Origin of the sequence: Zwartia sp., assembly GCF_049655405.1 — a bacterium.
Taxonomy (GTDB): Bacteria; Pseudomonadota; Gammaproteobacteria; order Burkholderiales; family Burkholderiaceae_B; genus Zwartia.
Map to the genome: position 1 here is coordinate 1 of NZ_JBASJR010000016.1, position 57671 is coordinate 57671.

Consider the following 57671-nt stretch of genomic DNA (forward strand, 5'->3'; position numbering starts at 1 on the left):
TTGGCAAAGGAGGCATCTCGCCTTCTTCGACCCAGACTGTTTGCACAGTCTCGGTGGAGGCAAGCGTCGCGGCCGCGGCAAGGGCTTCGGGTGTTTGATGTTTAAAGACATCTCTGACGCTAAACACCAGGCCTTGCGCACGGGCACGACTGACAAGACGAATGGCCGAGATACTGTCTCCGCCAATACTGAAAAAACCGTCATCCAAGCCTACCTGCTCAAGTCCGGTCACCTCAGAAAATAGGGTGCAAACCAGTGTTTCTTTGGCTGACTGTGGCGCACGGAACTGTTTTGTGGAGGCTTGTGCTTCGGGTAAAGGGAGCGCTTTACGATCCAGTTTGCCGTTTGCATTGATCGGCAATTCTGTCATCGTGACAAAATAGCTCGGTACCATATAGTCAGGCAAGCTAGATGCCAGTGCACCGCGAAGCTCGTTGTCACTCGGTAGTTCTTGCCCTGAGCGCGGGATGAGATAAGCCACCAGTCGCTTGTCGCCATGCATCTCTCGTGCCAAGACAGCCACCTGGGCGAGTGCATGGACATGCGTCAAGAGTGCCGCTTCAATTTCACCAAGCTCGATCCTGAAACCACGGATTTTCACTTGATCGTCAGCACGACCAAAGTATTCAATTGCGCCATCGCAGCGATAACGCGCCAAATCGCCAGTTCGATACATCCGTGCACCAGGCGCTTCCTGAGTTGCAAATGGATTGGCAATAAATCGTTCTGCCGTCAGTCCGGGACGACTGAGATAGCCACGCGCTAAACCTTCACCGGCGATATACAACTCACCAACTGAACCGGGTGCGACGGGTTCCAATCCTGCATCCAGGACATAGAGCTGGATGTTCCAAATAGGTCTGCCGATTGGAGGTGGAAGTGTTGCGCTACTGCGCAAACATTTCCAAAATGATACGTCGATCGCCGCCTCTGTTGGGCCATACAGGTTCCAAAGAAAGGATTGGGGAAAACGTGCAAAATATTGATTTTGTAGTGAGGCACTCAGCGCTTCGCCACTCATCACAACTTGTCTGAGACTGGTGCATGATTGTGGGTCAATGCTTTGTAAAAAGACGGCAAGCATTGAAGGCACAAAGTGCATGACGGACACGTGGTGCGTGTCAATAACTTGCTCAAGATATTCGGGTTCTTTTTGACCGCCGGGTCGTGCGATGACCAGTGACGAACCTGTCAAAAGAGGGAGTAGCCATTCCCACACTGCAACGTCAAAACCAATGCCTGTTTTTTGTAAAACACGGTCTGACGGGTTCAGTTTAAGAACATCCTGCATCCAGTCCAGACGGTTGGTCAGGGCTTGATGTGTATTTCCTGCACCCTTAGGTGTGCCAGTTGAACCTGAGGTGTAAATTAAATAGGCAAGTTGATCGGGGTGGTAGGGTTGAAGTCTTTCTGATCTCAACAGTGTGCCATCAGAATACTGCTCCATCTTTGAATGCCAGGCCGTAGAATCCAGCTCAAGGACTTGCTTGGGTCTCGCAGATTCGCTAATGCTCTCTAAGCCATTTGCGTTCGTGATCAAGACAGCTGACTGACTATCCGTCAGCATGAAATCTAGACGTTGTTGTGGGTATTCGGGATCAAGTGGCAGATAGGCAGCACCCGCTTTAAGGATCGCTAACATTGCCACGATCATTTCGGGGCAGCGATTCAATAAGATCGCTGCAATCTTGTCTGGACCAAGACCTTGCGACATCAAGACGCGTGCAAGTTTGTTGGAGTCGCGATCAAGCACTGCGTAACTGATAGATTTGGACTCTGCGCCCAAACCAGTGATGAGTGCAGGTGCATCAGGCGTCAACATGCATTGCGCAGTAAAGCGTTCCATGAGTGACGTACTTGAGGCGTCAAGCTTCACGCGGGCACCTGCTGATTGTGCCAATACCGTTTCGCGAGTGCTTTGATTGATTGCTGAGAGAGTAATTAAGGCCGCATCTGGATGCTCGACAAAGCCTTGAAGCATTTGTTCAAAAACCTGCGCCCAAATCTTGACGGAGCTTGCCTCAAATAAGTCGGCATCAAACTCAAAGCTTCCTGTGAGCTCGCCATTGAGTTGTTTAGTGAGATAAAGCGTGAGATCAAGTTTGGCCGTTGGCAGACCGACTGACTCAGGTGTGCAACGCAAGCTCCCAAGTTTAAAGTCTGTCTCTCCTTGCGTTTGGAGCGAAAGCATTGCTTGAAAGACGGGTGCGTGCGAAAGTGATCGACTGACACCCAAGTGTTCAACAAGTTGTTCAAAGGGAAGGTCTTGATCCGCCAAACAATCTTGAACAGTCTGATGGGTCTGTGCAATCAGTTCGGATGCAGACTGTGAGTCCTTGACCGTGACAGGCATCACCACTGTATTTAATAAAAATCCGACCATTGCTTCTGTGTCGATATCATCACGTCCAGAAACGGGCGAACCAATCGCCACTGCATGTTGGCGTGAAAGCTTGGCGAGGGTTGCGCCATACACAGACAGCAGCGCGGTATAAAGCGTTGTATTTTGTTTACGGGCGAGTGTTTCGAGTGCCTGAACCGTTGTTGCTGAAATGCTGAGCGTGACTTCCTGGGCATGACGTGCACGATCTGGATCTCGGGTGTGATCAAGTGGCAACGAGAGAAGCTCGGGGATGTCTGTCAGACGTGCTTTGGCACGTTCAACTGCGGGCGCGAGTCCCTCTTGTAAATTATCTTGTTGCCATGCGGCCCAGTCGCTGTAATGAATTTCTAGTTCAGGCCAATCCGGAGTATGACCCTGGGCATATGCGCAATAGGCTTGGTCAAGTTCGCGGGCAATAATGTTGCGAGACACGCCATCAGCGGCTTGATGATGCATCGTGAGCATCAAGACTGATTCAAGTGGACTCAATAAAATCAGGCTAGCACGCAAGGATAGATCATTTTCCAGATCGAAAGGTTTTGCAGCTTCTGCATGAATCAGTTCACTGACGACCTTTTCTATGTGGCCCTGATCTGTTTGTTCGATTTCGCGTAAGTCGATGATGGACAGTATCGAAGCGGCGCTTGGAGGATCAAGCAAATAACCAATTGGTTCACCACTTTCAGAGGCACGCATCACCGTACGAATCGCCTCGTGCCGTGTGCAAAGGGCAACAAAGGCATTTCTTAAGGCATCAACGTCCAATACACCTTTCACACGAATAGCGAGAGGCATGTTGTAGGTGGCAGAGGAACCTTCTAAACGATCGAGTGCCCATAAGCGACGTTGACCATAGGACAATGTGAGCTTAGTTGTCATTGCGAATTCTTCCCATGCCTGACTGAATGCGGCGTCTAGATTGTTTGGTGATGCCATCCAAATAAACCGCTAATTGTTGCGGAGTCGGATGTTCAAATATTGAGCGAAGTGGTAGTGTCTTTTCTGTTTCTTGTCTGACTCGCGCGACAAGCTTCATGGCGAGCAAAGAATGTCCGCCAATTGCAAAAAAACTGTCGTCTGTGCTGACCTCTGCTATTTCAGTGATTTCCTGAAATAAGCGCACCAAAAGTCGTTCATTCTCGTTATTGGGGAGGATGGAGACTTTGTTTGCACCTTCGGCGCCAGCGTGCAAGATCGGGTCAGGGAGTGCGCGTCGATCAAGTTTTCCAGCAGGACTTAAGGGTAATTTTTCCATCACGACAAAATGTGCTGGAACCATGTAGTCTGGGAGTATTTTGAGTAGTGCCAGTCGTAGTTGTGCGGCATCCCGAACGGGTTGGTCTGCGTGACCCACAACGTACGCCACTAAGCGCTTATCTTTGGATGCCTGACCCACTTGACGAGCAATGACAGCGACTTTGCTCAGCTCGGGGCATTCATTTAATAGTGCAGATTCAACTTCGCCTAGTTCTATTCGAAAGCCACGAATTTTGACTTGATCGTCTGCGCGACCTAAGAACTGAATGGCACCATTTGCAAGACGAACGGCTATGTCACCGGTACGGTACATGCGTGTTCCAGGAGCGCCAAAGGGATTGGCAATAAACTTTTCTGCCGTTAAGCCCCCACGGTTGAAATAGCCACGTGCGAGACCAACGCCCGCGAGATAAAGCTCTCCAAGAATGCCGTCCGGCACAGGCTCAAGCGTAGCATCGAGAATATAGAGATCGGTATTCCAGATCGGGTAACCAATTGGAGGGAATTCTTCCCATTTGGACTGATCCTTGTCCATCGAGTAGTAACTGACGACGTGGGCTTCGGTCGGTCCATACAGATTGTGCAGGCGTGAATCGGGATGGGTTTGATATGCGGCACGGATCGCAGGTGTGATCTGTAGTTGTTCACCTGCCGTAAAAACAGCTTCCGGCCATCCCTCAATGTCAAAGCTTTGTTTCGCGTCTGCGAGATTATTGAGCACGACAAATGGTGCATAGAGGTGGTCGAGTTTGTGGTCTTGGATATATTGCGCGAGTGCACGACTATCGCGTCGAGTTTCGTTATCCACCAGTACGAGTGTGGCGCCTTTTGAGTAAGCCCAAGCGATTTCTTGTGCAGAGGCATCAAAGCTGATGGGTGAGTATTGCAGCACCCGTAATGCCTCGCTTGGAATCACAGCATGTTGCCATTGAACGAGATTCATCAATGAGCGATGTAAAAATCCTACGCCTTTAGGATTGCCCGTGCTGCCAGAGGTGTACATCATGTAAACCAGTTGATCTGGCGTGAGAGGTGCGCTTCGTTCGCCATCATGAACATTTCTGGTGGGTTGAGTCGCGATGTCCTCACCTACGTCCTGAAGATCCAAGCATAAGGTGCGCGTCGAGAGTTCACCCAGTTGCAAGATCTCGCTTAACATTGAGAGGTGACTATTCTGTGTCAGCACAATGCTTGCACGGCTGTCGGAGAGCATAAAAGACAGGCGGTTTTTTGGATAATCTACGTCGAGAGGTAAATATCCAGCCCCAGCTTTATTGATGGCGAGTAACGCGATGATGAGATCAGGTGTCCGATCCAGCATCATCGCAACAACATCGTCACAGCGAATGCCAGCATGAATCAGGTAATGGGCCAACTTATTCGCCCGTGTATTGAGTTCCTCATACGTGAGCGACTGATCTTTACATTCCAGCGCAATTTTTTCGGGTGTGAGTAAAACCTGTCTTTCAAAGGCACCTGAAAGTGTGAGTACGTTTTCGTCTAGTTTGACGCTTTCTCCTCGTCCCAAAGAAAGGGTTTCTTCATAGTTAACTGGATCCATCAGGGGGAGTGTTTGCAGCGTCGCTTCGGGTTGGGTCGCGAGTGCGGCAGTGAGTGTTTCAAAGGCACGTGCCCAACGTTCCACCGTTTTGATGTCAAAGAGATCGCAATCGTATTCTAAGGAGCCACTCAAACTTCCATCGACTTCGGGTCGTAAATGTAAGGTCAGATCGTATTTGGCAGCGGCTGAACTCAGAATTTCTTGCTGCGTCTGTAAATCCCCCAACCTGAAAGGTTCAGATGCATCGGCCTGAAAAGCGAACATGGCCTGAAATAGCGGGCTGTGATGCAAGGAACGTGTGACGCCCAAGTCTTCAATCAAGCGCTCGAAAGGTATATCTTGATCAACAAGCGCAGCATTGACACTGACCTTACTCTGTTCGATCAAGTCAACCCCTGTCATCCATCCAGGAGTGTGCAAGGGAATGGCGAGCGTATTAAGCAAAAAGCCAATCAGCCCTTCGGTTTCAAGATGTTGACGCCCAGCGACAGGCGAGCCGATGACAACTGACTGCTGACCCGCCAAGCGACTCAGTGTTGCGCCATATGCGGCTAATAGCGCAGCAAACAACGTAGTATTGTGTTGCGCAGCAATCGCACGTAATTTGTCTGAAACGTGTGTATCGAGTTTGAGCGACACGTGTTTTGCTGGACGTGCACTCGTTGTTTTTCTCGAATGATCCAGGGGTAGGGTCAGCAAATCTGGACATTCAGACAGTCGCTGTTTGATTTTTTCAATGCGTGGTGTTGCATTTTTTTGCAAACTCGCATGCTGCCACGCGGCCCAATCTGCATAGCTCACTGGTAGTGTTGACCAACTAGGTGCACGTTCTTCACAAAACGCTTCATAGGCGGCATTCAGTTCCTGCGCCAAAATGCCCACTGAAATCGCGTCTGCTGCTTGATGATGGACTGTCAGAAGCAAGCTTGCGCGCTGTGAGTCCTGAGTGATTAACAAGGCACGCAAAGAATAGTCTTGCTCAAGCTTAAACGGGCGAGCCGCTTCATTTTCAATCTTTGTGCGAAGCAGATGCGCATGATCATCATGCGGGGTCGAAACGTTCAGGGTTTCAAGCCTTAAAAGTTCAGAAATAGAAGGTATGGGCAAAAGTAAGCCGAACAAGACGCCATGATCGTCTTCTTTCATGACTGTTCGCAAGGTCGAGTGCCTCTCAACAACAGCGACTAATGCCTGACCAAGCGCTTGGATTGAAAGGGTGCCATGCAAGTGGAGAACAGCCGACATGTTGTAAGCAGCTGAAGGTCCATCAATGCGATCCAGTGTGCCCAGACGACGCTGCCCAAAAGAAAGAACAACCTGGTCGTGTGCTTGTTGGCCTGGACCTGCTGTTAATGAGGGGCCGACGTCTTGCGAGAGTGCCTCGAGATGTGGAGCCAGGGCTTGTGGTGTCGTGTACTCAAAGAGTAGGCGCAAGGGGAGTGCGAAGCCCAACTCTTTCCGGATGCGAGCCACTAATCGCATTGCAGAGAGCGATTGACCACCGATCGCGAAAAAGCTCGCGTCGGCGCTGACGGTATTCAGACCTGTGACTTCGCCAAATAACCGGCACAAGAGTATTTCGGTTGGGGTGGATGGTAAGACAAGGTTATCAGTCTGCGCAGTCAATTCCGGAGCAGGAAGAGCGCGTCGATCGAGTTTTCCATTCGCATTGAGTGGAAGTGCTTCCAGCACCATTAGGTGCGCTGGCACCATGTAATCAGGTAGTTTCGTTGCCAGTCTTGTGCGGAGTGTAGAGGTCGCCGGGACTGTTTGATCATGGTGTCCGACCAAATACGCAACCAAACGCGCATCCGTACCACTTGATATGGCAATCACAGCCACTTGGCTGAGCTCAGGCGAGGTCGCCAGCAACGCCGCTTCGATTTCACCGAGCTCAATCCTGAAACCACGAATTTTGACTTGATCGTCTGCTCGTCCAAGATATTCGATAGCACCATCAGCACGTTTGCGAGCGAGGTCACCAGAACGATACATTCTTGCACCAGGCGCGAGCCAAGGGCAGGCGATAAATCGCTCGGCAGTCAGGGCGGCTCGGCCCAGATAGCCACGGGCCAAACCCTCGCCAGCAATATAAAGCTCTCCCACGACACCCTCTGGGATCGGTTCGAGTGCGGGATCAAGAATAAACAAATGCGTATTCCAGACCGGCAGTCCGATCGGTGGCGCTATCAGGCCATCTTCCGGACGGCAGCGCCAGGCAGATACGTGAATAGCAGCTTCGGTTGGACCGTAAAGGTCCCAGAATGCGACGGAAGGAAACGCTCGAAGGGTTTTGTCTTGTAAGGTGCCACTGAGGGCTTCGCCACTCGTGACGATCAAGCGCAGAGTATCGTGCTTGAGTCCTTGTTGTTCTTCGAGGAATAACTCCAGCATTGAAGAAACAAAGTGAATCAAGGTGATGCCATAGGCATCAATCGCTTGATGCAGATAGGCTGCATCTTTCTGACCGCCCGGTCTCGCGATGACCAGTGTGGCGCCTGTCATTAGTGGCGCAAACCATTCCCACACGGCAACGTCAAAGCCAATGGCAGTTTTTTGCAATATGCGATCGCCAGGCTGGAGATGCATTTCTGATTGCACCCAATCCATGTGATTCACAATCGCACGGTGGGTATTGCCAGCGCCTTTTGGCAAACCAGTAGAGCCAGAGGTATAGATCAAATAGGCAAGTTGCTCAGGAAGAATGGGTCCTGATCGCTCCTCATCCAGAAGAGCAGTCGCTGGATGAGCTTCAATCGCAGACTTCACCTCGTGAGTGTCTAGCGCAAGGACTTGAGTCGAGTCAGAGTCAAGACCTAGGCGCTGATGTTGCTCAGAAGTGGTCACTAATAACTTAGAGTGACTGTCGCCCAGCATAAAACGTAAGCGCTCCTGCGGAACTTCAGGATCCAAGGGGAGATAGCCAGCACCTGCTTTGAGAGCGCCTAGCATGGCGACAATCATTGCAGGTCCGCGTCCGAGCAGAATGGCAACGATATCGTCGTGTTGAATGCCGCGTGCGAGCAGGTGGCGCGCCAACTGGTTGGATTGTTGATCCAGTTGGGCATAGGTCAATGTGCTGGTTGAACCCAGTGGACTCATGTCCGAGTCGCCATTCTTTGTCTCAAACAACAGCGCAATACTGTTTGGCGTGCGCTGAGCTTGTGCTGTAAACCGAGAGACTAGCGTCAGTGGTTCAGGCGATAAGGTGATTATTTTTCCCGCACTTGCCTCAACAGTGGCTTGGATTTGATCCTTGTCCAACCAATTCAGTTGTGCAACGGGTTGCTCAGGTGAAAGCTGTAATCCCTTGAGGATTTGTGTGAAAGCTTTAGCCCAACGTTGTACGCTGAGATTTGAAAATAGATCGGCATCGTATTCAAACGCGCATTCCATCTCGCCCGTTTCGAGCGGCGTGAGGTAAAGCGTCAGATCAAATTTTGCATGCGCAAGTGTGACGGGCTGCACTTTGCATTGCATGCCGGGCAGTGAAATCGAGAGAGGCTGATCTGTTTGATATGCCAGCATCGCCTGAAATACGGGTGTTTGACCCAAAGAGCGAGGAATGTCGAGTGCCTCAACCAGTCGCTCAAAAGGCATATCTTGATCACTGAGGGCAGCGGTCAGGTTTAAGCGAGCTTGGCTCAGGAGCGCTAAGCCAGTGTCGCTCGGTGTCACTGAGACAGGTATCGCCATGGTGTTCACAAAATACCCCACGAGGGATTCTGCTTCACGTGTCGTACGACCGCTCACAGGCGAGCCAATTACGACTGATTGTTGACGAGAAAGACGCGATAGCAAAATCGCATAACCTGTCAGGATGGTGGTAAATAGAGTGGTCTGTTCCTTGCGCGCGAGTGTTTCAAGACCGCTGATGAGATGCTGATCGAGTTGATGTCTCACATATCCGGCGCGTTTTTCACGACTGTTGATACGTGGAAAATCGAGAGGTAGACTGAGATGCTCTGGCGCGCCTGCAAGACGCGTTTTGGCACGTTCAATCTTTTTATCTAACCCAATTTCGATCGCGTGATACTGCCACGCTGCCCAGTCGCTGTAATGAATACTGAGCGGCGCCCATTGAGGTGCCTGGCCCAGCGTAAAAGCTTGATAGGCATGCTCTAGCTCACCAAAGAGGCGTACGCTCGAGAGACCGTCGCCAGCCTGATGGTGGACGGTCACCACCAAAATTGCATCGTCTGGCGCAAGCTCTAATAACATTGCGCGCAACGATAAATCGTTTGCAAGGTTAAACGGCAGGTTGTTTGCGTACGAGATGAAAGCGTCAACCAAGGCTGCATCACTGTTTTGACTGTCTTGCAGCGGCTGTTGACTCATAGTCAGAGATAGATATGATTCACGGGAAAATCTTTGCAGCACAGAGGTCGACGGACCGACGGGATGTAGTTTGCCGACTAGCTCGCCATTGGTATTTTCCTGTATGAGCGTACGCAAGCTTTGATGACGCTCAAGCAATGCGTGAAGGGCACTCTTTAGTGCATCAACATTCAGTGCGCCTTGCAGTCGAACTGCAAACGGAAGGTTATATGCTGATTGTGCGTGGTCGAGTTGACCGAGTGTCCAGAAGCGTTTTTGACCGAGCGACAATGTGACGCATCCATTGTCAAGTTGCCCCATGTTCGCTATGACGTTTGGAGTTGCTTGTGATGAACCCTGGGCAGTCAGTTCAGAGATTGGTTCAATTTGTGTGGCAAGTGCTTCAGGTGTCGGATACTCAAAAATCTTGTCCAGCGTAATTTCGCAACCAAGTTGTTCTCTGAGTTGCGTGACGAGACCAATTGCGAGAAGTGAATGCCCGCCGATGGCAAAAAAATCATCATCGATACCGATCGGTGAAGTTTGTGTGAGTGCACCGAACAGCTCGCATATAACTTGTTCGGTATTGTTTCTCGGTGCTCTAAAACTGTTGAGATCAGATTGCGTGCCAGGCTCTGGGAGTGCGCGAACATCGAGCTTGCCATGCGCAGTGAGTGGCAGCGCATCCAGATATTCAAAATACGCCGGGACCATGTACTCAGGCAAGATGGACGCGAGCTCTTGACGGAGCTGGCTTTGCTCTGGTTTTGTTTGATCCGTCCCTGAGACGAGATAAGCAACCAGCCTCAGTTCACCCGAAAAGTCCTTGGCGATCACTGCGGCTTGAGTCAAAACGTCAAACTGCGTGAGTAAGGTTTTTTCTATCTCTCCAAGCTCGATTCTAAAGCCACGAATTTTGACTTGTGTATCGGCACGACCGATATAGACCATCAGGCCATTTTTCTGTCGTAAGACTAAGTCACCTGTGCGATACATGCGTCGTCCGGGTGTGCCGAAGGGGCAGGCAATAAATCTCTCTGCAGTGAGTCCGGGGCGACCGAGATATCCACGCGTGACGCCAACACCTGCGACGTATAGTTCACCAATGGTTTCGTCAGGGACGAGTGCCAGCGTTGCATCTAGGATGTAATCATCAACGTTGTCGATCTGCGCACCGATTGGTACGACTTGCTGAGTCAGCGCTGGATCGAAACGAAGCGGTGGACTCATTGCTGCGCAGACCGTGACTTCGGTCGGTCCGTAAGCATTGACCATCCGCCTGTTGGCGCTAAAGCGTTCTACCAGTTCGGGGGGACATGCTTCGCCTGCTACGCAAAGCGTTCGCAAAGGTGCGATGGACTGCTCGTCTAAAAGTTTGACTAAAGCAGGGGGCAGTGTGGCATGGGTAACAGCAAATTGCGTGAGATGCTCTGCAATATTGGCAGCGGTGTTCATCCGCATAGACGTGGCTGGCAGCACAAGGGTCGCACCTGCCGCGAACGCTGACCAGATTTCCTGAACACTGCCATCAAAGGCGTGAGAGGCAAACTGCAATACGCGATCACCTGCTCCGATGCCCAAATACTGGTCTTTAGCCCGAGCCATATTCAGCACGCCTCGATGGGGCACGCCTACACCTTTTGGATTGCCTGTCGAGCCAGAGGTGTAGATGATATAAGCCAGATTGTCTGACAAGAGTGGTCTGAGTCTTTGGCTGTCTGTGACCATGCCACTATCAAGACTCTGAATGGTCAAACTCACTGCAAAGTCTTCTAGATCAATATGTTTTTGTTGACTCAGCGCCTCTTCAAGTTCTGGAATTTGAAGGTGTTCAGAAATTGATATGACGTGAGCTGAATCGCTATCTTTGATCAGATATTGAAGTCTTGCAGCCGGATAGTCTGGATCAAGCGGCAGATAAGCCGCTCCGGTCTTGAGCACGGCAAGCATGGCAACAATCAGTTCAGGTGATCGTTGCAACAATATGCTGACGGTTTGCTCAGATCCAATACCCTGCCGAATGAGGTAGCGGGCAAGCTGGTTGGCCCGTTCGTCAAGTTCGAGATAGCTGAGTTCAGCAGATCTCCCTTGGTCGTCAAACATCAGCGCTGGCGCGTCGGGATGTTTGCGAACTTGAGACTCAAACAGGTCAGGTAAATGATGAATAGTGGAATCGAGACGATGTGCAGCGCCCTCGGAGCGTCCAAGAATATGCTCTTGTTCATCCTGGTTCAGCACGGAGATCGAAGCGATTGCCGTGTCGGCCATCGCCGGCAGCTGGACGAGCAAATGATACAAACGTGAAAGGTGTTCACGTGCTTGCTCTTCGTTGTAGCGACCTGCGTTGTAGTCCATTCTGAGCTGGACAGGACCCTCATCGGAACGGTCAAAAATTTGCAACTCAAGGTCTGCGATTGCGCCTGCGCCGCCTGTTTCTACAAGTCCTTTGGCATCACCAAAGTCTAGTAACTGATCAAACACCAAGTGATTGATCAAAAATGAAAAAGGTGCGTCCAGATTCATCTGACGGTGCATCGTAGCGATTTCACCGTAAGGAAATTTATTGTGTCTTAGGCCAAGGCGCGTCTCACGCGCGATATGCTTGATCAGGTCAGTGACAGTCTCTGAACTTTCGACCGAGACGCGCAGCGGTACGGCGTTGGCGAGCATGCCAATGAGTGTTCTGGTGCTTTTGCTGCGTCCGGCCGTCGGGGTCCCGACGCACACGTCGGTTGAGCCTGTCATTTTGGACAGGTAAATCACAACGGCAGTGGCAAAGCTTGCGTAAGCGCTGCGGCCTGCGCTGACACCCCATTGGGTGATCTCTGTGTAAAGCGCGCGCGGCATGTCCATCGCGACAGACAGAGGACGGGATAAGTCTAAACGTTTAAAAGGCTTCGGGCAGAGCGTGGCGGGAGAAGGCACGCCAGCGAGCTTTTCTTGCCAGAAACTTTTATCTTCATTCCAGGCGGAACTTGTTTTATAGGCAATATCTTGGGCAACTGCTTGTGACCAACTGATATTGCGATCGACGAATTCAGTGGCACGCGTACGGTAGCATTCAGTGAGTGCATTGGCAAAATATGCAGCACCCGGGGCATCAATAATGAGGTGATGGAAATATGAGTAATAAATCCATTCCTGATCGTCGAGTCTGATCAGGCCGAACCGATAATGGGGACCGTTCTCGAGGTCAATGGGGTCCAGTTCAGCTTTTTTTAAAATCGCCTCGGCATCGTCTTTTGGGGCTGGTCCATTGCGGACGTCCCAAAGGGTGATGTCAATATCTTCTGCAGGCACGATGCGTTGAAAGGGTTCACCATTTTCGCTGCCAAATCGCAAACGAAAAATCTCTGTTCCACGCACGATGCAATCATGTGCACGGTTTAGGGCTGGTATGTCGAGGTGACCCGATATCCGTATGAATTGCCCGACGTTGTAAGCAGGACAGGACGGATTGATTAACTGGTGAAACCAGACAAAGCGTTGGGCACTGCCGAGCGGTCCTTGCATCACTTATTGGCCGCCATTGCTTTTTGCAAGCTCAGCGGACGCATGTCCGTCCATTCACGGTCGACATAATCTGTTGCTTCTGTTTTGCTGCCCGAAAAGCCCGTGTCCGTCCAGCCTGCTGGTGTCGCTTTTTTTTCTGGCCATAAAGAGTATTGGTTCTCGGCGTTTTTGATGACTTTAAAGAGATCGCCGTCAATTGTGTAAGCGTTGAGGGTGGGGGTGGTTGGTGTGGTCATGTCTGTGACTCCAAAATGTGTATGTGCAGGTCTCGACGCGTTGCGACTCAACATTGCCTTCGCGGGCGCGAGACAGGCGTGAAGTATGGACCAAGCTCGATCTGCGAGTGCAAAGAATCCTCGTGAAAGCTCACACTTGCGCCGATGACTGATTTAGTGAGTTTGTGCGTGCCAAATTGTGAGGAATTGCGAGCAATTGCGAGCGTGATTATTGAGGTGCGGTGACAATGGCAACTTGCACTTATTAATAGGATTTACCATGACCATTACCATTGATACTGAAGCGGTTGAAGTTTTTGCGGATACAGAACAAACCTTGCGCCTGGATCGTGCCGGAAACTTGATTGCTTCAGCCTCGCGCTGGAGTCTGGCGGCGGCGTTGATTCCGTTACCTTACTTAGATATGGCTGCCTTGGCTGGGGTGCAAACCAAGCTGGTGATTGATTTGGCTGAGCTGTATGGTCAAAAAGCCTCAAAAGAAGTGGTGTCTGGAGCAATCTCTGTTTTGCTCGGTACCTTGGTACCCGTGGGTGCCGCCCATGCCACTGTTGGTGCGACGGCTAAGTTGTTTCCTGGCATTGGCACCATCATCGGTTCAGTGTCGATGGCCGCCTTTGGCGCAGCAGCGACCTATGCGGTCGGCAAGGTTTTTGTTCGCCATTTTGAAAATGGCGGCACGATGGCGAATCTGGGTGAAGCCAAGCTGCAAGCAGAACTTAGGAAAGAGTTTGTTAAAGCCACAACAAAAGACTAAAAACAAATCCGCTCTCTTTGGAGTTAAAAAATCACGGTACATGAGTCACCGTGATTTTTTCTATTACACGTCATGCAGATAATCGCGATTTCCAACCAGAAGGGTGGTTGTGCCAAGACCACAACAGCGGTCAACTTAGCCGCTGGGCTTGCCCAGATGGGTCGCAAAGTATTGGTGATTGATTTAGATCCTCAAGGAAATGCGAGCGATTGGCTCGGTGTGGCAGAAGCGAACGTCGGTAGTTTGGAAATTTTTACGTCTGAATTGTCAATGGACACACTGATGAGCCCCTCGACGGTGGAGGGTGTGTCTGTGATCGCTGGCACGGGTGCTTTATCGGGACTGGATCGCTTGCTGTTAAGCATGTCTGAGCCTGAGAGACATCTTAAAAATCGACTGGCAACGCTTTCTCAAAAGCGGTGGGATGAGGTCATTTTAGATACGCCTCCGACGCTGGGTTTGCTGACGTTAAATGCATTGACGGCGTCAGACCAATTGCTGGTTCCCGTCACGACACAGGTGCTTTCTTTGTCAGGTGTCGCACAGTTGATGCAAATGGTGGATCATGTGAGAGAAGACCTCAACCCTGCACTGAAGTTGCTGGGATTGCTGGCCTCTCGCGTTGATTTGAGAACGCTTCATGCGCAGGATGTCATTGCAGCTCTTTCTGAGAGTTTCGGTGAAAAGTTGCTCAAGACACGGATCCGCGAAAATATTCGACTTGCAGAAGCGCCCTCATTTAAAGAAAGTATTTTTCAATATCGCCCCAAGTCTGGGGCAGCAGATGACTATCGTGCGCTCGCGCAAGAAGTCTTATCACTGACGCGTTAAAAGGTTGATGTATGGCTACGAAGCGCCCCAACACGATTGGCTCAAATCCATTAAAAACGTCTACCGCTAAAAGTTTAAAAGTTGATCAGACGAGTGCTGTGTCGGCGGAGCAGGCTGTAAAAAAGGTTTCACCTGCGCGGACGCCGCGCGCTACGCCCACTCGGGCACCTAAAAAAGAGAAAGCGTCAGAAAAGATCAGCCAAGCAGCTGTGTCGGAAACTGTCACGATTGCTGTTGATTCTCCGCTGCCGAAACAGTCTCCCGGCATTGCGACGCGTGTGCGCCGCTCTGCCAAAGAAACTGAAGCGTTGTTCGCAGAGCAACTCAAACGACACGACGATGAGCCAGAAGTCATCACAGAGCACGTCGCTGTTGAGGCATCGAAACAGGCAGTTGCCCAAGATCTTCCTGCAAGTGATCGTCAGCGCGAAGCAATGGCCATCGTTAAAACCTGGTCGCAATGGGCGGTTGTGGCGGGCATGACACCGGTTCCCATCTTGGATACGCTTGTCTTGTCAGGTACGCAGATCAAGTTGATTCAGTTGTTATGCAAGCACTACAACATCCCTTTCGAACACAAGGTGGCGATCGCGGTTGCAACGGGTCTGGTCGGAAGTACGGCGACCTCAACGATCGCCGGTGGCATTACACGTTCCATCATGAAAAACGTTCCCATCGTGGGGCAGATTTTTAATTGGACAGTCGAGCCAGCGCTATCGTTTGGCGCTACTTATGCGATTGGCGCCACCTTTGTCAGGCATTTTGAGGCAAACGGCAATCTCGTCAGTTTCAAGGGCGAACAGATGAAAGAGTATGCCGCTGAACAGTTTCAAAAAGGTAAAAATCTGTTTCTCAGCAAAAAACATGCTGCCGCTGCATAATTGATGCCTCACACTCCACCGGACTTAGATGCGAACTGTATATGGGTAGCCTAATGAAGTCAGATCTCTTCGACTTTTTGAGTCGGGAGAGTCCACGTGAACTGCGACGCATGATCTGGCTGTCCGTGTTTGTCGGTATTACAAACACGGCATTGATTGGTTTGATCAACATGGCGGCGACCGACGTCTCGAACGGCGACTCTGTTACCTGGCAGTTTTTTGCTTTCGCCGCGCTGTTGCTGTTGCTTTTGCTGGTGACACGTCGTTCAAATGACGAAAACATCCGAAGTGCACAGACCTTGATTTATCGTTTCAAGATCAAGATCATGAGCGATGTGTTCAAGTCAAATCTCGGAAAAATCGACGAGATCGGACGCAATTACATCATGGAGGTGTTGGCGCGGGATACCCAGTCTGTCTCATCGGCAGTGGGGGTCACCGTCACCACTTGTCAGGCAATCGCCACACTTTTGTTTTTGACGCTGTACATGGCGACAGTGTCGTTGACTGCCTTTTTGATTATTTTCGCTTCTACTGCATTGATCTTGATAGTCGGCGTATCCGAGTTGTTTAAAGTGACGGGGCAACTTCAAAAGGTCGCTGAGCGTGAAGGCTCGGTCAACGCCATTTACGCAGACTATTTGAGTGGCTACAAAGAAATCAAGATGAATTCTGATCGGGCGTATGAAATTACACGCCACATGGTCAAAGAGTCTAAAGACGTCAATGAAGAAAAGGGTCGGTTGGTCGTCACCATCACCAACTTTTTCAATAATCTGCAAATCTTGCTGTACGTGATTGTTGGCATTATGGTGTTCGTTGTTCCTGCGATTACCTCCGATTTTGCGCCACATGTCACGACCGCAGCGACGACTGCCTTGTTTCTGGCGGGGTCGCTCTCCGGTATCATCGTGAGTATCCCGAACCTTTCACAGGCGAACGTCGCGGCCCGGACTCTACAGACTCTGGCGAAACGCTTGGCAGAGAGTGCGCAAGAGGCACCTGCCGATCGTGAAGAAAGCTACGATCAGATCAAGGGCATTACCCTAGAGGGGGTCTGCTACCAGCATCCCGGTCAGGAAAAACGCATGGGTTTTACCTTGGGGCCGGTCGATTATCAGTTTGATGCAGGCAAGGTGTATTTCATTCGCGGTAATAATGGTTCTGGCAAAACGACCTTGATGCGGATCTTGATCGGTCTCTATCAACCGAGCGCAGGGCGGATTTTAGTCAATGGTCTCCCCATCTCAGAACCGACTACTGGCGCGTATCGAGACATGTTTTCGGTCGTCTTCAGTGATTTTCACTTATTTAAAACCTTATACGGTTTGCCTGCTGACGATGTACGAAGAATGGAGGACTTGCTCAAGGTCTTTCAAATGGAAGGCAAAGTCAGTATTCAAAATGGTCAGTTCAGTTCTTTGCAATTTTCCACTGGACAGCGCAAGCGCCTGGCCTTGATTGTGGCTTTGCTTGAGGATCGTCCTTTCGTGATTTTGGATGAGTGGGCGGCTGACCAAGATCCAGAGTTCCGGCAAGAGTTTTACGAAAACATTATTCCGAAGTTGCGCGCGATGGGCAAGACAGTGATCGCGATCACGCACGATGACCATTACTATGATCGGGCGGATCACGTCTTGTTTATGGCTAATGGCAAACCCATTCATTCCTGATAGACGGAACAATGATGCGATTTTTAAGAAATACTTATCACAGGTTATCGGATTGGGTGGTTGAACATTTGATCCCAATGTTGATCATTTTATTTTTGTTTATTGGCGGCGCAGTCATTTTGTATCCGCGTATTGTGATGCTTGTTCCCGCCGGCTCGGTAGGCGTGATGTATCGCGCGCTGGATGGTGGCGTGGTGTTGGATGAGCTGGTACCCGAAGGCATGACGTTGATTTTGCCTTGGAACTCCGTTTCTCAATACAACAGTCGAATTCAGGTGCAGAGCTTGGAACTTGAGGTGTTGACTTCAGATTTGCTGAAATCAAAAGTCAAACTCAACTTTCAGTTTGAGGTCAATCGTTTGACCGTTCCTTTGCTGCACAAGTACGTGGGGCCTGAGTATGTCAAGACGATGGTCATTCCTGAGGTGACCTCGGTGACGCGCGAAATGTTTGGTCGTTTAAGTTCGACTCAGGCCTTTACTTCCGGTATTAACCAAGTGGTACGTGACATCGCCATTACCGCTGATCGTGTCATTATCGACAAGCTGAGTCCCCCTGGTTTGAAAGAGGTGAGGTTGGTGAGAATCAGTGCAGTGCAGTTAGAGTCCATTACCTTTCCTGAAGAAATTCAAAAAGCGATCCAGGACAAGCTGACGCAAGCTCAAGTTTCTGAGTCCTATATCTACAAGCTCCAAACTGCAGAGAAAGAAGCACGTAGAAAAGTGCTTGAAGCCAAGGGAATCAAGGATTTTCAGGACATCGTGAATGCAGGGATGACGGAAAACTATCTGCGCTATCGCGGTATTGAGGCGAGTGAAAACTTGGCGAAATCAGATAATGCCAAGATCATCATGTTTGGAACCTCTACCGGTGGGATGCCTTTGATTTTGGGTGGCTCCCAAGGTGATGCGGGCGCACTGATTCGTAAATAACGAATCAATATCGCATTCACTCTATTGGTGCGTTCACCGCAAGATAGGCATTGCTATATTCATCGAATACGCGACGACTTGTTTGACCCACGTCTTCTTGGCGTTTCACGGAAAGAACTTTCGTGATTGTCTTAAAGTCGTAGCGCCAACCTGCTGGCAAATTTAAATATTGACCAAGTTCTTTGGCAGCGAGTTCGATCCCCTTGATCTTGACGCCTGAACCGTTTGGCGTGAAATGCGTCATGACAAATACTTCGCCTTGATCCGAGGTGAGGGTAAAGACCACCGAGCCAGGAAGCCAGACATAGTCAATGCTTTCAGACATATCAACGGGGCTGTAAGTTGTTGTTCTGTTTTTAAGCTTTCTCCAGTTACTCAGATTGCTCAACACTTTAAGTGGTCCAATATATGCACTGGCCACTTGAGAAAAATTGAGCAGTCCGATCGACAAATAAGGATGGGAGACGGTGCTGGTATTTCTATCCATCATCTGGATGTGCGGTCCGACTGGGACGATGCGATCAATCGATTCGTAGGCGGCGAGTTGGGCTTTTACGGATGCTGCAGTCGTTTCGGCAAATAAATCGGGATCACAGGCGTTGATCTTGTATGTGGACAAGACCGTGAGTCTGACACTCATCAATTTGTAGTCCAACAAATAAATTGTGCAATTCACTGCATATTTAGAGGTGTGATCGTAGTCTTCATTAAGCGTTAACAAATCGACAGCAAGACTTTTTTCAGGATTAACTTCTGAAGCCAGTATCTGTTTTGTATGCGCTGAGTTTTGCGCGTATGCAATCGAGGGCTGCGCGATGACGCCTAGCCACACAAAAGAAATCACACCAAGTATTTTTTTGAACAAATGCATATGGTCTGTCTTTCTCTGGTTAAACTTGAATAAGAATACTGATTCGTGCTTAAGTTTTTTCGATCTTAACATTTGATGACTGAGGTAAACATGGCCTACACCGCTGCTCTCTATATCCTTTTGTGCTTGATGGTCGGCTTTTTGGGTCGTTGGAGTCGCTTGGGTTACTGGGGGGTCGTGCTGGTCTCTCTTGCTGTGACACCCGCTATTACAGGCTTGTGTTTGCTATTTTTGAGTGACCGTGCCCGCCCGCTCACCGCGCCAGCCAGCCAGTTCGCGAAAAATTTCAAACCAACAACGAAGGTGTAGTTCGCGTTTTCATCTGTGCAGTGATCTTTTTTTGTACGTAGGACACAAGCTCCGCGGTACGGTGATTCAGGTAGAAATGGTCACCTTCAAACCAATGCGATTCAAAGCTCCCAAGCGTGAGGTCGCCCCAGCGCTCCAAACTTTCCTGGTCCAGCCATTCGTCTTGGGTTGATCCAAGTCCCAGAACTGGACAGGTCAGTAAAGGTTCTGGGCTTGGCTTGTATTGCTCTGCTAGGGCAAAATCTGCTCTCAACAAGGGTAGTAACAGCTCCATTAATTCTTCATTTTCAAGCACCGCAGCTGGCGTGCCTTTGTAAGTCAACACGTGTTGCAAAAACTCGGTGTCTGATAAGTGTGCAATGGGCGCCCGTTTTGAAACGCTTCCGGGGCCTTGTCTACCTGAGAGTATTAAAAGTTCAGGTGAACACCCCATATGCTCAAGCGCACGTGCTGTTTCATACGCGCATGCGGCGCCGAGACTGTGGCCAAACAGAACGACGGGCTTGTCAGTCGTGTTGAGAATTTCTTTGGCAACGATGGATGCCAGTTCAGGAATACTTGAAACAAAGTCTTCTGAAAATCTCGTTTCACGTCCAGGTGCCTGGATGGCGTACAAATCCATTTCGGGCGTGAAAAGCTTGCTCCAACTCCGATAGACCGAAGCGCCCGCGCCCGCATAGGGAAAACAAAATACAGAGGGCGAACCGGCTGCTGAGTGTTTCAGCGGCACGATCCAGGGCGAGTGCTTGGTCTGAGGAGTTGTCATATCACTTGATCAATACAGCGGGTGAGGCAGGGATAGAGCCAGGTACTTTGTTGAGCGTCAATAATTGCGACAGCAAAGTGAGGACTTCACGGGTGTAGCTATTGGAGTCTGCTGGTACCGTGTAAGTCGTACCTTGGTAGGAGACGGTTGTGAGCGCTTTACCACCGCTGCGACCCTCTTCAACCACAAACAGGGGGATGGCTGAAGACGTATCGTTGATCAGCGCGGGATTAAGGGCAATCGCATCCGAATTCATGATCTTGATTTGGCGTGCAGGATTGCCGTTTTGTAGTTTGACCAGCGTTCCAAGATAGTCAAACACATTGCGAGTCGAGCGCAGTTTGATCACCAGACGGCTGTCTTTGCCGACGCCTGCAGCACGAAGAGATGCCGCTGTCGCGGGTTGAAGCGCGCTCTTTGGGAGGATACCGACGGCTTCACTATTGCAAAAAGCGGATTCAGCAAAAGTTTGACCCAGCACCATTTGTTCGGCTTGTTTGTTGAGACACATGCGTGTGGTGGGCATCATGCGTACGATTTGATATTGCGTCACACCGCCTGTTTTGATGGGCATGATCATTGTTCCGGGTTGCGCTTGCGAGGCGACGGCTGCGACCAGGTTACGATTCAGGGCTTCTGCGCTCATGGGAGCCGAGACTACTTGCTTTTCCATCACAATCTCGGTGCTCAAACCTGCCTCGATCAACGTGTAGAGCGCTTTTTGAAACTCTTCATAGTTCGGCAAGTAAGGATTATTGAAGTATTTTGAAATGACAACGTTGTTCTTGTCACGCAACTCGATGGTGTCAATGACGAGCGAGTAAAGAATAGATTTTGGTCCGACTTGGTTGTTGGTCAAGCTCGCAACCACCTCAGGCCGAATATCGCTCAAAAAGGAGCTCATAAACTGGGAGTTATCCAGCGAAGACTGCGTAAAGTTAAAGCTGCTGTTGACGCTGAGTCCCACGCTCGGGGCATACGTGGACAATCCAGCACTTGGGTCCGCAGAGAAAAAACCACCGATTGAGGCAGGTGCGCTACTAAAGACTGTTCCGCCGATTCCTGCATTGACGCCCACACTGCCAGTACCAATCACAGAAGGCATGTCAAGAAAGCTGACGGGCATGTTTTTTGACGAGCGAACAATGTTGAGCAACACGTTGTCGTTGGCATAGCCCTCGAGAACCTCTCGGTAGGCAGCAGACATATCTCTGAAAGTTGACGAGCCAGTGGGCGCGCATCCAGACAAGGTGACGACCGCAGCAATGGGCGCCAAAATAAGCTTCTTAAACATGTTGCTCTTCTCGGTAAATGTTGGGGGCAGGTGCGTTTAAATCACCTGCTATTTTCCCGTATCTATCTCGATCAAGCGCGGAATATCGACAATCTTGCTCTTAAATGCCAGTAATTGAGAGGATTTGGCACCAATCTGGCATGTGTCTCAGAGCTTGGCTCCACAATCGCGACAAAAGTGATCTTGTTTGTCGAGATGATCGGCCTCGCACTCTGGGCAGGTCATGGTGAAATCACGGCGACGGCCACGCGTGCGGGACATTTCAGCCGTGACTATCCCGGTGGGCACCGCCAACGTGCCCCAGCCCATCAGCATCATGGTTGAGGCAATCAGCTTGCCCAGATCGGTTTTGGGTGTGAGGTCACCAAAACCAACTGTGGTCATGGTCGTGATCGCCCAGTAAGTGGCGATTGGGATGCTGGTAAAGCCATGCTCAGGCCCTTCGACCACATACATGAGCGTACCCATGACCAACACAATCATCAGTACAAAGGATAGAAAAACCAGAATTTTCTTGCGACTGGCACTCAGTGCGTTCGCAAGATGTGCGTACTCTTGCATGTAAGCAGTGAGTTTAAATACGCGAAAAATACGGATGAGTCGGAGTACCCGCACATCGATCAAGGCATGAAGTTCTGGAAAAAATAAAGCCAGATAAGTGGGCAAGACTGCTAGCAAATCAATCACACCAAAAAAACTGGTGGCGTATTTTCTGCGATCCTTTGCGCAGTAAAGACGTGCGAGATATTCCACGCTAAAAATAGCCGTAAAAATCCACTCCAGAATAAACAGTAAAGAGTGAAAGTTACGCGCAATATGCTCGACGCTATCGAGCACGACCACCACGAGCGAAAGCAGGATCAGTGCGATCAGGGCTTTGTCAAAAAGACGTCCGGCAGCTGTTTCATTTGTAAAGATCAGTGTGTACATCCGATCTTTAAAGGAGGGGTGTGCTCGCGTCATTATGATCTTGTGCTTTTTTGATATGGTCAGTCAGGGGTAGGTCGATGTCAGACCTCGCGTGCAAGTGCTTGGCCGCTGAGCCAGGCACCTTCGACTTTTTCAGTGCTGGTCCAGTCGCCACATAGGCCAAGTTGCAGTGTATCGTCAAATACATGACCGTGATGAGTGGCGTGCCCCAGCCGGGCAAAACGCCAAAGGTGCGACTGGAACGTGATGGGCTGATAGCCCGTCAGCGACTCAAAGCCTGCGACCATGAGTGCGGTCGCTTCTTCTTTTGCTGTGTTTTCATGCGTCAAGCTCCAAGTGGTTGAGGCGTGCGCCAACCAGGCCTCTCCAGACGTGCGTTGTGGTTTGCTTGAGCTTCTTGCGATCCAGCTGAATATCCCTTGATTGATAAAGGCGGCATCGAAGTCTAGCGGCAAGCGCTCATTCGCATACACCATCAAGGCCCAACTTGGTGCCATGACGGCATCTTGGCAGCGCGCATACATGGCGGCTGAGTGCGGTTGAACAAGAACCTCCGCTTGTTTGGAGGGAATGGCGAGTAGGACCGTGTCAAACGTTCGTTCATGCAAACCGTGCTCTTTACTGTGAAGCTTCCAGGACGACCCCTCGCGCAGCAACTGATCAACCGTTGTTGAGAAATGAATCGTCAGCTCTTTTGCGAGTTGTTTGGCAGGCGCTGTCATGGAAGGCGTGCCAACAAAGCGACCGACAGAAGGTTTGATGGGTTGCCAGCCATCCGCTTCAAAGCTTGTGACCTGCGCCTCCCAGAGCGCTGCTGCACCAGCCGCTTGCCAACGCTCCACCTGCTGTTGAAAGGCGGGATCGGTTGCTGTGAAATATTGCGCACCATGGTCACACGCCCACGCTTCAAAGCTGCGGGTGCTCATGCGGCCCCCCACGCCTCGACTTTTCTCAAACACCTGAACGTGGTGCCCCATGGCGGAAAGTGCCTGTGCACAACTTAAACCTGCGAGGCCAGCACCAATGATTGCGATAGAACGTGGTTGAGACATAGCGTGATGATTACCCGGTCGGAAAATTTACGAATTTGCCGGTATTTTAGGGCGATGAAGAGGTCAGATTACATAAGCTCAGGATTATTAAGGGGATAACCCTTGTAGACAGCTTGCTTGAGGCGGTTTATCAATGCGGACTGAGGTAATCAATCATTAAAAAGAGGATAAAAATGAAGAGACTTCTTAAATCATTATTGCTTGGGACCTGTATTCTCGGCGCGAGTGTGAGTAGCTTTGCACAAAGCTATCCAAACAAACCCATTCGCATGATTGTGCCGTTCCCACCAGCGGGTGCGGCGGATCAGACCGCGCGGATTGTGATGAAAGCCTTGTCTGAAAGCTTGGGTCAGCCCATCATTATTGACAATCGCGCGGGTGCAGATGGTGCGATTGCCGGAAATGCTGTGATGAATGCGCCTGCGGATGGCTACACCCTCCTGTTTGCAACGACGACAGGCTTAAACGGGGCGCCCACGATGCGCAAAACTCCCCCCTACGATCCCATTACGGCATTTACACCGATTTCTTTAGTGGGTAAGTTCGGATTTTTCATGTTTGTGAATGCAGATGTTCCTGCCAAAAATATGAAAGAGCTGATTGCTTATGCAAAGGCTAACCCCGGAAAGTTGAACTATGGCAGTGGCAACGGCACCAGCATTCTGACAACGGCGCAGTTTGCTCAAGAGTCCAAACTTAATATGGTGCATGTCCCTTACAAAGGTGACGCACCTGCAACCGCGGACTTGATTGCCGGTCGCATCCAAGTGCTGCTGGCCACCCCAGGCAATGCGTTGCAAATGGTGCAAGAGGGACGTCTGCGTGTTTTGATGGCACTGTTACCGAGCCGTAGTCCGTTGGCCCCAGAGACACCCACCGCTGATGAGCTCGGTATAAAAGGCATGACGATTGTGCCTTGGGCCGGTTTATTTGGTCCTGCCGGTTTACCTAAGGACGTGGTTGATCGCGTCGCAAAAGCCATGAAAGAAGTGTCTGAGCGCAAAGACGTGCGTGAGCAGTTGGGCAAGATTGCCTTTGAGTTGCAAAGCTCAACACCCAAGGAAATGGGAGATTTCAATAAATCCCAGCTCGATATTTGGAAGAAGACGGCTGACTCGATTAATTTAGAGCGTAATTAACATGCTGCCATCAGGTGTCCGCTCTAGGCTTGTTCACGATGTCAACGGCATCACTATGCATATTTTGGAGGCTGGCTTCGAGGTGCCGGGCCGTCCTTTGGTGGTGCTTTTGCATGGTTTTCCTGAGCTTGCCTATAGCTGGCGCAAGGTGATGGTGCCATTGGCTGAACAGGGCTATCACGTCGTGGCACCTGATGTGCGTGGCTATGGTCGAAGTGGCGGCGCTGGCGTCTCTTATCACGATGACTTGCGACCGTTTAGTACCCTCAACAAGGCTCATGATGTCTTGGCGTTGGTCGCAGCTTTAGGGCATCGTACTGTTGCAGCGGTCATCGGACACGATCAGGGTTCGCCCCTGGCGGGTTGGTGTGCCTTGATGCGCCCAGATGTTTTTCGCTCGGTGGTGATGATGAGTTCACCTTTTAGAGGTGGGCCGGTGGCCTTGCCCTTTAACACTGCCAACGAGATGGTCAAGCCAGTCCCGCCAAATCTGATTGATGAGGCCCTGACCAAGCTCAATCCGCCCAGAAAGTATTACATGCGGTATTACGCGACGGAGCCTGCCAATGAAAATATTTGGCATCCGACGCAAGGACTCCATGATTTTTTGCGTGCCTACTATCACGTGAAAAGTGCCGACTGGGCCCCCAACAAACCATTTCGTTTAAGCGGACTCACTGCGAGCGAATGGGAAAAGTTGCCACGCTATTACGTGATGGATTTGGATCAAGGCATGGCGGAGTCGGTCGCGCCCGATATGCCTTCGGCGCAGCAGATTGCGCACTGCACTTGGCTCACCGAGACAGAGCTCAAGTTTTACGTAGATGAATACGATCGCACGGGGTTTCAAGGTGGTTTGCAAGGGTATCGCGCGAATCCCGGCGACAAAGACCTAGCCGTATTTGCGGGTAAAACCATCGATGTTCCGTCGATGTTTATCGGTGGTCAACAGGATTGGGGTGTCTATCAGACACCAGGTGGCCTTGAACGTGTCGAGGGAGCTTTGACCACGCGTTACCAAGGCACCTTTTTGGTCGAGGGAGCAGGTCACTGGGTACAGCAAGAGCAACCCGAGAAAGTGAGTCGATTATTCATTGAGTTTTTGCGTCGAAACGCGGACGATTGAGGTAGGATAGTTGGGCGGTGAAGCGTTGATGTTTCACTGCACTGCTTTAAATCGCCTTGCGGAGCCAAACCTATGAGCATCAACAGTATCGACTCAAACAATACACGTCAAGAACATGACTTGTTGGGGAACCGGGATGTTCCGTCCCAAGCCTATTACGGTGTCCATACGCTGCGTGCGATTGAAAACTTCCCCATCACAGGATTACCCATCTCTCACTATCCTGATTTGGTGCGCGCCTTGGCAGAAATCAAAATCGCAGCGGCTCTGACGAATCAAGAGCTCGGCATGCTCGATGCGACAAAGTGCGAGGCGATCGTAGCGGCCTCTAAGGAAATATTGCAAGGCAATCTGCACGAGCAGTTTGTCGTGGACCTGATTCAAGGGGGGGCAGGCACCTCGACCAATATGAACGCCAACGAGGTGATTGCCAATCGCGCCTTGGAGTTGCTTGGACACACCCGCGGGCAATATGAGTTTTTGCATCCAAACGAAGACGTCAATATGAGTCAATCGACCAATGATGTCTATCCCACCTCTCTCAAACTCGCCACGTATCGGGGATGTCAGCGCTTGTTGACAAAAATGTTGAGTTTGCAAAACGCCTTTGAAATAAAGGCCGATGAATTTAAAGACATCATAAAAGTGGGGCGCACACAGTTGCAAGACGCTGTGCCCATGACGCTGGGTCAGGAGTTTCGGACCTATGCGGTCATGTTAGGAGAGGATGTCTTGCGTCTGCGCGAAGCGCTTCCTTTGATCTGCGAGATCAATCTTGGCGCAACTGCGATCGGCACAGGCATCAATACGCACCCAGATTACGCGCAATCCGTACGGAAAAATCTGGTCGCACTGACAGGCTTGCCACTTGAGACAGCACCCAATTTGATTGAGGCGACCCAAGACTGCGGCGCCTTTGTTCAACTGTCTGGCGTACTCAAGCGCATCGCGGTCAAAATCTCAAAGATTTGCCATGATTTGCGCTTGCTTTCGAGTGGCCCACGCGCGGGCTTTGGCGAGATCAATCTACCCGCCGTACAAGCGGGCTCCAGCATCATGCCCGGCAAAGTCAATCCTGTGATCCCTGAGGTCGTCAACCAGGTCGCCTATGAGGTGATTGGCAATGACGTGACGATCAGTTTTGCCGCTGAGGCAGGTCAACTTCAGCTCAATGCGTTTGAGCCGATCATTGCGTACTCCATGTTTAGAAGTGTCACGCATTTGACGGGTGCGTTCGAAACGCTTGAGCATAAATGCGTGCGTGGCATCACTGCAAACGAGTCGCGCATCAAAGAACTGTTCGATCGATCTATTGTGCTGGTCACCGCGCTCAACCCCTATATTGGCTATCAGCATGCGACCGAGGTCGCGCAAGAGGCCTTGGTGACAGGCAAACGCGTCTATGACATCGTATTAGAGCGTGGATTATTGACGGCAGAAAAGCTGGATGACATCTTAAAGCCAGAGTCGATGACAATGCCAAGGTTGCCGTTGAGATAGGGATTTATCCATAAAGCAAAGGGAAAATCTATCGTTCGGTGAATGTGAGTGCGAGGTGAATGATCCTAGTATGTACTGAGAACGTGTTCGTTCTTTTTACAGACAAGGAGTTAAACCATGAAAACCGACCTGCAGTTACAGCAAGATGTATTGACCGAACTTAAGTGGGAGCCATCCATCAATGCCGCACATATCGGCGTTGAGGCAAAAGACGGCGTGGTGACGCTGTCAGGGCATGTCAATTCCTTTACCGAAAAATGGAATGCTGAACGGGCAGCAAAGCGAGTTGCGGGTGTCAAGGTGTTGGCAATCGATATTGAAGTCAATATCCCTGGTAGTGAAAAACAAAGCGACACGGATATTGCGACAGCGATTCGCAACGCTTTAAAGTTTAGTACGTATATTTATCCAGAGTCTCTCAAGGTCGAGGTCGATAACGGCTTAGTGACACTGACGGGAGAGGTTGAATGGAATTATCTTAAAGAAGCTGCAGAGGATACCGTACGCTTTGTGAAAGGCGTCAAAAGCGTGATTAATTTGATTTCTATCAAATCCACCTTGTCGGCCAAGAATGTGAAAGCCGATATTGAGGCCGCGTTAAAACGCAGAGCGCAAATAGAAGCTCAGAATATCCAGGTCGTTGTCAATGGAGATGAGGTCACCCTCAAAGGCAATATTCACAGTTGGCCAGAGCGTCGTTTGGCAACCAGTGCTGTGTGGAGTGTGCCAGGCGTTCGCAAGGTAGTGGATAGAATGAATATTACTTATTGATCAGCTTGTTTGTATACGCGGTGGCTGCATACGAACCACCGCGTATGATTACTTTTCGACCCAGTACACGGACTCGGTGTGATTGCGTCCGTCCTGAATCGTAATCGTTCGCATCGCGAGTTTGCCAAGATAGTTTGCCGTCAAGGTATAGGTGCCTGGTGGAAGTTTGACCAGTAAGATTGGTCCTTCAGTGATAGTCGCAAGGACCGCGTTACCGGCTTTGTCCATGATCTTAAGATCGACATCCGACACCCAAGCGCCTTGCGTTTTCCCCCTCGGGACCTCAGAAAACATCAACTGTAGTGGCCAATTGCATGCATCAGTCTGCAAGGCCTTGCATTCATCCACACCAAAACCACCCGATACATATTGCGTGGAGCCATATTGTTGAATCTTTGGCATGGGTGCTTGCGCATATCCATTGGAAAAAATGAATGCTGCAGCGGTCGCAACTAAAAATTTAGTCAAATGTTGCATGATGAACTCCTTGGGTTTAAAAGGGATCATATTGATGTTTTTTTCGGGCACATTAAATTCATCCGAGGGCTGATTTTTGTATATCGCCTGAGGGGTGTGATAAACGAGAGATACCCATGCAGACCAGTCCTGAGCACGATCGTCAAGGGAGTCATTCAACGTCCAAAAGCACACTTGAAACGATTCAGTATTCAGGCTTGAGTTCGATTCAGGCATCAGATCGCTTGCGTCGTGATGGGCAAAATCTTTTGCCAGGTAGTGTGCCAGTCAGTGCGTTCAGGCTGGTCGCCGAGGTCGTGACGGAACCAATGTTTCTAATGCTTCTTTCGGCAGGAGGTTTATATTTCGCCCTCGGCGATCGAGGTGAAGCGTTTTTTCTTTTGGCGGTCGTGTTTCTGATTATGGCGATGACGATTTTTCAGCACAGTCGAACGCAGCGTCAGCTTGAATCGTTACGTGCACTTTCAGCACCGCGTGCACTGGTCATTCGAGACGGGGTTGAACAGCGTATACCAGGTCTTGAGGTGGTGTGCGATGACATATTGGTTTTACGCGAAGGCGATCGTATTGCGGCAGATGCGTACTTGTTGGAGGGCAGTCTCGAGGTAGATGAGTCACTCCTGACTGGGGAGTCGGTCACCGTCACTAAACTTACACAAGAAAAAAATGATTCTGTTGACGTGCAACTGTATGCCAGTACAGTTGTGACTAAAGGATATGGTCGAGCAAGGGTGATTGCGACAGCACAAAAGACTGCTGTTGGCAAGATCAGTATTGACCTTTCAAGTGTCAACGAGGTGCCCTCGATGTTGCAGCAGAGGTCTCGCAGATTGATTCGTTGGCTAGGTTCGCTTGCTTTGTTTTTGGCGCTTGCGCAAATCATTCTGAATATCTGGTGGAATCAGACCCCGCTGTTGCCGAGTATTTTATCGGGTATCGCCTTTGCGATGGCTATTCTGCCAGAGGAAATTCCCGTGGTAATTACTGTATTTCTTGCGCTTGGTGCATGGCGTCTGGCGCAACAAAAGGTGTTGACCAGACGCGTCACGGCGGTAGAGGCTTTAGGAGGTATTACGGTGCTCGCGGTAGACAAGACAGGAACGCTCACCATGAATCGTATGTCCGTCGCGCAAATAAATGGTGACGCAGCAAGTGTCGCATGGTGTGCCTTGCACGCGAGCATCCAAGACACCGTTGACCCGATGGAGCGCGCTCTGCAGACCTATTGCGAACAAGAGCAAGTGAAAGAAAAGTGGCTGAATGATGTGAAAATCAAGTCGGGAGAAGATGCCGTCTATGACTACGCTTTATCGGCGGATTTGCTTGCGATGACAAGGGTGTACAAAACTGAGCAGGCACATGAGTATCTGTTGGCGACGAAAGGCGCTCCGGAGGCTGTGATCGGACTATGTAAACTGACATCCTCTGAACAGGAGGCAGAACATAAGAAAGTGGCTGAAATGGCCTCTTGTGGTTTGCGGGTGTTGGGGGTTGCGCGAGCATACTGGAGAGATTCAACAATTCATTCCGGTGAGTCAAAGGTGCTTTGGCCGGCGAGTCAGCGCGATTTCATTTTTGAATACGTTGGGTTGGTGGGTTTCGAGGATCCACCCCGACCCGAGGTGCCAGACGCGTTAGCCCAGTGTCAGCGGGCAGGTATCAGAGTCCTGATGATGACAGGTGACCATTTGGAAACAGCCGTGGCGATTGCACGTAAGATCGGGCTGTCAGAGCATCCCGACAGTTTGACGGGATCTGAGCTCGATGGTCTGAGCGATCAGGCCTTACAAATAAGATTAAAAACTTTGAGTTTGTGCGCACGACTCAAGCCCTCGCAGAAACTTAGGCTTGTTAAATTACTGCAAATGTCGGGTGAGGTGGTCGGGATGACAGGTGATGGTGTAAACGATGCACCTGCATTAAGAGCCGCCGATGTGGGTGTCGCAATGGGTGAACGTGGCACGGATGTTGCACGCGAATCCGCTGCACTGGTTTTATTGGATGATAGTTTCGTCAGCATTGTGAAAGCAATTGCCCAAGGTCGTAAGATTGATGAAAATATTCGAAAAGCGACAGGATTCATCTTTTCCGTTCACGTACCAATCATCGCACTCGCTCTTATTCCACCAATACTGCATTGGCCAATGCTCTTGATGCCCGCGCATATTGTTTTACTCGAACTGGTGATTGATCCCGCTTGTACGCTTGTGTTTGAATCAGAGCCTGAAGATAGCGATTTGATGGCGCGACCACCAAGAGCACTGGGTGACTCACCCTTTTCACTTCGCGCCATTTTCCCTTCTCTATGGCAGGGTTTTGGGATCGCGGTCACACTCGTAGTAACTTATGCGTGGCTTGACTTGACAGGTTGGTCACAAGACCTCACGCGTACCCTCGTGATGGTGGCGTTATTGATGAGCGTATTGTTGATCATCTTGGCTAATCGTAATCACGCTCGTTCATTGCTCTTGGGGTTTTCAGTACCTAATAGATGGATGAAGCGTTTGACTATTGCCGTGGTCATTGTGTTGATTGTCGTATTTGCCCTGCCATCATTGCGTGAAGTGCTCAAGCTTGCACCATTGTCCATGCAAGAAATTCTTGTTTTATGCATCGTCTTGGTCGTTTGTACATTGTGGCTTGAACTGGTGCGGTTCCTTTCACCCAGGAAACCGCACGCTCTCCGAGGATCAAACTGCACCTAAATCACTAAGACAGGCAGCTTCGTGTGTTTGATCACCGCGTTGGTATCGCTGCCCATGAACAGCCCCTTTAGCCCCGTTCGCTTGTGTGATGCCATCAAAATGACATCGACCTTTGAGAGTTTTGCAGCCTCTACGATGCCTTCAAAGACATTGACATTGTAGAGATGGCAGACATCGCATTTCACTGTGCTTCCTAACTCAACGGCTGCAAGATCGAACAGTTTCTTGGCATAGTTTTCGCAGTTATTTTTATGGTTTTCCTCTGCCGCTTGAAAGCCATACGCGCTACTTTCATACATGTAGAGTGGAATAGGTTCTGAAACATGAACCAAGGTCACCCGTGCCTGATCCTCTTTGACCAAACGAGAGACATGTTTAAAAGTTTTGTTGATCATTTCTTCACTTGCGATGGGTACCAATAGATGTTTAAACATGTTGATTCCTTCATTGTTGTTATGAAAAGGCTTTAGGAAAAATGGAAAATCAGTTCGCTTGACGCAGATAAGTGGCGTACGAATGCATCATGCCAAGTACTTCTTCCGTTGTGCTGTTGTCTGTGTCGCGGATCGGACAATTACATTGTGGATACATCAGATTGAGGATGAAGCTGTCCTTAACATGCATGGTCCATCCATCATAAATAAGTGTGGATATTTCATTTTGTTCAAACAGATGAATATTGTGATTTCGCTCATCATGTTGAATCATCGCCCATACTTTGTTGACGGCTGAATGATCTCCCTCAATCACGCCGCCCAGTTTTTCTCCGTCGCATATAAACATGCCTCGGAGTCCGTTTTGTATCGCACGCTGATACGAGTCGAAATACAGACTCATTAATTGTGCTGTTCGCAGACCGGCCGTGCATTCGCCAACATAGCCCAGTCGCGCGAGGGGGGGCGGTTCAGACTGACGCAAGATATCGCTAAACAAGTCGCTACTGATTCTCGGTAGTTGATTCATGGTCTGACTCCTTTGAACTGGCGCGATCGCGCGCTTGATTGATCTGGAGACCACAGTTTGACGTAGTCCTGTTCAACACAAATACCTAAAAATCCTTATTTCTATCTCCTGTAAATCAGTAGCGGCTGTTGCTAATGCGTATTTTGTTTACGCATTCGCACGTATTCGTCATCTCTACAAAAGTCCCTAATCTTTCTCCTCTCGGTGGATTGATCTAGTTCGATCGGTCGCTACCTAAAGAACGAATGATTGATTCAAAGGGGGTATGTCTATGTCTATCAGTTTGGTAATCGCAGATCCCCATCCCATGACGCTGTTGGGCATTTCAAAAATATTTCAAAACAATCCCGCTTTTGAAATCAAAGGACTTGCCCACGATGGTGATGAAGCGCTTGAAGCAGTCACAACCTGTCATCCAGATGTGTTGTTGACTGAGTTGTGCATGCCCAAGCGAAGCGGTTTGCAGTTGTTTCAAGATGTACAGCACTGTGGAAACGGCACCAAGACCGTGATTTTTACGAGCGCAGCCATCAGCGAGGTTATGAAGGCGATCGATCTCGGTGTTGCTGGGTTGGTTTCAAAAGACAAGGGCGAAGAGTATTTGACGCTTTGTTTGCAAAAGGTGTCTACCGGCCAGCAGTGGCTCGACCAAGATCTGGCGACTTCGGCGGTGAATCATATGGTGGCCCGACAAAAGCAAAACGGAAAAATCACAGCTGTTCTGACGCCTCGTGAGTTGAGCGTGGCCAAGATGGTGCTTGAGGGGTGGCCCAATAAACGAATCGCCACCAAGCTTTTTCTCAGCGAAGGCACTGTCAAGCTGCATCTCCATCACATCTACAAAAAACTAGATATCACAGGACGGATGGAGCTTGTCCTGTATATGCAAAAAAATGGGATGGCTTAAATGTCTAAATACAACTTCGATCCGCAAGAATTTGAATACGTTGAAAACGAGCGCCTCAGGGAGCGAAGGAAGCGCGAAATCATGCAGCAACGTTTGCGAAAAAAAAGTGTTGAATTTTCATTCAGGGAGAAAGGCCTTCAAAAGAACGGTTCCAAAAGTCGTCAGTTAGGAAAAAATGGTTTTAGTTCAATCGCAATGCTCGCGGTCTCGGCCGCCACACTGTTCGCGCTGAGCGATCAACAAGCGCATGCGCAGAGTTTGCATGAGGCTGTCTTGATATCGCTTGCACAATATCCCGCTATTTTGGCGGCACAGTCGCGCGTCACTGCGGCGGAATCAGACATCATCCGTGCGCAAAGTGCACACTGGCCGCAGCTTGCATGGACAGGCACATATAGTGCGTATGGCACGAGTGAGGTTTCGAACAACTGGATTCAGTCACCAACTGTCAGTATGAATCTCTGGTCAAACTGGAGGATACAGTCAGGCGTCGAGCGCTCTCGGGCTCTTGCGGACTCGGGTCGCCAGCAGCAGCGCATTACGCGCGATGATGTGGCGCTATTGGCGACTGAAGGGTATCTCAACTGGGCGCATCAACAAGACATGGTACGACTGGCAAAAGATAATTTGGCACAGCATCAACGCATACTGGGCAATATTGGTCAAATTGTTGCGGAGGATTCAGGTCGCAGAATTGATTACACCCAAGCTCAGGTTCGTTTGACGAACGCTGAGCTTGCTTTGAAACAGTCGACGGCGGACCTTGCGATTGCGCAGGAGAGATTGAATCGAATGCTGTTGGGGCGTTTGCCTGAAAAACCTTCCGGTCTGGATTTTGTTGTCGGGGTGAATCCGAAAAGTTCAGAGGAGGCGCTTCTTGCACTGAACGATACCCATCCCTCCATCAGTCGACAGATTGCGCTGGTGAATGCCGCGCAAGCGACGTTGAAAGGTGCCCGTGCTCAATATGGTCCTTCAGTTGATTTGACGTATGGGAAACAAACCACTCAAGGTTTGGGGCAGGGCAGTTATCTGACCCAGGTCGTGGTGTCTGTGCCGATCTTTCAAGGGGGGGCGACCTATGGCGCGGTGGGAACCGCTGCGGCTGAGTTGCAAGCGAGCGAGCATAGCTTGGCTGAAACTCGTCTGGTACTCAGAGAGCGTTTATTAGTCAGTTGGGCGGAGTGGCTGTCTGCACAAAGCCGAAGCACTCAGGGCCTGGCACAGGTCAACACAGCCAAAGGCTTGATTTGGGGATATTGGCAACAGTTTCAGGTGGGCCGCCGATCTTTACTTGATTTGCTCAATGTACAGAACGATCTCTATACCTATCAAGTCAACGCAGCGAATGCGAAATATGAAGCCACGGTCTCGCGTGCGCGGGTATTAGCGGCAATGGGCAAACTCGCGAACGACTACACCCTCGCAGCATCTTCGACTCAGGCCAGAACGTTCAACATCACCACCGTCACCAAAGACCACGTTTCAGTGACAGCAGTTCATCAACCTTCGAACAGTCAAGGCCAACAGACGGCAACTGCTTATCCCGTCTGGATGACTGAGGATGCGAGCGGAACGAAGTCAGATCGTCAGCCTCTCCGCAGTGCTGCGATCACAGGCAGTTTGCCACCCTTGAGCGGTCTCAATCTTGAGCAAAGGAATTAGTCATGCGTGAAAAAATTTCAGCCAACGTTACTGTGAATCCCGCTGAGGGACACCCGAGCGATCTTGATTTAGATCGAGATCGCGAAACCTATGAGCACGCTGATCCGATACTCGTGTGTTTTGCCTTGTTAGCGAAAATCATTGATCGACCGGCGCATCTCGCCGCGCTGCGTACGGGGTTTTCTCTGGATGACTCTGGTCGAATTCCTCCAGATTCGTACCCGGATTTAGCCCGTATGCATGGCATGTTAGCCACCTGGACGCGTTATGAGCTTGCCGAAATCCCGGGTTACGTCATGCCTGTCATCATCCCCTTGGTCGACGGTCGTGCCTGCGTGATGGTGGGAAAAAAAGGAAAAATGACCAAAGTGCTGATGGCCGAGTCCGGAATGAACGAAGTGTTAATGCCTATGGAACAGCTGGTTGCTTTGTCATCGGGCGATGTCCTGATGGTCAAAGCCAGTAGCCATCAGGGTGCGCAGCAGATGGTGCCCTTTCGAGGAAAGGCATTTGAATGGTTCTGGAGCAACCTTTGGCGTTTTAAACGCTTTTATGTTGAGTCCATGTTGGCGAGTGTCGTCGCCAATATTTTGACGCTCGCGGTGGTGTTTTTCGCGATGAATGTCTATGACCGTGTCGTGCCCACTCAGGCGTATACCTCGTTGTGGACCCTCGCCATTGGGACCTCTATCGCTATCGTGCTTGAGTTTTCGATGCGTTGGCTCAAGGCCTATTTAGTCGATCTAGGTGGAAAAAAAGCCGACTTGGCTATCAACTCGACGTTGCTGCGAGAAATCATGACGATCAGGTTAGAGCATCGTCCGCAATCGATTGGAATCTTTTCCAGTTCGATGCGGGACTTTGATGCGCTCAGGGATTTCTTTTCTTCGGCGTCACTGGTGCTCTTGGCCGATATGCCCTTCATTATTTTGTTTGTGGCCTTCATTGGGATTGTGGCGGGACCGCTGGCTTGGATTCCGGCGTTGGTTGTACCCGTCTTAATTGTGGTGGGCTTACTGGCGCAAAAGCCGCTGATGCGGGCGATGCGTCAAAGCATGAAGGAGTCTGGTGATAAGCAAAGTGTTTTAGTTGAGTCCATGCTCAATTTGGAATTGCTTAAAGCCCATAACGCCGAAAGTTATCTCCAGCGTCGCTGGGAACACTCTAATCTCGCGGCGGCAGATTCCTACAAAAAGATTCGCTCCATGACCAACATGATGTTGGGTCTGACCACCATGATGCAGCACCTCGTGACAGTCGCGATGGTAGTGTGGGGGGTGTATTTGATTGGGGCGAATCAACTGACTCTTGGTGGGTTGATCGCTTCAGTGATTTTGGCAGGTCGCGCGATTGCGCCCTTGGGAAGTGTGATGTCCCTGGCCGCGCGCTATCAGCAAGCGGTTTCTTCGCTCGAGACGCTAGATGGTCTGATGAAGCGTCCGAGGGATCGCGAGCTAGATCGTCGCTACATTGTTCCTGATCAGTTTGAGGGCGGGATCGCTGCGAAAGACGTCGAATTTGCTTATCCCGGCGAACATAAGATTCCTGTGATCAATCGTGTGTCCTTCTCTCTGGAGGCCGGTGACCATTTGGGAATGTTAGGACGCGTGGGCAGTGGAAAAAGTACCTTGTTGCGTTTAATGGCGGGTCTCTACACCCCGACAGCCGGTAGTATTTTGATCAATGGCATCGATATGCACCAGATCGATCCAGCCGAGCTCCGCGCGCGGATTGGCTATGTCGGTCAAGATCCACAGCTATTTATGGGTACGCTGCGCGAAAACCTGACCTTGTCGGATAGTTGGCTGAGCGACTCCAAAGTGATCGATGTGCTCAATAAACTTGACCTCTACAGCATGGTCGCACGCCATCCCCGTGGGCTCGATATGCCGCTGACTGAGGCAGGCGGGGGACTGTCGGGTGGACAGCGTCAATTGCTGGCGGTTGCCCGCATGATGCTGCGTGATCCCGCTTACGTTTTTCTTGATGAGCCGACCTCGCATATGGATCAAAACTCCGAAGCCAAGGTCATTGAGGTTCTGGGGCAGTGGTTGGAAGGTCGCACATTAATTTTGGCGACACACAGAATGCCCTTGCTCAAATGGACCAATCGTCTGGCTGTGCTCGAACGCGGTGAACTCATGATCGAAGGTCCCAGCGAAGAGGTGATCAAGAAACTGTCGGTTGGCGTCAAGACCACGACGCGTCGCCGCAAAACGGCCACTATTGAGCAGGACCTGGCACAGAGCAATGGCGCGTTGAAGCCGACATTGAATGGTGGCCATGGTTCATTCCCAGGCGCTGCGTCCTGACTCTCAAACATTAAGGTGTAGAAAATGACAAAGAACACGCAAGTAATTGACAAGCATGACATGCACACCATGCATGGCTTTCACAACGCACTTGAGGAGCGTCACGCCGGCCGCTATCTAATTTGGCTGCTTGCCCTCGGATTTATTGGGGCTCTTGTTTGGGCGGCGAACTTTAGTCTGGATGAGATCACGCAGGGTAATGGCAAAGTGATCCCCTCGAGCCGCGAGCAAGTCATCCAGAGTCTTGATCCCGGCGTTTTGACCGAGCTCTATGTCAAAGAGGGTGATGCGGTGCAAAAAAATCAGATTTTGCTGCGTATCGATGACGCGCGTTCCGGTCCGCTTTATCGAGAAGCGCAGGAAAAGTTGTTGGCACTCGTTGCGCAAGCGGCACGGTTGAGAGCAGAGGCGTACAGCACCGCGTTGGAATTCCCGCCCGAGGTCAGTGCGCTTCCAATCTTGATCCGCCGCGAGGAGCAAGCCTATCTCGCGCGTAAGCAAGCCTTAGACGAGCAAATCGAGGCCATGAAGCAGTCACTTGAGGCGTTGAGCCGAGAGATTGCACTCATCAAGCCTTTGGTCGGTCAGGGCGTCATTTCTCAGGTTGAATTACTGAGACTCAATCGACAACAGTCAGATATGCATGCCTCGATTGCGGAGCGGAGAAACCGTTATTTCACGGAAGCCAATAATGAGTTGGTGCGTGTCGAGGCAGACTTGGCGCAGGTGCGGGAAAACGCCTTGGCTCGAAAGGATGCTTATACGCGTTCTGTGATTCGTTCACCGATGAATGGCATTGTCAAAAATGTGCAGGTCACTACGATGGGTGCCGTAATTCAGGCGGGTCAAAGCATCATGGAGATTGTTCCGATCAATGAGGAGTTACTCGTGGAGGGATATGTCAAACCCTCTGAGGTGTCTTATCTGCACCCTGGCTTGCTTGTCATGGTCAAGCTAACGGCTTTTGATTTCAATCGCTATGGTGGGCTTGAAGGGGTGCTTGAGCACATTAGTCCCGACACCATGAAAGACGAAAACAAAAATCGTAAACCTGGCACCAATCCTGTCGATCTCGAAGAAGGGTATTACAGGATTCTCGTGCGCATTACGGATGAAAATCGCGAACGCAATGGACGCACGTTGACCGTTGTGCCAGGGATGACGGCCTCAATTGAAATCAAGACGGGTCAAAAAACCATCTTGACCTATTTGTTCAGACCTCTTCAAGCTGTCTCAGAAGCACTCAGGGAACGCTGATTTGTTTTTTTTTATATAGATCAATTGGTTATCCCCATATGATTATTCAAATTATAACCTTTGTCATATATTGAAATTGTTCTACATATATTAAAAAGTGTATAAGCTTAGTACTAATAAGCTATATCAAAAACAATGCAGCAGAACAAAAAGGTTCTCGTATGCCGACCCAGATCTTGATTGTCAACGACCATCGCATTTTGTCCGAAAGTATCGGCTGTCTCCTCCAGAACGAGCCCGATATGCAGATCGTCGGTGTCGCTAAAGACTGGGGTGAGGCCGTGGAGTTCAATCAGCACCACGCCCCGGATGTGGCGCTCGTAGCGATGGATTTGCTGGCAAGTAATGGTTTGGCGTTGATCAAACGATTGATTAGCGCCTGTCCCAAGCTTCGCGTGATTGCGCTCTCGACCACAGTGCGACGGCATATGATCATCGAGACCATGAGTGCGGGTGCCAAGGGGTTTATCTCGACGACGAGTACGTTGGATGAGTTGCTCTTTGCGATTAAGAGCGTTTCGCATAATCAGTTTTATATGTGCCAAGCCGCATCGGCGACGTTGATGGATTTTGCGAAAAATAATAAGAAAGCGGATACCAATCTGGCGGAGTTCAATCTTTGCGATCGTGAAAAAGAAGTCTTGATTTTGATCGCGGATGGACTGTCTTCGAAAGAAATTGGGGTTAAGCTCCACATCGCGCCCAGCACAGTGGATGTGCATAGGCGTAACATCATGAATAAAATTGGCCTACACAAAGCTACGGACCTGACGCGTTACGCGATCCGCAATAATTTAATACAAGCATGATAAGTTGATAAAAACATGACAATGACTCTTAAAGCGATTCAAAACAAATTGGGCTTTCTAGAGGTCGAAATGGTTCATCTGCGCGAGAACTATGTCACTGTCAACAAAAGATACACCGAAGCCTTGTCAGGCCTTACAACAATGACGGTCAACGCTTCTGAGGCGGCTCAGCGCGCAGCCAAAGCGGCCAAGCTTGCCAGCAAGGCTGCGACAGACTCGGCCAGGGCGGCCAAACAAGCGGCGTCGGAGTTTGTGGTGGCTGCAGCTGAAAGTGCGGCCAAGGCGGCGGAGTATGCGGCAGAGTCCGCGTTGGCGTCGGCGTCTTCTGCCTCCGCAGCGGCGGCAGCAGCAGCAGAGGCTGTGGCGCATCAAGCCAATGACATTGCGCTCAAGGCGTCGGCTGCTGCTGCAAAAGCGACAAACGTCGCGGCAGCTGCAGCGTTTGAAGCCGTGCAAATGTCCAATGTGGCTGCAAGCGCGTCTGCGCGAGCAAAACTTTCAAGCGCCTCAGCAAAAAAAGCCGGTAAAACAAGTACCGTTTCTAAAGCTGTGAAAAAAACAGTCAAAAAAGTTGTGAAGTAAAGACGGGATGGCTAAAGTCTAATTGGAGCCTGCGAATCACCCCTCCAAGCTCTGGAAACGGCATTACGATCGTATCGGCTTTATATCGGTGTGACTATATTTTTTCGCGCAGCACACACCGGTCGCCACTGGCTTTTCTTTCCACCAGCACAGAGGACAACTGGGGCAGGGTGGGTTTCAGTTGGTTGCGAATAAACCCGCACAGGTTTTCCAGGGTCGCAGGACCGAGGTGTTCGATTTCGTCCAAAAACCGATGATCCAGCATTTCTCTGACGCGTGCGACTTGCTGGCGCAGGTAGCCCAGATCCACCAGCATACCGGTCTTGGCATCCGCATAGCCAGAGACAGTCACTTCGGCTTCGTAGGTGTGTCCGTGGATGCGCAGACTCCCTTCGGTTTCAATCGTCCGACGCAGTGTGTGGGCGGCTTCGAAATAAAACCGTTGCGAGAGCTCGCACCAGGGAGTGTCGCCTGTTTGGCTTGTGTCTTGGAGGTGGGGAGCGCGCATCAACGAATCTCTAATACTTTGTGTGTCTGTACCGATAATCGCCAGACGGGATTGTTCTGGCAATAGGCGATGGCTGCGCGCGTATTGGCGAGCCGGTCCGGACCATCCATGGCTTGAAGCAGATAATGCTCAAAGTGACTGGAGCCCAGTTGATCAGGCAAGAGCGTGGGTTGTGGGTAGACGAGCTTGAGCTCGTGACCTTGGCGCTGGACCCAGTCCGCGCCCGCTTTGGGACTGACGCAAATCCAGTCAATCCCAACGGGCGCTTCAATGGTGCCGTTTGTTTCGACCGCGATCTCAAAGCCTTTGGCATGGAGCGCTTCGATCAAGGCCTGATCGACTTGTAAGAGTGGCTCACCACCGGTTAACACCACGTATTGGTGGCCATGTCCGGCGGGCCAAAGCGTAGAGATTTGCTCGGCGAGCGCTTCGGCCGATTGAAACTTGCCTCCAAGGGTGCCGTCTGTGCCGACAAAATCGGTATCGCAAAACTTGCACACGGCGCTGGCACGGTCTTCTTCGCGGCCGGTCCAGAGATTGCAGCCGGTAAAACGACAAAAGACCGCTGGCCGTCCGGCGCGCAGTCCCTCGCCTTGCAGCGTGTAGAAAATTTCTTTGACGCTATAGGTCATTGATTTCAATACTTAAATAAAGTCTAGATCGCGCATTGTAAACGCAGCGCTTGCAGTCAAGCGCGACAAACCGTTTAGAGGTCATTATCAAGTAAGCTCTTGCGGCAGGTTGCGCAGGGCATCAAGGACTGGGGCCTGAATCAGTTTTTTGGATAAAGAGAGAACATTATGGGCTTATTTGAGCGCTTTTTGACTGTATGGGTGGGTCTCGGCATCTTGGCGGGCGTGGGGTTGGGGCTGTTGGCGCCTGGGATGTTCGGCGTGATCGCCGGCCTGGAGTTTGCACACGTCAATCTGGTCGTGGCGGTCTTGATTTGGATCATGATCTATCCCATGATGATTCAAATCGACTGGTCCTCGATCAAACAAGTCGGTCAAAAGCCGCGCGGGCTGTTCTTGACCTTGGTGGTCAATTGGCTGATCAAGCCCTTTACGATGGCCGCCCTTGGGGTTTTGTTTTTTGAGTATATTTTTGCCCCTTGGGTCGATCCTCAAACAGCGAGCGAGTACATCGCGGGGATGATTTTGCTGGGGGTCGCACCTTGTACGGCCATGGTGTTTGTCTGGAGCCAGCTAGTCAAAGGCGATGCAAGCTACACGCTCGTACAAGTATCGGTCAATGATCTCATTATGGTGTTTGCATTTGCGCCGATTGCGGCATTTTTGCTGGGCGTGACTTCGCTGACGGTGCCTTGGGAAACCTTGCTGATTTCAACGATTTTGTATGTGGTCTTGCCACTGATCGCGGGTGTCTTGACCCGCGAGGCCTTGTTGCGCCAGTCTTCCGCGGCAGTCAGCCGTTTTGTCGCGAGGCTCAAGCCTTGGTCGATTGTGGGGTTGATTGCCACTGTTGTGCTGCTGTTTGGCTTTCAAGCACGCACGATTGTGGCGCAACCGTTGGTGATCGGCATGATTGCGATCCCTCTGATTGTGCAGACCTACGGGATTTTTGCAGTGAGCTGGTTAGGCGCGCGCTGGCTCAAGCTGCCTCGAGACATCGCTGGACCCGCGTGTCTGATTGGTACGTCAAATTTTTTCGAGTTGGCCGTCGCGGTGGCGATTTCTTTGTTTGGACTGAACTCAGGTGCGGCGCTGGCCACGGTCGTGGGCGTGCTGGTCGAAGTGCCTGTCATGCTGTCGCTGGTGTGGCTGCTTAACCGTGGTCGGACTTGACGCGAGCGAGTTTGACTCGCTTAAACCCCACGCCGTTGGCCAGCGCCAGGCCCGTAAAGATCAGTAAAACGCCTAAAAGGGTGCGCAACGTAAAGTGCTCACCCATCAGCGTCCAGCCCCAGAAAAGTCCGACGACCGGGACGAGATAAGACACTGTCATGGCACGTGCCGGGCCAATGTGCTGAATCAAGCGGTAATACAAGACATAGGCGACGGCCGAACAAAGCACCGCCAAGACAAGGGCGGCGAGCCAAGCCACAGAGCTGACCGACTCGGTGGGCCACCAGTACCAGGCAAGTGGCAGCAGCAAGACGCCGCTCGTGAGCGAAGAGCCTGTCGCATTGACGAACGGACTAAATGAAGACAAGTACTTTTTGGCGTAACACGCTGAAAGTGCATAACAAATCGGGCCGAGCACGGCAGCGGTCAATGCCAGAGTCGAGTCGCTCAGCGCGAGCTCAAAGCGCTCCCAGACCAGAAATGTGATACCCAGCAGGCCAATCAACAGCCCCAAGGCACCCGTCACGGTTAAACGGATCCCCAGCCATAACCAGGCCACCAACGCACCCCAGAGCGGTGTGACGGCATTGATCACCGAGATCGTGCCCGAGGGAATGTGGAGCGCGGCATAGGCCGACAACATATAAGGCAGACTCGAGTCCAGCAGTCCGAGAGGAATAAAGTTTTTCCAATGTTTGAATAAGACCCAAACTTCGCGCCTAAAGGCCAACACCAGCAAGAGCACCAGTCCGGCGATCATCGTTCTCAAAAAGATAAGGGGTGCGGGACCAAATTCGGCGACACCGACTTGAATCAACAGAAATGAGCTTCCCCAAAAAAAGGAAAGCAGTAAAAGCTCGAAAACACTATGAGGACGCATGCGTCATAGTATCCGCTTAAAATGCTTTTAATCCTCGAAGCTCCAGTGTCAATTGTGGCTTCGACCCACCTGATGCTTTTCTAAACGTGTTTTCTAAGTGATGACATACCGAAATTTTCTCTGGTTCATCTTTGCCGCCGCTGCCGTGCGTCTATTGCTGCTTGGCTTTTCGCCGCTGATGGACACGACCGAAGCGCGTTACGGCGAAATCTCGCGCATTATGGTCGAGCTCAACGACTGGGTGACACCCTGGTTTACGTACGATGTGCCGTTTTGGGGTAAGCCCCCTCTGGCGTTCTGGATCACAGCCATTAGTTTCAAGATCTTTGGCATCAATGAGTTCGCCGCGCGTTTTCCGCATTGGCTGGCCGGCATGGTGGTGCTCTGGATTCTGTGGGGCATGCGCCCGCGGAGCGGCTCGACGGGGGCGACGTACGCGATTGCCTTGCTGCTCGGCTCTGTGATGTTTTTTGTCGCCTCAGGCATGGTCATGATGGACATGGCCTTAGTAATTGGCACGACCTTGTCGATGCGGGGGTTCTGGAATGGTTTGCACGGCGACGCGTCGCGGCGTGGTTCTGAACGTTGGCTGCTCTTTATTGGTTTAGGGATTTCTTTACTGGCCAAGGGTCCGGTGGGGGTCGTGTTAACAGGCTTGCCTTGCGGAATCTGGGCCTTGCTGTCTGGCAATCTTCGGGTGATCTGGCGTGACTTGCCTTGGATCCGAGGATTGTTGTTGACCGCCGCAATCGCGCTGCCCTGGTATGTGATTGCCGAGCTACGTTCGCCTGGTTTCATCAACTATTTCATCGTGGGTGAGCATTTCAATCGCTTTGTGACACCGGGTTGGAAAGGGGATCTGTACGGCACTGCGCACGACTATCCCTACGGCACCATCTGGTTGTTCATGATGGCGGATGTGTTGCCCTGGACGATTTTGTTCCCCATTCTTGCGTGGCAGACGCGTGGCGCACGTGCGGAGCTGGCAACGGCTCAGCCGAATACTTCCCAAAATATGCCGTCAACAGAAAGTGCCACACCGGCTGCTTGGCGCAATTACTTACTCCTCTGGGCCTTTATTCCAGCAGTATTTTTTACGATGGCAGGCAACATTATCTGGCCCTATGTCATGCCAGGCTTGCCTGCGCTGGCTTTATTGGTGGGGGGCTGGCTGACCACGCGCGCCAATCAAAATCTGGTGCGGATCAATCTCGCCCTGGGTCTGACCATTACGATGGTGCTCGCGGTCGGCTTTAACGTGAGCATGCCCTTTACGGGACGTAGCAATGATCTGGCAGCCAAGACCTTGATTGAGGACTACCGAACGCGCCAGCCTCAAGGTCTGCCCTTGATTTATTTGGGTCATCGGCCGTTTTCCGCGTCTTTTTATAGCCAGGGAAAGGCCTTACTTGAAAAGACACCGGAGAGTCTATCTAAAAAGCTGGAAACGACTCCTGCTTTTGTGGCAATCCGCACATCCGATTTGGGCTACATGCCGCCGTCTTTGCTCGCGGGCCTGGAGCCCTTGAGCAAGCACGGCTACTTTACGTTGTTTCGCCAGAAGGGCGTTGTAGGGGCAGCGCCAGGGTCACCAGCCAGCAAGTGATCAGCATCAGGGCGGAGCCTATCAGCGCGTAAAGAAGGCCTCCCCACTGATACAACAGGCCTGAAAGCAGGGTGCCGATAAAGCGGCCCAGAGCGTTGGCGGCGTAATAAAAGCCGACGTCTTCGGCTGCCTTTTCTGAGCCGGCATAGGCCAGGATCAAATAAGAGTGCACCGAAGAATTGACGGCAAAGGCAAAGCCAAATACTCCAAGGCCAGCCACGACGACCCATTCGAGGTGACTGACATCGAGCCAAACGAGCCCGCAGAGCACGACGGTGACGAAGGCCAGGATGGCAGACCAATGTCGGGCGGCGGGCACTTCGTTGCTCAGTCCATCCTCACTGCGTCGGACTAGGGAAGGCGCCATGGCCTGAACAAAACCATAGCCAATCGTCCACGCCGCGAGAAAGCCACCCACCATCGTAAAGGTCCAGCCTGAAGCGTACAGAAAGACGGGCACGCCGACGACAAACCAAACGTCGCGCGCACCAAACAGCACCACGCGTGCGGCTGCCAACAGGTTAATGCCGCGGTTTTTAGCAAAGAGTTCTTTGGCGGATTTGGAGGCTTTGCTTTTGCCCATCATGGGCGGCAGAGAAAAAACCACGCCCACCAAAATCAGCGCTAACAGTCCCGCCATGATCCAAAGCGAACCCTGAAAGCCGACCTGATCAAGCAGCAGGCCTCCCAGAAAAAATCCCACGCCTTTCATCGCGTTTTTGCTGCCAGTAAACCAGGCAACCCATTTGAACAATTGCCCCGAGGCTTGACCTGCGGTGATTTTGATGGCGGATTTGCTGGCGGTCTTGGTTAAGTCCTTGGCCACACCGCACACGCCTTGCGCCATGACCACCCAGGCAACCGACATTGCTGCGGTCCATTCAGGCGAGAGTGCGGAGAGCAGCAGAAAGCCAACAATCTGGGTCACCAAGCCCACCATCAGCATGCGCGAAATGCCAAAGCGTGTCGCAAGCCACCCTCCCAGCAGATTGGCCACCACACCAGCGGCCTCGTAGAGCAAAAATAGAAAGGCGAGGGCAAAGGGCGAATAACCCAAGCGGTAAAAATGAAGCAATACCAACATGCGCAGTGCGCCGTCAGTGAGTGTGAATCCCCAATAGGCGGACGTCACAATGGCGTAGTTGCGTGCGGCGTGTGTGGACATGGGCGTTAAATCCCTCTTGCTTGCATGTGGCAGGCAAGGTCGATCATGCGACAGGCGTAACCCATTTCGTTGTCGTACCACGCGTACACCTTGAGAAGCGTGCCATCGGTCACCATGGTGGAGAGCGCATCAATAATGGAACTACGCGTATCACCGGCATAATCGACACTCACGAGGGGGCGGGTTTCAACTCCCAAAATCCCCGCTAATTCGCCTTGGGCCGCCTGAGTGAACAAGGCATTGACTTCCTCGACCGTCGTCTCGCGTTTGAGCTCAAACACGCAGTCGGTCAACGAGGCATTGAGGACTGGGGCGCGGACAGCATGACCGTTGAGCTTGCCTTTGAGATCCGGGTAGATCAAGGTGATCGCGGTCGCGCTGCCTGTGGTCGTGGGCGCAAGGCTTTGCATGGCACTGCGGGCGCGTCGCAAATCTTTGTGGGGGGCATCGACCACGAGATTGGTGTTGGTCGGGTCATGGATCGTGGTGATTTGTCCGTGACGGATGCCAATGTTTTCATGGATCACCTTGACCACAGGTGCCAGGCAATTGGTCGTGCATGAGGCCGCTGTCACGATTTTATGTTGTGCAGGGTCATAGAGGTGTTCGTTAATCCCCACGACGATGTTCAGTACGTTGCCGACCTTGACGGGGGCGGCGACGATCACACGCTTGGCGCCGCGATCAAAATGGCCCTGGATGGATTCGGGGGTTAAAAATTTCCCTGTGCATTCCAGCACAAGCTCCACACCCAAGTCACCCCAAGGGATATCGCCTGGATTCGCATGCGAGGAAAAGGAAACGGAGCGTTTGCCGAGTCTGATCGAGGTGTCGCTTTCGACCTCGATTTCTTCTCTCCAGCGTCCCTGAACAGAGTCAAAGGTCAGCAGATGCGCGGTCGCAGCGATTCCGCCCTTGAGCTCGTTGAGATGGACAACCTCAAGCCGATTGCTTTGACGAGGGTCGCTTTCTGGACGGTGTGCGGCGCCAAAAGCGGCCCGTAGCGCCAAGCGTCCAATCCTGCCCATACCGTTGATGCCAACTTTCATCGTTTCTGCCCCAGCTATCTGTTCGTGTTCAGTGGATGCGTACATTTATAAAACATCTAGATTGCAAAATCATGACAGCGTGATGACAGAGCGCCCCTGACTCAGGCTATCATGCCCGATTGCTAACTGGAGCCCCACCCAATGAAGCCTTTCGCCTATCTGAATAACTGGCATATTGAACAACCCGCGACCCGCTTTGATCGCGCGATTCGTGACAGCGGTTTGCCGCTCGTGGAGTTCAGAACCAATTTTGGAGAGTTTCCGACCACCACGGAGTTCTCTGGTGTGTTTGTGGGGGCGAGCGTGGCGGGTGCCTATGACCAAGATCAGTGGGTTGCGCAAGCGCATGACTCCGTACGATTGCTCGCGCATGCACAAGTGCCGATGCTGGGTTTGTGTTTTGGCAGTCAACTGCTGGCCTCGGCGTTGATGGGGCATGACCAAGTATTTAAACGCGGCTCACGCAACACAGGATATTCAGAGGTCGAGTTTACGGAGGCCGCCAAGACGGATCCGCTAACGCAGGATTTCCCTAAGCTTGTGCGCACCTTTCATTGGCATGGCGATGAAATCAAAGCCGACCATCCGGATATGGTGATTTTGGCGCGCAATGGTGATTGCGGCAATCAGATCTGGAAATGGCGGCACGGTCCGGTTTGGGGGATTCAACCTCATCCGGAAATGGACCGTACACAAATCTGCCAATTTCTGGAAAAAAACCGTGACTGGTTTCTGGCCGAAGGTAAAGACGTCGATGCCTTGATCGCCGGCGCAGAAGAAAACGAACAACTTGGTGCGATTTTTGATCGCTTTATGTCACTTGTCCGAGCACGACAGACTCAGTGATCGAGTCTCAGGCCTTTGAGCTGGGGGCGGCGCAGGATTGCAGCCATTCGAGCGAAACAAAGTCCAAGGCGCGTTTGTGCGTGGAGTCGAGAAAAACCTGAGGGGCGACACCGGCCTCAAAGGCCTCTTTCCATCTCAACGCACACAAGCACCAACGATCGCCGGGCTTGAGTCCAGGAAAGCGGTAGTGCGGCATTGGCGTGGACAAGTCATTGCCGCGTTGCTTGGAAAACTCTAAAAACTCTTGGGTCATTTTGGCGCAAATCACATGCGATCCCAAGTCATCGGCTTGCGTGTTGCAACAGCCGTCTCTGAAGTAGCCCGTCAAGGGGTCGTAGGAGCAAGCGATCAATTCGGTGCCAAGAACATTCATAATTCGATTCCTTCGTGTTGGGCGACTTTTTCAAGCGCATGCTCAAACAAGGCTCTGGCCGAGCCTGAGACTGAGGTGAGATACGCATGCAAGTGTGCGTCTTCTGTGCTTTTGTTTAGACACTCCTGACTGTACTGCTCAAAACTCGCGAGCTGGGCAATAATTTCAGCGACATGTTTTGGGCATTCGCACAAGACGTTTGTAGAAATCCCTGCCACGCGCGCGAGGGTTTCATCAGAGTATTTGCGTGCGGGAATCATAGCGCTTGGTGTGACTTCGCGCAGAGTATGGTTGGCCTCGACCGTCAGGATAGAACGAATCAATTCTCCGAGCTCGTAATCAGATATTGGCTCGCGGCGCACCAGCATGCCAGCCGCGCGCATTGCGTGCGCCACTTGTTCGCGCCCATAGTTGTAAATCACGATAACTTGGGTCGCTTTATTTGTTGCTTTGACGACTTCGATTTCGTGCATCACGATTTCGTGCAGGGTATTGACCTTAATCAGCAGGATTTCTGCGGGTTTTTCAAACGTGCCCGCTTGTGCAGCCTCGAGGTCTGAAAAGATATCGGTGACTTCGATGCTGCTGGCCAGCAGATCGAGTGCAAACTTTTTTGCCTCAATGCGTCGAGCCAGTCCGAGTCCTATTACCGCCATCGTGACCTGTTGTGCGCGAGCCGGGCTCACCTCAATTGCCTTGCCGTTGCGATGTTTGTGATGGAGTTGACTGAGTGCTTGCACGTTGAGGTTGGCGATCGTGCTGATGCCATGCCCCTCATCGCACAGTTGTTTGATCAGCGTGGCACGCAGCAAGTCTTCCTCTCCATAGAGGCGATGCTGTCCCTCCGTTTTGATCGGGGTGAACGCAGCATAGCGAGACTCCCAAACTCTGAGGGTCGGCACAGGAATGCCAGCCAGTTTGGAAATCGTGCCGATCCGGTAGTTGTGGTTTTTTGATTCAACGGACATAAGCTTCTCAGTAAAATCAATAATTGAATAGATATTGAATAGATTACAGCATATTTTTAACAAGAATCTATCAATACATATAGATAATGAATGGAATTGAATAGAAATTACCGTATATTAGAGTCTTGAATCTACTCGTCACATGACTAAGGATTAAAAATGAGCGCCAATGAATCGAAACATGCTCTGAGCCTTGTCGTATTGCTCGCCGGATTGCCAAATGGCGAAGCGCTGACCACACAAGACCTCGCCAGACATTTGGACTTGTCAGTTTCTTACGTTGAGAATCTTTTAAAAGGCTTGCGGACACGTCAGCTGTTGAAATCTAATCGCGGGCCGCGCGGTGGCCACCGCTTTGACGGTGATCTGACAAGTTTGAGCGTTTGGGATGTGGTCTCGATTTTTGGTGGCGCAGAGTTGCCGCCGGCGGAGCCTAGTGAAAATGGTCATGTCACAGCCTGGCTCGAGGCTGAGTATGAACACATCAAAAACGAGTTTTTAAAAGCTGTCCCGTTGATTAAGCTGCTGGGTCGGCCAGGCGAGATTGATTTTTCGCTCGAGTTCGAAATGACGGCAGATGATTTCAAACCTGTGTTGAATTCACTTGCACTCAACACTCTGGAGCATGATGAAGACTACGCACACACCGAGCGAGATCTCAAGAATCATCGAGATGGCGTGGGAAGATCGTACGCCCTTTGAGGCGATTGAGCGTCAGTTCGGGCTGAGTGAGCCACAAGTGATTACACTGATGCGTACAGAGCTTAAAAACTCTTCTTTTCGCTTGTGGCGCGCCCGGGTGACTGGGCGCCGCACCAAACATCTCACGCGTCGTCCCGCCGAAATGAATGATGTCGGACGCCATGCCGCGTGCCTGGGGCAGCCCGCTCGCCCACGCTAAGCATCATCAAAAGGAACAACATGCAAGAAGACAAAAGATGTTGTGGGTCCGGAACCTGCATCATTAACGAGGAAGGGGTATGCTGGTGTGGTCAGCGCTGGGACGGAGAAAAGATGTGTTTCGACGTTCAGACGCCTGCGCCAGATGAACCAGACAACAACAAGTAGTTGTTGAACCTCGAGAGAGCAATGTCGATCCAAACTCTGCAGCCCCCACTGACCGCCGCCCTTGATTTGCGCGAAACCATTCGCAAGCAGGGCTTTGCTGTGCTGAGCGCTGAAAGCGTGGCGCAGTTGAGTGGGGCGTCTCTGGAGGCGCTCAAACAGCTCGAGTCGACGTGGGCCTCGCTGGCACCTGATCAGTATCTCAAGGATGGCGGTCGCTATCGTTACCGTCGCCATAGCAGTTATGAAATCAACGGCGATCAGGTGACCTCCGTCGCGCATCGGGCACACTGGCAGCCTCTTTCGTACAACGCGTTGCACGGTGGGATGCACCGATGGTTCGAACCCGTTGAAGCACATGTGTCACAGGATTCCGCATGGCAAGCGCTGCTGCGGTTTCTCGGTCGCGTCGCGTCAGAGATGCATGGCCCACAGACGTGGTTTACCGAGGCGCATCAGTTTCGTATCGATACGGCTGACGGCATTGGTCGTCCTACTCCAGAAGGCGCGCACCGAGACGGCGTGCATTTGGTGGCGGTTTTTATGGTGGGACGCCATCACATCAAAGGCGGAGAGACCAGGGTGTTCGAGATGACGACGCCTTTTGGTCAGCGTTTTACCCTGACACAACCTTGGTCTGTTTTATTGCTGGATGATGAACGTGTCATTCACGAAACCACACCGATCCAGCCTACAGAGGAAAACGGTTGTCGCGACACCTTGGTCGTGACGCTCAGGGCAAAGTCGTTTCTCGACGATCCCGCCATGATCAAAGCTTGAGATCGAGCTTATTTTTTTTGTATCTTCCCAACCGAGTATTGACCATTCACTTCAAAGGCCTCGAAGACGACCGCGTCTCCGGGCGCCAGCGATTTCAATAACTCAGGTTGTTTCGCAACAAACACCATGGTCATCGGCGGCATGTCGAGGGCTTTGACTTCGCCGTGACGAATCGTGATTTTGTTATTGTCCAAATCGATCCTGCGCACTACGCCTTCTGCCATGGCCTGTGCCAATGCGCTGCTACTCCAGCCAAGTGCACAGCCAACGGTGCTGAGCGTCAACGCGAATGCGAGTACATATTTTTTAAAACGCATTATTGTGCTCCCGAAGTCACATTAATTTTTCCGACCATGCCCGCGGAATAATGACCGGGCAACAGGCAGGCAAAATCAAACTGTCCAGCCCGATTGAAATTCCAAATCATGTCAGCGCTTTTCCCAGGAGCAACGTGCGCCATGTAGGGCTCATCGTGTTCCATGTTCGGATGTTTTTTCATCATCTCCGCATGCATATCCAGCTCCTGCTTGGTGCCGATGACCAGCTCATGCATGACTTTCCCTGAGTTTTTGACGGTCAGTCTGACTGTTTCACCTTGTTTGACGGTAATTTGATCGGGTACAAAACGCATCGTATCGAGCATGGTGATTTCGATGGTACGGGTGACGGCACTCGCGTCTCCGCCAATGCCCCAGTCCTTTTGTTCCTTTTCCATGGCGTGATGGGCGGAGTGATTGGCTTGATGCGCGAGGACAGGGATGGTTGCCGTCGCAATCGTCAGACCAAGCAGCATGGGAGTGATGAAATTTTTCATGATGGTTTAGTGTTTGTGTGAACTGTTGTTGGATGAATTCGGTTTGCGTACTTGGGCGTTACCGTTGTCAGTAGGCGTTCCCGTTGTCGCTCCAGAAGTCGCAGCGCTCTCTCGATTGACCGGTGGGAGGCTGCCACGGTATTCGTAGGCTTGCGAGCCGACTGGTTGCTTGTACCAACCCGGATCTGAGTAGTCGTCTGGTTTTACATCCTCGCGAACTTTGAGCGTGGTAAACATGCCGCCCATGCCAATCGGACCATAAGGCCCTGTGCCGGTCATCATGGGGATGGTGTTGGGGGGGAGTTCCATTTCCATTTCCTTCATGTCGTACATGCCACGCTCACCCATGACCATGTATTCAGGAACAACTTTTTGTATGCGACCCACTAGACCTTGATGGTTGATGCCAATCATGGTCGGGACGTCATGGCCCATCGCACCCATGGTGTGGTGACTCTTGTGGCAATGCACCGCCCAGTCGCCCGGCTCATCGGCGATGAACTCGATTTGACGCATCTGACCGACCGCGATGTCCTGCGTCACCTCCGGCCATCGGGCAGCGACTGGGACAGGGCCACCATCGGTACCGGTGACCTCGAACTCAATACCATGCACATGGAAAGGATGATTCGTCATCGTCAGATTACCGACCCGAATACGCACACGATCACCTAATTTAGCGACCATGGGCGATATCCCCGGATACACGCGACTGTTAAAGGCCCAAATATTGAAGTCCAGCATGGTATTGACCTTGGGGGTCTTGCTACCGGGCTCGACATCAAAGGCATTGAGCAGCAGGCAGTAATCGCGATCCACTACGCTGATGTTGGGATGCTGAGCTTTGGGATGCGTCACCCAAAAGCCCATCATGCCCATCGCCATCTGTGTCATCTCATCGGCATGGGGATGGTACATAAACGTGCCGGGTCGTTTTGCGACAAACTCATATACAAAAGTTTTGCCAACCGGGATAGGTGGTTGATTGAGTCCACTCACGCCGTCCATACCATTTGGAAGTCTCTGGCCGTGCCAGTGAATGGTTGTTTTTTCAGGGAGTCGATTCGTCACAAAAATACGGACGCGATCCCCCTCGACGACTTCGATTGTGGGTCCGGGACTCTGTCCGTTATAGCCCCACATGTTGACCTTGAAGCCAGGTGACATTTCACGCACAACCGGTTCGGCGACGAGATGAAATTCTTTCACGCCTTCATTCATGCGGTAAGGCAGTGTCCAGCCATTGAGTGTGACGACAGGGCGATAGCGAGCCTCTGGACCCTCAGTTTCGGGGCCACGCCATGGCGGCGCTGTGCCTGCGCTTGGCTGATAGATAGGCTCCGGCACGCTGGCAAACGCATGCTTGCTAACCGCAGTCGCAGTCACGGTGCCGGCCAGACCAATCAGTGCTTGGTGGATAAAGTCTCTGCGTTCCATAAAAATCAGTGGCCTTTGCTAGAAGAACTGTTGCTGTCAGGACTGCCAGCATTACTGCCAGGGCCAGCATAGGGTGCGCCTGCCAACAGGGCACGCATGTCCGCGAGTGCGAGCCAGAATGACCGTTTGGCCTGCGCGACTGCGAATTCGGCTTGCATCTTGGCTTGCGCTTTGGCGATTAATTCCCAAGTGCTGATGAACATGCCGTTGTAGCGCATGAGAGCTTCTTCCTCGGCGCTGCCGTACAGTTTTTGCAAAGTGCTCAAGATGTCCGAGGCCTGTGTGTGCGTCGCGCGTAAGTGTTCCCTCGCTTGAAGTAAGTCGCTTTTGCTCTGTATGCGCATGCGCAGCGCTTCGGCGCGTGTTTTGATAGCCTTGTCCAGATCGTGATTCCAGAGAATCTTGGTGCGATCCAGCGTGGGGATTGCGCTTGTCCAACTCGTACTGGCGTCGATTAACTGATCGAGTTGCTGTCGCCATTGATCCAGCATGACAGGTCCCACAATTTTTTCGTAGTATTGCGCTTCTTTTTCTATCAGGCTGTATTGGGGATGCCGAGCCAGGCGCTCGGCTTGTTGTTGGTCTAGGGGAATGAGCAATTCTGATAAACCACTTTGACTGATCGGTTTGGGCAGTGCGTCAGGCAGTCGCCATTGTTCGGAGCCCAATTGTTTTAAAAGTGTTTGTCGGCTGTTAAATGCGGCTTGATCCGCAAGAAGCAATTGGTTGCGCGCAGACTGATAACTGATTTCTACTTCGACCAGTCGATTGCGTCCCCAATTCCCCACTTTTTCCATCCGCTTGGCGAGTTCAAGCGAGACGCTGGCCGCCTCGGTTAAACGGAGCTGAATGTTCAATTGCTCCTTGGCGGAGACAGCCTCGATCCAGAGCTTCTGTGTGGTTTGAAGAAGGCTCAGTAATTGAGTATCTCGGGTGTAATTTTCCACGCTGCTAATAGCCTGTGTAGACAGCAAGTCAGCATGAAGTGTCAGGACGGCTTTGCGAGCAGCCTGTTCAGAAAGCTCAGGTGCCGCAGCATCTTCTTTGAACGCACCAAACGTGAGATTGGGATCGCGCTCGATCCGCCCGCGCTCGGCTTTGAGTAGGTCAATATGACCTCGAGCGTAGCGACCCACTTCGTTGTTGGCGTTGCGCCATGTTTGGCCGTCTGCCGCTTGAGTGGCTCGAACCGAGGCGTTGGCAGGTTGGGAATGCGCCATTGAAAACAGACCCGGCGCCAATAACGCTGAAATGGATAACAACAGAGGTCCCAGGGGAGTCCATGCGGAGCGAATTTTAATCAGTCGCATTCTGGTTTGAATCAATTTTAAAATTTAAGAGACTCTACTGTAGTATTGCAAGAGCAATAAAGACGTGACATCAAGATTACAAAATTGTTATGTAGCAAGCAGGGGGTTGCCTAGTTGAAAATACTGCTCATTGAAGACGAACCCAAAACCGGTGATTACTTGCGCCAAGGCCTCCGCGAGGCGGGGTTTACGGTGGATCTCGTCCAAGATGGTTTGGACGGCTTGCACCTGGGTGTAGAGGGTGATCAGGATTTGATTATTCTGGATGTCATGCTGCCACGCATGGACGGTTGGGGGGTATTGCAAGCACTGATGCAAGCAGGCGTCAGCACGCCCGTGATATTTCTCACCGCCCGCGATCAAGTGGAAGAGCGTGTGCGAGGGCTTGAGCTCGGCGCAGCAGACTACTTGGTTAAACCCTTTTCATTTGCGGAGTTGTTGGCGCGTGTCCGTAATGTGTTGCGCCGTGGTCGACCCCATACAGAAAGTTCGACGCTGCAAGTCGCAGACTTAGAGGTCGATCTGATACGTCGTCGCGTGACGCGGGCAGGACGCCGGATTGATTTGACACCTAAAGAGTTTGGTTTGCTAGAGTTGTTGATCCGTCGACAAGGCGAGGTATTGCCGCGCTCGCTGATTGCCTCGCTCGTATGGGATATGAATTTTGATAGTGACACCAACGTCATTGAAGTGGCGATGCGCAGATTGCGCGCCAAGGTAGATGAGGGTTTTGATGCTCGACTGATTCAGACCGTACGCGGCATGGGTTATGTCCTTGATAATGGAAAACCGAGTTGATGTTGCGACGACTGACATTAGTCACACGCTTGACGCTGCTCTATGCGCTGGTGTCGGCCCTTGTGCTGAGTGGTTTGGGTGTGATGGTGGCGCGTGCGACTCAGGCACACTTTGTGGATTTGGATCTGAGCTACTTGCAAGGCAAGGCGAACCTGATACAAAGTAGTTTGTCTCAGAATAAAAATCCCGTCGCGAGCGAAGCGTTATTGGCTCAACAGATGCTCAGTCACGAGGGACTTTACATTGCACTGGATTCCGCTCAAGCCCGGGAAGCTAAAAACGGAGAAATTGATTTTTCTGCCTTGCGTGACGCGCAGATTGGCATGGGCGAAACCTACGACTGGAAGAGTCAAGGTCTTGCTTTGCGTGGAATCAAAGTGCCACTCGCAAACGGTGAACAGTTGTTGTTAGCGATGGATACACATCACCACACACATTTCATGCGTCAGTTACGTCTCACGCTCACATTGTATTTGTTGTGTGCAACGATCTTGAGCGGCGTGTTGGGTTGGTGGGCGGCGCGGCGAGGCTTGGCTCCGCTGAGAGTGATGCACGACCATGCTCGAAAAATTGATGCACGTCAGTTGAGTGTGCGAATGCCCACGACAGAAAGCTCTCAAGAGTTGGCCGAACTCGCAAAAGGTCTCAACCTAATGCTCGAGCGTTTGGAAAGCGATTTCGAGCGGCTCTCGGAGTTTTCTGGCGATCTGGCGCACGAGTTGCGCACACCCATCACCAATCTATTGACTCAAACACAGGTCACGTTGGCGCGTGAGCGTGATGCAGAGGCGTATCGTGAAATTTTGGCGTCTAACGCTGAGGAGTTTCAGCGCCTTGCGCGGATGGTGTCAGATATGCTGTACCTCGCTAAAACGGAGCATGGACTGGAACTCCCTCATCGCGAATCGGTGATGCTAGAGCGAGAGACGCAGTCACTTTTTGATTTTTATGAAGCTGTAGCTGAGGAGGCTGGTCTTGGCTTAAGCCTGAAGGGAACGGCAACGATAGATGGCGATCGTGTCATGGTTCAGCGTGCGATCAGTAATCTACTCTCAAATGCGCTTCGTCATGCAAATAAGCATTCCGTCGTGAGCGTGACGATTGTGGCGTTGTCAGACACTGTGGAGTTGTGCGTGGCGAATGAGGGACAGCCGATTGACGCTGCTGTTATTCCACGATTATTTGATCGATTTTTTCGCGTTGAAAAATCGCGGCCTCATCCTCAACATAGTGGAACCGGGCTTGGACTGTCTATTACCCAGTCCGTCATGATCGCGCATGGCGGCATGATTCGCGTTGTATCAGATCAAAAAAATACCAGCTTTACGCTGGTATTTCCAAATCACTTGCGTCGGGCCACCATCAGTACATAGTTGCCGTCTTTGTAATACCCCACACGAAAATTTAAAGGCTGAACGTCCTGACGCTGCGCAAATGCGCGCGCGAGATCCCCGTGATAGTTTTGAAAGGCTTGATGGGCCACAACGAATTTTCCGAACAGCGTACTGTCGAATTTTTGGCTGAGTGCGGTGTAGTTCAGGCCGGTTTCGTCCTGCACCACCAGAGGAGCATGATCAAGGACTGCATTGGCAATCATATTGAAATTTGTATTTTGCGGCAGATGTGATGCTGCTTTGAAAAGCGTTGGATTAAAAGCCATCTGTTGAACAAATTTGAAATGGTCGGGCGCTGCCTGAAACCCTTGATTCGACAAGTCGATTCGGAGGTAATCCAGCACAATCGGGTTGCCATTTTTAGTCGCGTTAAAACGTACGGAGCTCCAGAGGGTCGTCTCAAGAGGGAGCTCTTCTACCTCGCCATTGAGGCCAATCTTGATCGGGGTGACGCGTTCAATGTCAAAACCCTGCAGTTTTAGAAAGATAGCGAGAAAGGTGCTGGCACCGATTTTTCCTTGGCTGGCGTAGTAATAACGCTCAAGATACTCGGTCACAAAAAAACCATGCGTCCCATAGAGTTGCCAGGCAGACGTGAGCTGGTCCAGACTCTGATCGGTGATGAGAGGGGTGTGCGCACTCAGATCCATCGGTCGACCGGCGTGCTGCATCGCGACCATCACATAGCGCTTGGCATTTGGAAATAGTTGGTAAACCGTGGTGAAGTCCGGTCCGGAAAAAGGGTAGAAAATCGTATCGGAGGTTTGTCCGATATGTTGTTTTGCCCAATTGACCATCGGAACACCAATTTTTTTGGTGTATTCAGCCCAGTTGTTTTGTACTTCTTTTGAGTAGAGCTTCCATTTCAGGTTGCCCTCAATATTGCTTGGTAGGCCTGTCGTTGGTTCCTTGCCAGTCAACAAAATCGCCATGTCTTTGAGATGGGGGGCGCTAAAGTCAGGCGAAGAGGGCGTTTGTGCTTGGATGCTGAATGATGTGGCGAGTGAAACAAAAAAGAGGCCGATTTGTCTGGTAATCGAGGTATTTATCATTATTTTTCTACTGGATATAGCGGTTTAAATTTTAAGAAACGAATTTTA

General features: G+C 51.3%; 48 protein-coding genes. 25 read left to right on the forward strand and 23 right to left on the reverse strand.

All coding sequences use genetic code 11. The annotated features are described in order from the left end of the window. The 3 genes from WBJ47_RS14305 to WBJ47_RS14315 form a co-directional block, all read right to left on the reverse strand. On the reverse strand, positions 1–3262 hold a 3262-nt coding region (locus WBJ47_RS14305), incomplete at its 3' end, for an amino acid adenylation domain-containing protein (RefSeq protein WP_422244070.1). Further along, positions 3252–13031 (reverse strand): amino acid adenylation domain-containing protein, encoded by a 9780-nt coding sequence (locus WBJ47_RS14310; protein WP_422244069.1) that lies wholly within the window; start codon positions 13029–13031, stop codon positions 3252–3254. The genes WBJ47_RS14310 and WBJ47_RS14305, both read right to left, overlap by 11 nt. Then, on the reverse strand, positions 13031–13267 hold the full coding sequence (locus WBJ47_RS14315; RefSeq protein ID WP_424585384.1) for an MbtH family protein: 237 nt from the start codon (positions 13265–13267) through the stop codon (positions 13031–13033). Before WBJ47_RS14315 ends, WBJ47_RS14310 begins: the two co-directional genes overlap by 1 nt. 259 nt (positions 13268–13526) lie before the next feature. Here WBJ47_RS14315 and WBJ47_RS14320 point away from each other — a divergent pair, with 259 nt between their 5' ends. The 5 genes from WBJ47_RS14320 (at position 13527) to WBJ47_RS14340 (ending at position 18338) form a co-directional block, all read left to right on the forward strand. Next, positions 13527–14021, forward strand: coding sequence for a YcjF family protein (locus WBJ47_RS14320; protein WP_422244067.1), 495 nt, complete (start codon positions 13527–13529; stop codon positions 14019–14021). A 72-nt stretch (positions 14022–14093) separates the two neighbouring features. Continuing rightward, positions 14094–14852, forward strand: coding sequence for a ParA family protein (locus WBJ47_RS14325; RefSeq protein WP_422244066.1), 759 nt, complete (start codon positions 14094–14096; stop codon positions 14850–14852). 11 nt (positions 14853–14863) lie between these two features. Continuing rightward, a complete protein-coding gene (locus tag WBJ47_RS14330; protein WP_422244065.1) occupies positions 14864–15733 on the forward strand; it encodes a YcjF family protein in 870 nt (289 codons plus the stop codon). Between the two features lie 53 nt (positions 15734–15786). Further along, positions 15787–17406, forward strand: coding sequence for a cyclic peptide export ABC transporter (locus WBJ47_RS14335; RefSeq protein ID WP_422244064.1), 1620 nt, complete (start codon positions 15787–15789; stop codon positions 17404–17406). A 77-nt stretch (positions 17407–17483) separates the two neighbouring features. After that, positions 17484–18338: a prohibitin family protein gene (locus WBJ47_RS14340; RefSeq protein ID WP_422244063.1), complete on the forward strand. Its 855-nt coding sequence runs from the start codon at positions 17484–17486 to the stop codon at positions 18336–18338. Between the two features lie 16 nt (positions 18339–18354). Here WBJ47_RS14340 and WBJ47_RS14345 read toward each other — a convergent pair whose 3' ends face one another. Next, positions 18355–19209: a hypothetical protein gene (locus WBJ47_RS14345; RefSeq protein WP_422244062.1), complete on the reverse strand. Its 855-nt coding sequence runs from the start codon at positions 19207–19209 to the stop codon at positions 18355–18357. Positions 19210–19299: 90 nt separating this feature from the next. Here WBJ47_RS14345 and WBJ47_RS14350 point away from each other — a divergent pair, with 90 nt between their 5' ends. Continuing rightward, a complete protein-coding gene (locus WBJ47_RS14350) occupies positions 19300–19518 on the forward strand; it encodes a hypothetical protein (protein ID WP_422244061.1) in 219 nt (72 codons plus the stop codon). Here WBJ47_RS14350 and WBJ47_RS14355 read toward each other — a convergent pair. The 4 genes from WBJ47_RS14355 to WBJ47_RS14370 all read right to left on the reverse strand — a co-directional run bounded on the left by WBJ47_RS14355 (position 19496) and on the right by WBJ47_RS14370 (position 23560). Next, positions 19496–20284, reverse strand: a complete 789-nt coding sequence (locus WBJ47_RS14355; RefSeq protein WP_422244060.1) for a thioesterase II family protein — start codon at positions 20282–20284, stop codon at positions 19496–19498. The genes WBJ47_RS14350 and WBJ47_RS14355 overlap by 23 nt on opposite strands. A gap of 1 nt (position 20285) precedes the next feature. Then, positions 20286–21578 (reverse strand): hypothetical protein, encoded by a 1293-nt coding sequence (locus WBJ47_RS14360; RefSeq protein ID WP_422244059.1) that lies wholly within the window; start codon positions 21576–21578, stop codon positions 20286–20288. A 147-nt stretch (positions 21579–21725) separates the two neighbouring features. Next, positions 21726–22541 carry an ion transporter gene (locus WBJ47_RS14365; RefSeq protein ID WP_422244058.1) on the reverse strand — a complete coding sequence of 272 codons (816 nt, stop codon included), beginning with the start codon at positions 22539–22541 and terminating at the stop codon, positions 21726–21728. A 47-nt stretch (positions 22542–22588) separates the two neighbouring features. Then, positions 22589–23560, reverse strand: a complete 972-nt coding sequence (locus WBJ47_RS14370; RefSeq protein ID WP_422244057.1) for an NAD(P)/FAD-dependent oxidoreductase — start codon at positions 23558–23560, stop codon at positions 22589–22591. Between the two features lie 173 nt (positions 23561–23733). On the opposite strand from WBJ47_RS14370, the gene WBJ47_RS14375 reads away from it, so the two are divergent. The 4 genes from WBJ47_RS14375 to WBJ47_RS14390 all read left to right on the forward strand — a co-directional run bounded on the left by WBJ47_RS14375 (position 23734) and on the right by WBJ47_RS14390 (position 28096). Next, positions 23734–24699, forward strand: coding sequence for a Bug family tripartite tricarboxylate transporter substrate binding protein (locus tag WBJ47_RS14375; protein ID WP_422244056.1), 966 nt, complete (start codon positions 23734–23736; stop codon positions 24697–24699). Between the two features lies 1 nt (position 24700). Continuing rightward, entirely contained in the window at positions 24701–25825 is a 1125-nt protein-coding gene (locus WBJ47_RS14380; RefSeq protein WP_422244055.1) for an alpha/beta fold hydrolase, read from the forward strand. A 72-nt stretch (positions 25826–25897) separates the two neighbouring features. After that, positions 25898–27325 carry an aspartate ammonia-lyase gene (aspA, locus tag WBJ47_RS14385; RefSeq protein ID WP_422244054.1) on the forward strand — a complete coding sequence of 476 codons (1428 nt, stop codon included), beginning with the start codon at positions 25898–25900 and terminating at the stop codon, positions 27323–27325. Between the two features lie 117 nt (positions 27326–27442). Further along, on the forward strand, positions 27443–28096 hold the full coding sequence (locus WBJ47_RS14390) for a BON domain-containing protein (RefSeq protein WP_422244053.1): 654 nt from the start codon (positions 27443–27445) through the stop codon (positions 28094–28096). Between the two features lie 48 nt (positions 28097–28144). Here WBJ47_RS14390 and WBJ47_RS14395 read toward each other — a convergent pair whose 3' ends face one another. Further along, complete coding sequence (locus tag WBJ47_RS14395) at positions 28145–28573, reverse strand: carboxypeptidase regulatory-like domain-containing protein (protein WP_422244052.1); 429 nt, start codon at positions 28571–28573, stop codon at positions 28145–28147. A 116-nt stretch (positions 28574–28689) separates the two neighbouring features. Between WBJ47_RS14395 and WBJ47_RS14400 the strand changes: the two genes are divergently transcribed. Next, positions 28690–31278, forward strand: a complete 2589-nt coding sequence (locus tag WBJ47_RS14400) for a cation-translocating P-type ATPase (RefSeq protein ID WP_422244051.1) — start codon at positions 28690–28692, stop codon at positions 31276–31278. On the opposite strand, the gene WBJ47_RS14405 is transcribed toward WBJ47_RS14400, so the two are convergent. Together WBJ47_RS14405 and WBJ47_RS14410 are read right to left on the reverse strand one after the other, a co-directional pair. Further along, positions 31275–31712, reverse strand: coding sequence for a universal stress protein (locus tag WBJ47_RS14405; RefSeq protein WP_424585385.1), 438 nt, complete (start codon positions 31710–31712; stop codon positions 31275–31277). The genes WBJ47_RS14400 and WBJ47_RS14405 overlap by 4 nt on opposite strands. Before the next feature lie 49 nt (positions 31713–31761). Continuing rightward, positions 31762–32241 carry a BLUF domain-containing protein gene (locus WBJ47_RS14410; RefSeq protein WP_422243855.1) on the reverse strand — a complete coding sequence of 160 codons (480 nt, stop codon included), beginning with the start codon at positions 32239–32241 and terminating at the stop codon, positions 31762–31764. A 271-nt stretch (positions 32242–32512) separates the two neighbouring features. Here WBJ47_RS14410 and WBJ47_RS14415 point away from each other — a divergent pair, with 271 nt between their 5' ends. The 6 genes from WBJ47_RS14415 to WBJ47_RS14440 all read left to right on the forward strand — a co-directional run bounded on the left by WBJ47_RS14415 (position 32513) and on the right by WBJ47_RS14440 (position 39773). Next, positions 32513–33148, forward strand: coding sequence for a LuxR C-terminal-related transcriptional regulator (locus WBJ47_RS14415; protein ID WP_422243854.1), 636 nt, complete (start codon positions 32513–32515; stop codon positions 33146–33148). After that, on the forward strand, positions 33149–34813 hold the full coding sequence (locus tag WBJ47_RS14420) for a TolC family protein (protein ID WP_424585386.1): 1665 nt from the start codon (positions 33149–33151) through the stop codon (positions 34811–34813). Between the two features lie 2 nt (positions 34814–34815). After that, entirely contained in the window at positions 34816–37125 is a 2310-nt protein-coding gene (locus WBJ47_RS14425) for a type I secretion system permease/ATPase (RefSeq protein WP_422246221.1), read from the forward strand. Positions 37126–37149: 24 nt separating this feature from the next. Continuing rightward, positions 37150–38382: an HlyD family efflux transporter periplasmic adaptor subunit gene (locus tag WBJ47_RS14430; RefSeq protein ID WP_422246220.1), complete on the forward strand. Its 1233-nt coding sequence runs from the start codon at positions 37150–37152 to the stop codon at positions 38380–38382. A gap of 161 nt (positions 38383–38543) precedes the next feature. Then, positions 38544–39191 (forward strand): LuxR C-terminal-related transcriptional regulator, encoded by a 648-nt coding sequence (locus tag WBJ47_RS14435; RefSeq protein ID WP_422246218.1) that lies wholly within the window; start codon positions 38544–38546, stop codon positions 39189–39191. 15 nt (positions 39192–39206) lie between these two features. Continuing rightward, positions 39207–39773 (forward strand): hypothetical protein, encoded by a 567-nt coding sequence (locus tag WBJ47_RS14440; RefSeq protein WP_422246216.1) that lies wholly within the window; start codon positions 39207–39209, stop codon positions 39771–39773. Between the two features lie 94 nt (positions 39774–39867). Here the strand turns inward: WBJ47_RS14440 and WBJ47_RS14445 are convergent, their stop codons facing one another. Together WBJ47_RS14445 and queE are read right to left on the reverse strand one after the other, a co-directional pair. After that, the gene (locus WBJ47_RS14445; protein ID WP_422246215.1) at positions 39868–40281 is read right to left on the reverse strand and encodes a 6-pyruvoyl trahydropterin synthase family protein; all 414 of its coding nucleotides are present in this window, start codon (positions 40279–40281) and stop codon (positions 39868–39870) included. After that, complete coding sequence (queE, locus tag WBJ47_RS14450) at positions 40281–40913, reverse strand: 7-carboxy-7-deazaguanine synthase (protein WP_422246214.1); 633 nt, start codon at positions 40911–40913, stop codon at positions 40281–40283. The genes WBJ47_RS14445 and queE overlap by 1 nt, the downstream gene beginning before the upstream one ends. A gap of 168 nt (positions 40914–41081) precedes the next feature. Between queE and arsB the strand changes: the two genes are divergently transcribed. Next, complete coding sequence (gene arsB, locus WBJ47_RS14455; protein WP_422246212.1) at positions 41082–42086, forward strand: ACR3 family arsenite efflux transporter; 1005 nt, start codon at positions 41082–41084, stop codon at positions 42084–42086. Here the strand turns inward: arsB and WBJ47_RS14460 are convergent. Further along, the gene (locus WBJ47_RS14460) at positions 42067–42966 is read right to left on the reverse strand and encodes a DMT family transporter (RefSeq protein WP_422246211.1); all 900 of its coding nucleotides are present in this window, start codon (positions 42964–42966) and stop codon (positions 42067–42069) included. The two genes, arsB and WBJ47_RS14460, sit on opposite strands and share 20 nt — an antisense overlap. Positions 42967–43066: 100 nt before the next feature. Between WBJ47_RS14460 and WBJ47_RS14465 the strand changes: the two genes are divergently transcribed. Then, positions 43067–44572: an ArnT family glycosyltransferase gene (locus tag WBJ47_RS14465; protein ID WP_422246209.1), complete on the forward strand. Its 1506-nt coding sequence runs from the start codon at positions 43067–43069 to the stop codon at positions 44570–44572. Here WBJ47_RS14465 and arsJ read toward each other — a convergent pair. After that, the gene (arsJ, locus tag WBJ47_RS14470) at positions 44511–45737 is read right to left on the reverse strand and encodes an organoarsenical effux MFS transporter ArsJ (protein WP_422246207.1); all 1227 of its coding nucleotides are present in this window, start codon (positions 45735–45737) and stop codon (positions 44511–44513) included. The two genes, WBJ47_RS14465 and arsJ, sit on opposite strands and share 62 nt — an antisense overlap. 5 nt (positions 45738–45742) lie before the next feature. After that, positions 45743–46786, reverse strand: coding sequence for an ArsJ-associated glyceraldehyde-3-phosphate dehydrogenase (locus WBJ47_RS14475; RefSeq protein WP_422246226.1), 1044 nt, complete (start codon positions 46784–46786; stop codon positions 45743–45745). 141 nt (positions 46787–46927) lie between these two features. Here WBJ47_RS14475 and WBJ47_RS14480 point away from each other — a divergent pair, with 141 nt between their 5' ends. Beyond that, positions 46928–47632: a type 1 glutamine amidotransferase gene (locus WBJ47_RS14480; RefSeq protein WP_422246206.1), complete on the forward strand. Its 705-nt coding sequence runs from the start codon at positions 46928–46930 to the stop codon at positions 47630–47632. A gap of 7 nt (positions 47633–47639) precedes the next feature. On the opposite strand, the gene WBJ47_RS14485 is transcribed toward WBJ47_RS14480, so the two are convergent. Next, the gene (locus tag WBJ47_RS14485; RefSeq protein ID WP_422246204.1) at positions 47640–48005 is read right to left on the reverse strand and encodes a DUF2237 family protein; all 366 of its coding nucleotides are present in this window, start codon (positions 48003–48005) and stop codon (positions 47640–47642) included. Beyond that, positions 48002–48973, reverse strand: coding sequence for a MerR family transcriptional regulator (locus WBJ47_RS14490; protein WP_422246202.1), 972 nt, complete (start codon positions 48971–48973; stop codon positions 48002–48004). Before WBJ47_RS14490 ends, WBJ47_RS14485 begins: the two co-directional genes overlap by 4 nt. Before the next feature lie 159 nt (positions 48974–49132). Here WBJ47_RS14490 and WBJ47_RS14495 point away from each other — a divergent pair, with 159 nt between their 5' ends. The 3 genes from WBJ47_RS14495 to WBJ47_RS14505 all read left to right on the forward strand — a co-directional run bounded on the left by WBJ47_RS14495 (position 49133) and on the right by WBJ47_RS14505 (position 50818). After that, entirely contained in the window at positions 49133–49675 is a 543-nt protein-coding gene (locus tag WBJ47_RS14495; protein WP_422246201.1) for an RrF2 family transcriptional regulator, read from the forward strand. After that, positions 49647–49874: a TIGR03643 family protein gene (locus WBJ47_RS14500; protein ID WP_422246199.1), complete on the forward strand. Its 228-nt coding sequence runs from the start codon at positions 49647–49649 to the stop codon at positions 49872–49874. Before WBJ47_RS14495 ends, WBJ47_RS14500 begins: the two co-directional genes overlap by 29 nt. Before the next feature lie 188 nt (positions 49875–50062). Beyond that, positions 50063–50818: a 2OG-Fe dioxygenase family protein gene (locus tag WBJ47_RS14505; protein ID WP_422246197.1), complete on the forward strand. Its 756-nt coding sequence runs from the start codon at positions 50063–50065 to the stop codon at positions 50816–50818. An 8-nt stretch (positions 50819–50826) separates the two neighbouring features. Here WBJ47_RS14505 and WBJ47_RS14510 read toward each other — a convergent pair whose 3' ends face one another. From WBJ47_RS14510 to WBJ47_RS14525, 4 genes are read right to left on the reverse strand one after another with little or no spacing between them, the layout of a single operon-like run. Beyond that, positions 50827–51135: a copper-binding protein gene (locus WBJ47_RS14510; RefSeq protein WP_422246196.1), complete on the reverse strand. Its 309-nt coding sequence runs from the start codon at positions 51133–51135 to the stop codon at positions 50827–50829. Continuing rightward, positions 51135–51632 (reverse strand): cupredoxin domain-containing protein, encoded by a 498-nt coding sequence (locus WBJ47_RS14515; RefSeq protein ID WP_422246194.1) that lies wholly within the window; start codon positions 51630–51632, stop codon positions 51135–51137. The genes WBJ47_RS14510 and WBJ47_RS14515 overlap by 1 nt, the downstream gene beginning before the upstream one ends. 6 nt (positions 51633–51638) lie before the next feature. Continuing rightward, positions 51639–53069 carry a multicopper oxidase family protein gene (locus WBJ47_RS14520; protein WP_422246192.1) on the reverse strand — a complete coding sequence of 477 codons (1431 nt, stop codon included), beginning with the start codon at positions 53067–53069 and terminating at the stop codon, positions 51639–51641. A 5-nt stretch (positions 53070–53074) separates the two neighbouring features. Then, on the reverse strand, positions 53075–54379 hold the full coding sequence (locus WBJ47_RS14525; RefSeq protein WP_422246191.1) for a TolC family protein: 1305 nt from the start codon (positions 54377–54379) through the stop codon (positions 53075–53077). Positions 54380–54493: 114 nt separating this feature from the next. Here WBJ47_RS14525 and WBJ47_RS14530 point away from each other — a divergent pair, with 114 nt between their 5' ends. After that, positions 54494–55177 (forward strand): heavy metal response regulator transcription factor, encoded by a 684-nt coding sequence (locus WBJ47_RS14530; protein WP_422246190.1) that lies wholly within the window; start codon positions 54494–54496, stop codon positions 55175–55177. Then, positions 55177–56550, forward strand: coding sequence for a heavy metal sensor histidine kinase (locus WBJ47_RS14535; protein WP_422246188.1), 1374 nt, complete (start codon positions 55177–55179; stop codon positions 56548–56550). The genes WBJ47_RS14530 and WBJ47_RS14535 overlap by 1 nt, the downstream gene beginning before the upstream one ends. Here the strand turns inward: WBJ47_RS14535 and WBJ47_RS14540 are convergent. After that, positions 56520–57623 carry a hypothetical protein gene (locus WBJ47_RS14540; protein ID WP_422246186.1) on the reverse strand — a complete coding sequence of 368 codons (1104 nt, stop codon included), beginning with the start codon at positions 57621–57623 and terminating at the stop codon, positions 56520–56522. The genes WBJ47_RS14535 and WBJ47_RS14540 overlap by 31 nt on opposite strands. Positions 57624–57671 lie beyond the last annotated feature (48 nt).

What these genes read in the sequence shown, in the direction of transcription:
- WBJ47_RS14490 (WP_422246202.1), bottom strand. Translation starts at nt 48,973, where the DNA reads ATGTCCGTTGAATCAAAAAACCACAACTACCGGATCGGCACGATTTCC.
- WBJ47_RS14390 (WP_422244053.1), top strand. Translation starts at nt 27,443, where the DNA reads ATGAAAACCGACCTGCAGTTACAGCAAGATGTATTGACCGAACTTAAG.
- WBJ47_RS14315 (WP_424585384.1), bottom strand. Translation starts at nt 13,267, where the DNA reads ATGACCACACCAACCACCCCCACCCTCAACGCTTACACAATTGACGGC.
- WBJ47_RS14400 (WP_422244051.1), top strand. Translation starts at nt 28,690, where the DNA reads ATGCAGACCAGTCCTGAGCACGATCGTCAAGGGAGTCATTCAACGTCC.
- WBJ47_RS14505 (WP_422246197.1), top strand. Translation starts at nt 50,063, where the DNA reads ATGTCGATCCAAACTCTGCAGCCCCCACTGACCGCCGCCCTTGATTTG.
- WBJ47_RS14520 (WP_422246192.1), bottom strand. Translation starts at nt 53,069, where the DNA reads ATGGAACGCAGAGACTTTATCCACCAAGCACTGATTGGTCTGGCCGGC.
- WBJ47_RS14535 (WP_422246188.1), top strand. Translation starts at nt 55,177, where the DNA reads ATGTTGCGACGACTGACATTAGTCACACGCTTGACGCTGCTCTATGCG.
- aspA (WP_422244054.1), top strand. Translation starts at nt 25,898, where the DNA reads ATGAGCATCAACAGTATCGACTCAAACAATACACGTCAAGAACATGAC.
- arsJ (WP_422246207.1), bottom strand. Translation starts at nt 45,737, where the DNA reads ATGTCCACACACGCCGCACGCAACTACGCCATTGTGACGTCCGCCTAT.
- WBJ47_RS14375 (WP_422244056.1), top strand. Translation starts at nt 23,734, where the DNA reads ATGAAGAGACTTCTTAAATCATTATTGCTTGGGACCTGTATTCTCGGC.
- WBJ47_RS14540 (WP_422246186.1), bottom strand. Translation starts at nt 57,623, where the DNA reads ATGATAAATACCTCGATTACCAGACAAATCGGCCTCTTTTTTGTTTCA.
- WBJ47_RS14360 (WP_422244059.1), bottom strand. Translation starts at nt 21,578, where the DNA reads ATGTTTAAGAAGCTTATTTTGGCGCCCATTGCTGCGGTCGTCACCTTG.
- WBJ47_RS14410 (WP_422243855.1), bottom strand. Translation starts at nt 32,241, where the DNA reads ATGAATCAACTACCGAGAATCAGTAGCGACTTGTTTAGCGATATCTTG.
- WBJ47_RS14500 (WP_422246199.1), top strand. Translation starts at nt 49,647, where the DNA reads ATGGCGTGGGAAGATCGTACGCCCTTTGAGGCGATTGAGCGTCAGTTC.
- WBJ47_RS14425 (WP_422246221.1), top strand. Translation starts at nt 34,816, where the DNA reads ATGCGTGAAAAAATTTCAGCCAACGTTACTGTGAATCCCGCTGAGGGA.
- WBJ47_RS14510 (WP_422246196.1), bottom strand. Translation starts at nt 51,135, where the DNA reads ATGCGTTTTAAAAAATATGTACTCGCATTCGCGTTGACGCTCAGCACC.
- WBJ47_RS14480 (WP_422246206.1), top strand. Translation starts at nt 46,928, where the DNA reads ATGAAGCCTTTCGCCTATCTGAATAACTGGCATATTGAACAACCCGCG.
- WBJ47_RS14440 (WP_422246216.1), top strand. Translation starts at nt 39,207, where the DNA reads ATGACAATGACTCTTAAAGCGATTCAAAACAAATTGGGCTTTCTAGAG.
- WBJ47_RS14340 (WP_422244063.1), top strand. Translation starts at nt 17,484, where the DNA reads ATGTTGATCATTTTATTTTTGTTTATTGGCGGCGCAGTCATTTTGTAT.
- queE (WP_422246214.1), bottom strand. Translation starts at nt 40,913, where the DNA reads ATGACCTATAGCGTCAAAGAAATTTTCTACACGCTGCAAGGCGAGGGA.
- WBJ47_RS14355 (WP_422244060.1), bottom strand. Translation starts at nt 20,284, where the DNA reads ATGACAACTCCTCAGACCAAGCACTCGCCCTGGATCGTGCCGCTGAAA.
- WBJ47_RS14465 (WP_422246209.1), top strand. Translation starts at nt 43,067, where the DNA reads ATGACATACCGAAATTTTCTCTGGTTCATCTTTGCCGCCGCTGCCGTG.
- WBJ47_RS14380 (WP_422244055.1), top strand. Translation starts at nt 24,701, where the DNA reads ATGCTGCCATCAGGTGTCCGCTCTAGGCTTGTTCACGATGTCAACGGC.
- WBJ47_RS14325 (WP_422244066.1), top strand. Translation starts at nt 14,094, where the DNA reads ATGCAGATAATCGCGATTTCCAACCAGAAGGGTGGTTGTGCCAAGACC.
- WBJ47_RS14345 (WP_422244062.1), bottom strand. Translation starts at nt 19,209, where the DNA reads ATGCATTTGTTCAAAAAAATACTTGGTGTGATTTCTTTTGTGTGGCTA.
- WBJ47_RS14420 (WP_424585386.1), top strand. Translation starts at nt 33,149, where the DNA reads ATGTCTAAATACAACTTCGATCCGCAAGAATTTGAATACGTTGAAAAC.
- WBJ47_RS14370 (WP_422244057.1), bottom strand. Translation starts at nt 23,560, where the DNA reads ATGTCTCAACCACGTTCTATCGCAATCATTGGTGCTGGCCTCGCAGGT.
- WBJ47_RS14350 (WP_422244061.1), top strand. Translation starts at nt 19,300, where the DNA reads ATGGCCTACACCGCTGCTCTCTATATCCTTTTGTGCTTGATGGTCGGC.
- arsB (WP_422246212.1), top strand. Translation starts at nt 41,082, where the DNA reads ATGGGCTTATTTGAGCGCTTTTTGACTGTATGGGTGGGTCTCGGCATC.
- WBJ47_RS14335 (WP_422244064.1), top strand. Translation starts at nt 15,787, where the DNA reads ATGAAGTCAGATCTCTTCGACTTTTTGAGTCGGGAGAGTCCACGTGAA.
- WBJ47_RS14525 (WP_422246191.1), bottom strand. Translation starts at nt 54,379, where the DNA reads ATGCGACTGATTAAAATTCGCTCCGCATGGACTCCCCTGGGACCTCTG.
- WBJ47_RS14445 (WP_422246215.1), bottom strand. Translation starts at nt 40,281, where the DNA reads ATGCGCGCTCCCCACCTCCAAGACACAAGCCAAACAGGCGACACTCCC.
- WBJ47_RS14320 (WP_422244067.1), top strand. Translation starts at nt 13,527, where the DNA reads ATGACCATTACCATTGATACTGAAGCGGTTGAAGTTTTTGCGGATACA.
- WBJ47_RS14365 (WP_422244058.1), bottom strand. Translation starts at nt 22,541, where the DNA reads ATGACGCGAGCACACCCCTCCTTTAAAGATCGGATGTACACACTGATC.
- WBJ47_RS14495 (WP_422246201.1), top strand. Translation starts at nt 49,133, where the DNA reads ATGAGCGCCAATGAATCGAAACATGCTCTGAGCCTTGTCGTATTGCTC.
- WBJ47_RS14415 (WP_422243854.1), top strand. Translation starts at nt 32,513, where the DNA reads ATGTCTATCAGTTTGGTAATCGCAGATCCCCATCCCATGACGCTGTTG.
- WBJ47_RS14485 (WP_422246204.1), bottom strand. Translation starts at nt 48,005, where the DNA reads ATGAATGTTCTTGGCACCGAATTGATCGCTTGCTCCTACGACCCCTTG.
- WBJ47_RS14515 (WP_422246194.1), bottom strand. Translation starts at nt 51,632, where the DNA reads ATGAAAAATTTCATCACTCCCATGCTGCTTGGTCTGACGATTGCGACG.
- WBJ47_RS14330 (WP_422244065.1), top strand. Translation starts at nt 14,864, where the DNA reads ATGGCTACGAAGCGCCCCAACACGATTGGCTCAAATCCATTAAAAACG.
- WBJ47_RS14435 (WP_422246218.1), top strand. Translation starts at nt 38,544, where the DNA reads ATGCCGACCCAGATCTTGATTGTCAACGACCATCGCATTTTGTCCGAA.
- WBJ47_RS14405 (WP_424585385.1), bottom strand. Translation starts at nt 31,712, where the DNA reads ATGTTTAAACATCTATTGGTACCCATCGCAAGTGAAGAAATGATCAAC.
- WBJ47_RS14460 (WP_422246211.1), bottom strand. Translation starts at nt 42,966, where the DNA reads ATGCGTCCTCATAGTGTTTTCGAGCTTTTACTGCTTTCCTTTTTTTGG.
- WBJ47_RS14395 (WP_422244052.1), bottom strand. Translation starts at nt 28,573, where the DNA reads ATGCAACATTTGACTAAATTTTTAGTTGCGACCGCTGCAGCATTCATT.
- WBJ47_RS14430 (WP_422246220.1), top strand. Translation starts at nt 37,150, where the DNA reads ATGACAAAGAACACGCAAGTAATTGACAAGCATGACATGCACACCATG.
- WBJ47_RS14310 (WP_422244069.1), bottom strand. Translation starts at nt 13,031, where the DNA reads ATGCAAGGACCGCTCGGCAGTGCCCAACGCTTTGTCTGGTTTCACCAG.
- WBJ47_RS14475 (WP_422246226.1), bottom strand. Translation starts at nt 46,786, where the DNA reads ATGAAAGTTGGCATCAACGGTATGGGCAGGATTGGACGCTTGGCGCTA.